This window comes from Pseudomonadota bacterium (assembly GCA_016719885.1).
Lineage (GTDB): Bacteria > Pseudomonadota > Gammaproteobacteria.
The window spans coordinates 57,672-115,342 of record JADJYF010000002.1 but is presented as its reverse complement, the minus strand read 5'-3'; the positions used below and the strand labels follow the sequence as shown (position 1 = coordinate 115,342).

49 protein-coding genes, 1 other RNA gene and 2 pseudogenes (2 of these 52 cut by a window edge) are annotated in these 57,671 nt (G+C 66.6%); 19 read left to right on the top strand and 33 right to left on the bottom strand.

Annotation, left to right across the window (positions count from 1 at the left end; translation table 11 throughout):
- Window positions 1-1,816 carry the 3' portion of a cyclic nucleotide-binding domain-containing protein gene (locus IPM80_02995; GenBank protein MBK8957405.1) on the top strand. It extends 41 nt beyond the left edge of the window, so 1,816 of the gene's 1,857 nt are visible here — the last part of the coding sequence; its start codon lies off the left edge, out of view; it ends in the stop codon at window positions 1,814-1,816.
- 55 nt (window positions 1,817-1,871) lie between these two features.
- Here IPM80_02995 and IPM80_02990 read toward each other — a convergent pair whose 3' ends face one another.
- The 5 genes from IPM80_02990 to IPM80_02970 all read right to left on the bottom strand — a co-directional run bounded on the left by IPM80_02990 (window position 1,872) and on the right by IPM80_02970 (window position 8,367).
- The gene (locus tag IPM80_02990; GenBank protein MBK8957404.1) at window positions 1,872-2,525 is read right to left on the bottom strand and encodes an NrdJb; all 654 of its coding nucleotides are present in this window, start codon (window positions 2,523-2,525) and stop codon (window positions 1,872-1,874) included.
- A 28-nt stretch (window positions 2,526-2,553) separates the two neighbouring features.
- Window positions 2,554-4,707 (bottom strand): adenosylcobalamin-dependent ribonucleoside-diphosphate reductase, encoded by a 2,154-nt coding sequence (locus tag IPM80_02985; protein MBK8957403.1) that lies wholly within the window; start codon window positions 4,705-4,707, stop codon window positions 2,554-2,556.
- 50 nt (window positions 4,708-4,757) lie between these two features.
- The gene (gene hemN / locus IPM80_02980) at window positions 4,758-6,158 is read right to left on the bottom strand and encodes an oxygen-independent coproporphyrinogen III oxidase (GenBank protein ID MBK8957402.1); all 1,401 of its coding nucleotides are present in this window, start codon (window positions 6,156-6,158) and stop codon (window positions 4,758-4,760) included.
- 147 nt (window positions 6,159-6,305) lie between these two features.
- On the bottom strand, window positions 6,306-7,322 hold the full coding sequence (locus tag IPM80_02975; GenBank protein MBK8957401.1) for a TIGR03617 family F420-dependent LLM class oxidoreductase: 1,017 nt from the start codon (window positions 7,320-7,322) through the stop codon (window positions 6,306-6,308).
- Window positions 7,323-7,434: 112 nt separating this feature from the next.
- The gene (locus tag IPM80_02970; protein MBK8957400.1) at window positions 7,435-8,367 is read right to left on the bottom strand and encodes an integron integrase; all 933 of its coding nucleotides are present in this window, start codon (window positions 8,365-8,367) and stop codon (window positions 7,435-7,437) included.
- Window positions 8,368-8,601: 234 nt separating this feature from the next.
- Here IPM80_02970 and IPM80_02965 point away from each other — a divergent pair, with 234 nt between their 5' ends.
- The 3 genes from IPM80_02965 (at window position 8,602) to IPM80_02955 (ending at window position 10,420) form a co-directional block, all read left to right on the top strand.
- Entirely contained in the window at window positions 8,602-9,279 is a 678-nt protein-coding gene (locus tag IPM80_02965) for an alpha/beta fold hydrolase (protein ID MBK8957399.1), read from the top strand.
- A gap of 153 nt (window positions 9,280-9,432) precedes the next feature.
- A complete protein-coding gene (locus tag IPM80_02960) occupies window positions 9,433-10,170 on the top strand; it encodes a tetratricopeptide repeat protein (GenBank protein MBK8957398.1) in 738 nt (245 codons plus the stop codon).
- A 31-nt stretch (window positions 10,171-10,201) separates the two neighbouring features.
- Window positions 10,202-10,420, top strand: a complete 219-nt coding sequence (locus tag IPM80_02955; protein ID MBK8957397.1) for a ClpX C4-type zinc finger protein — start codon at window positions 10,202-10,204, stop codon at window positions 10,418-10,420.
- Between the two features lie 16 nt (window positions 10,421-10,436).
- Here the strand turns inward: IPM80_02955 and IPM80_02950 are convergent, their stop codons facing one another.
- Window positions 10,437-11,084 (bottom strand): HAD-IA family hydrolase, encoded by a 648-nt coding sequence (locus IPM80_02950; protein MBK8957396.1) that lies wholly within the window; start codon window positions 11,082-11,084, stop codon window positions 10,437-10,439.
- Window positions 11,085-11,153: 69 nt separating this feature from the next.
- On the opposite strand from IPM80_02950, the gene IPM80_02945 reads away from it, so the two are divergent.
- The 3 genes from IPM80_02945 to IPM80_02935 all read left to right on the top strand — a co-directional run bounded on the left by IPM80_02945 (window position 11,154) and on the right by IPM80_02935 (window position 14,274).
- A complete protein-coding gene (locus tag IPM80_02945) occupies window positions 11,154-11,828 on the top strand; it encodes an MOSC domain-containing protein (GenBank protein ID MBK8957395.1) in 675 nt (224 codons plus the stop codon).
- Between the two features lie 125 nt (window positions 11,829-11,953).
- Window positions 11,954-12,901 (top strand): MoxR family ATPase, encoded by a 948-nt coding sequence (locus tag IPM80_02940; GenBank protein MBK8957394.1) that lies wholly within the window; start codon window positions 11,954-11,956, stop codon window positions 12,899-12,901.
- Window positions 12,898-14,274 carry a VWA domain-containing protein gene (locus IPM80_02935; GenBank protein MBK8957393.1) on the top strand — a complete coding sequence of 459 codons (1,377 nt, stop codon included), beginning with the start codon at window positions 12,898-12,900 and terminating at the stop codon, window positions 14,272-14,274. Before IPM80_02940 ends, IPM80_02935 begins: the two co-directional genes overlap by 4 nt.
- Window positions 14,275-14,359: 85 nt before the next feature.
- On the opposite strand, the gene IPM80_02930 is transcribed toward IPM80_02935, so the two are convergent.
- The 3 genes from IPM80_02930 to IPM80_02920 all read right to left on the bottom strand — a co-directional run bounded on the left by IPM80_02930 (window position 14,360) and on the right by IPM80_02920 (window position 15,928).
- Complete coding sequence (locus IPM80_02930; protein ID MBK8957392.1) at window positions 14,360-14,506, bottom strand: hypothetical protein; 147 nt, start codon at window positions 14,504-14,506, stop codon at window positions 14,360-14,362.
- Window positions 14,503-14,898: a DUF1631 family protein gene (locus IPM80_02925; protein MBK8957391.1), complete on the bottom strand. Its 396-nt coding sequence runs from the start codon at window positions 14,896-14,898 to the stop codon at window positions 14,503-14,505. The genes IPM80_02930 and IPM80_02925 overlap by 4 nt, the downstream gene beginning before the upstream one ends.
- A 247-nt stretch (window positions 14,899-15,145) precedes the next feature.
- On the bottom strand, window positions 15,146-15,928 hold the full coding sequence (locus IPM80_02920; GenBank protein MBK8957390.1) for a 3-hydroxybutyrate dehydrogenase: 783 nt from the start codon (window positions 15,926-15,928) through the stop codon (window positions 15,146-15,148).
- 170 nt (window positions 15,929-16,098) lie between these two features.
- On the opposite strand from IPM80_02920, the gene IPM80_02915 reads away from it, so the two are divergent.
- The 5 genes from IPM80_02915 (at window position 16,099) to IPM80_02895 (ending at window position 20,131) form a co-directional block, all read left to right on the top strand.
- Window positions 16,099-16,365 (top strand): hypothetical protein, encoded by a 267-nt coding sequence (locus IPM80_02915; protein ID MBK8957389.1) that lies wholly within the window; start codon window positions 16,099-16,101, stop codon window positions 16,363-16,365.
- A gap of 36 nt (window positions 16,366-16,401) precedes the next feature.
- Window positions 16,402-16,644, top strand: coding sequence for a hypothetical protein (locus IPM80_02910; GenBank protein MBK8957388.1), 243 nt, complete (start codon window positions 16,402-16,404; stop codon window positions 16,642-16,644).
- A 99-nt stretch (window positions 16,645-16,743) separates the two neighbouring features.
- A complete protein-coding gene (gene napG, locus IPM80_02905) occupies window positions 16,744-17,415 on the top strand; it encodes a ferredoxin-type protein NapG (protein ID MBK8957387.1) in 672 nt (223 codons plus the stop codon).
- 8 nt (window positions 17,416-17,423) lie between these two features.
- Window positions 17,424-18,302: a quinol dehydrogenase ferredoxin subunit NapH gene (gene napH / locus IPM80_02900; GenBank protein MBK8957386.1), complete on the top strand. Its 879-nt coding sequence runs from the start codon at window positions 17,424-17,426 to the stop codon at window positions 18,300-18,302.
- Entirely contained in the window at window positions 18,299-20,131 is a 1,833-nt protein-coding gene (locus tag IPM80_02895) for a lytic transglycosylase domain-containing protein (protein ID MBK8957385.1), read from the top strand. Before napH ends, IPM80_02895 begins: the two co-directional genes overlap by 4 nt.
- 12 nt (window positions 20,132-20,143) lie before the next feature.
- Here the strand turns inward: IPM80_02895 and pdxH are convergent, their stop codons facing one another.
- The 18 genes and pseudogenes from pdxH to ffs all read right to left on the bottom strand — a co-directional run bounded on the left by pdxH (window position 20,144) and on the right by ffs (window position 36,947).
- Window positions 20,144-20,707 carry a pyridoxamine 5'-phosphate oxidase gene (gene pdxH / locus IPM80_02890; protein MBK8957384.1) on the bottom strand — a complete coding sequence of 188 codons (564 nt, stop codon included), beginning with the start codon at window positions 20,705-20,707 and terminating at the stop codon, window positions 20,144-20,146.
- A gap of 51 nt (window positions 20,708-20,758) precedes the next feature.
- Window positions 20,759-22,050: pseudogene (locus IPM80_02885) on the bottom strand (adenylosuccinate synthase).
- Between the two features lie 28 nt (window positions 22,051-22,078).
- Window positions 22,079-23,260, bottom strand: coding sequence for an ATP phosphoribosyltransferase regulatory subunit (locus IPM80_02880; protein MBK8957383.1), 1,182 nt, complete (start codon window positions 23,258-23,260; stop codon window positions 22,079-22,081).
- Between the two features lie 3 nt (window positions 23,261-23,263).
- A complete protein-coding gene (locus IPM80_02875; protein MBK8957382.1) occupies window positions 23,264-23,449 on the bottom strand; it encodes a DUF2065 domain-containing protein in 186 nt (61 codons plus the stop codon).
- Window positions 23,450-23,484: 35 nt separating this feature from the next.
- On the bottom strand, window positions 23,485-24,345 hold the full coding sequence (hflC, locus tag IPM80_02870; protein ID MBK8957381.1) for a protease modulator HflC: 861 nt from the start codon (window positions 24,343-24,345) through the stop codon (window positions 23,485-23,487).
- Window positions 24,345-25,481, bottom strand: a complete 1,137-nt coding sequence (gene hflK, locus IPM80_02865; GenBank protein ID MBK8957380.1) for an FtsH protease activity modulator HflK — start codon at window positions 25,479-25,481, stop codon at window positions 24,345-24,347. Before hflK ends, hflC begins: the two co-directional genes overlap by 1 nt.
- Before the next feature lie 56 nt (window positions 25,482-25,537).
- Window positions 25,538-26,917 carry a GTPase HflX gene (hflX, locus tag IPM80_02860; GenBank protein ID MBK8957379.1) on the bottom strand — a complete coding sequence of 460 codons (1,380 nt, stop codon included), beginning with the start codon at window positions 26,915-26,917 and terminating at the stop codon, window positions 25,538-25,540.
- An 18-nt stretch (window positions 26,918-26,935) separates the two neighbouring features.
- On the bottom strand, window positions 26,936-27,199 hold the full coding sequence (gene hfq / locus IPM80_02855; GenBank protein MBK8957378.1) for an RNA chaperone Hfq: 264 nt from the start codon (window positions 27,197-27,199) through the stop codon (window positions 26,936-26,938).
- 107 nt (window positions 27,200-27,306) lie between these two features.
- Window positions 27,307-28,272, bottom strand: coding sequence for a tRNA (adenosine(37)-N6)-dimethylallyltransferase MiaA (miaA, locus tag IPM80_02850; GenBank protein MBK8957377.1), 966 nt, complete (start codon window positions 28,270-28,272; stop codon window positions 27,307-27,309).
- Window positions 28,265-29,899: a DNA mismatch repair endonuclease MutL gene (mutL, locus tag IPM80_02845; protein ID MBK8957376.1), complete on the bottom strand. Its 1,635-nt coding sequence runs from the start codon at window positions 29,897-29,899 to the stop codon at window positions 28,265-28,267. The genes miaA and mutL overlap by 8 nt, the downstream gene beginning before the upstream one ends.
- A 53-nt stretch (window positions 29,900-29,952) precedes the next feature.
- On the bottom strand, window positions 29,953-31,407 hold the full coding sequence (locus tag IPM80_02840; GenBank protein ID MBK8957375.1) for an N-acetylmuramoyl-L-alanine amidase: 1,455 nt from the start codon (window positions 31,405-31,407) through the stop codon (window positions 29,953-29,955).
- Between the two features lie 103 nt (window positions 31,408-31,510).
- Window positions 31,511-31,966, bottom strand: a complete 456-nt coding sequence (tsaE, locus tag IPM80_02835) for a tRNA (adenosine(37)-N6)-threonylcarbamoyltransferase complex ATPase subunit type 1 TsaE (GenBank protein ID MBK8957374.1) — start codon at window positions 31,964-31,966, stop codon at window positions 31,511-31,513.
- Complete coding sequence (locus tag IPM80_02830) at window positions 31,963-33,450, bottom strand: NAD(P)H-hydrate dehydratase (protein MBK8957373.1); 1,488 nt, start codon at window positions 33,448-33,450, stop codon at window positions 31,963-31,965. The genes tsaE and IPM80_02830 overlap by 4 nt, the downstream gene beginning before the upstream one ends.
- Window positions 33,447-34,001 carry an oligoribonuclease gene (orn, locus tag IPM80_02825; GenBank protein MBK8957372.1) on the bottom strand — a complete coding sequence of 185 codons (555 nt, stop codon included), beginning with the start codon at window positions 33,999-34,001 and terminating at the stop codon, window positions 33,447-33,449. Before orn ends, IPM80_02830 begins: the two co-directional genes overlap by 4 nt.
- Before the next feature lie 87 nt (window positions 34,002-34,088).
- Window positions 34,089-34,685, bottom strand: coding sequence for a recombination protein RecR (gene recR, locus IPM80_02820; GenBank protein MBK8957371.1), 597 nt, complete (start codon window positions 34,683-34,685; stop codon window positions 34,089-34,091).
- A 31-nt stretch (window positions 34,686-34,716) separates the two neighbouring features.
- On the bottom strand, window positions 34,717-35,040 hold the full coding sequence (locus IPM80_02815; protein ID MBK8957370.1) for a YbaB/EbfC family nucleoid-associated protein: 324 nt from the start codon (window positions 35,038-35,040) through the stop codon (window positions 34,717-34,719).
- A gap of 40 nt (window positions 35,041-35,080) precedes the next feature.
- Window positions 35,081-36,763: a DNA polymerase III subunit gamma/tau gene (dnaX, locus tag IPM80_02810; GenBank protein MBK8957369.1), complete on the bottom strand. Its 1,683-nt coding sequence runs from the start codon at window positions 36,761-36,763 to the stop codon at window positions 35,081-35,083.
- Between the two features lie 87 nt (window positions 36,764-36,850).
- Window positions 36,851-36,947, bottom strand: an RNA gene (gene ffs / locus IPM80_02805) — signal recognition particle sRNA small type.
- A 266-nt stretch (window positions 36,948-37,213) separates the two neighbouring features.
- On the opposite strand from ffs, the gene ald reads away from it, so the two are divergent.
- The 3 genes and pseudogenes from ald (at window position 37,214) to IPM80_02790 (ending at window position 42,341) form a co-directional block, all read left to right on the top strand.
- A complete protein-coding gene (gene ald / locus IPM80_02800; protein MBK8957368.1) occupies window positions 37,214-38,329 on the top strand; it encodes an alanine dehydrogenase in 1,116 nt (371 codons plus the stop codon).
- Between the two features lie 118 nt (window positions 38,330-38,447).
- Window positions 38,448-40,539: pseudogene (locus tag IPM80_02795) on the top strand (hydantoinase/oxoprolinase family protein).
- A 35-nt stretch (window positions 40,540-40,574) separates the two neighbouring features.
- The gene (locus IPM80_02790) at window positions 40,575-42,341 is read left to right on the top strand and encodes a hydantoinase B/oxoprolinase family protein (protein MBK8957367.1); all 1,767 of its coding nucleotides are present in this window, start codon (window positions 40,575-40,577) and stop codon (window positions 42,339-42,341) included.
- Window positions 42,342-42,881: 540 nt separating this feature from the next.
- Here IPM80_02790 and IPM80_02785 read toward each other — a convergent pair.
- The gene (locus IPM80_02785; GenBank protein MBK8957366.1) at window positions 42,882-46,778 is read right to left on the bottom strand and encodes a FecR domain-containing protein; all 3,897 of its coding nucleotides are present in this window, start codon (window positions 46,776-46,778) and stop codon (window positions 42,882-42,884) included.
- A 126-nt stretch (window positions 46,779-46,904) separates the two neighbouring features.
- On the opposite strand from IPM80_02785, the gene IPM80_02780 reads away from it, so the two are divergent.
- Together IPM80_02780 and IPM80_02775 are read left to right on the top strand one after the other, a co-directional pair.
- Entirely contained in the window at window positions 46,905-47,981 is a 1,077-nt protein-coding gene (locus IPM80_02780; protein MBK8957365.1) for an MBL fold metallo-hydrolase, read from the top strand.
- A gap of 33 nt (window positions 47,982-48,014) precedes the next feature.
- Window positions 48,015-50,492 (top strand): heavy metal translocating P-type ATPase, encoded by a 2,478-nt coding sequence (locus IPM80_02775; GenBank protein MBK8957364.1) that lies wholly within the window; start codon window positions 48,015-48,017, stop codon window positions 50,490-50,492.
- A 97-nt stretch (window positions 50,493-50,589) separates the two neighbouring features.
- Here the strand turns inward: IPM80_02775 and IPM80_02770 are convergent, their stop codons facing one another.
- Window positions 50,590-50,868, bottom strand: coding sequence for a helix-turn-helix transcriptional regulator (locus IPM80_02770; GenBank protein MBK8957363.1), 279 nt, complete (start codon window positions 50,866-50,868; stop codon window positions 50,590-50,592).
- A 102-nt stretch (window positions 50,869-50,970) separates the two neighbouring features.
- On the opposite strand from IPM80_02770, the gene IPM80_02765 reads away from it, so the two are divergent.
- Both IPM80_02765 and IPM80_02760 read left to right on the top strand, forming a co-directional pair.
- Window positions 50,971-51,834 (top strand): MBL fold metallo-hydrolase, encoded by an 864-nt coding sequence (locus IPM80_02765; GenBank protein MBK8957362.1) that lies wholly within the window; start codon window positions 50,971-50,973, stop codon window positions 51,832-51,834.
- A 313-nt stretch (window positions 51,835-52,147) separates the two neighbouring features.
- Window positions 52,148-53,527: an alginate export family protein gene (locus IPM80_02760; GenBank protein ID MBK8957361.1), complete on the top strand. Its 1,380-nt coding sequence runs from the start codon at window positions 52,148-52,150 to the stop codon at window positions 53,525-53,527.
- A 98-nt stretch (window positions 53,528-53,625) separates the two neighbouring features.
- Here the strand turns inward: IPM80_02760 and IPM80_02755 are convergent, their stop codons facing one another.
- The 4 genes from IPM80_02755 to IPM80_02740 all read right to left on the bottom strand — a co-directional run.
- The gene (locus tag IPM80_02755; protein ID MBK8957360.1) at window positions 53,626-54,408 is read right to left on the bottom strand and encodes an SDR family oxidoreductase; all 783 of its coding nucleotides are present in this window, start codon (window positions 54,406-54,408) and stop codon (window positions 53,626-53,628) included.
- Window positions 54,409-54,551: 143 nt separating this feature from the next.
- A complete protein-coding gene (locus IPM80_02750) occupies window positions 54,552-56,012 on the bottom strand; it encodes a pyruvate carboxylase (GenBank protein ID MBK8957359.1) in 1,461 nt (486 codons plus the stop codon).
- 26 nt (window positions 56,013-56,038) lie between these two features.
- Complete coding sequence (locus tag IPM80_02745) at window positions 56,039-56,644, bottom strand: hypothetical protein (protein MBK8957358.1); 606 nt, start codon at window positions 56,642-56,644, stop codon at window positions 56,039-56,041.
- A 13-nt stretch (window positions 56,645-56,657) separates the two neighbouring features.
- On the bottom strand, window positions 56,658-57,671 hold the 3' portion of the coding sequence (locus IPM80_02740) for a hypothetical protein (GenBank protein ID MBK8957357.1). 543 nt of this gene lie beyond the right edge of the window; the window shows 1,014 of its 1,557 coding nt (coding positions 544-1,557); the start codon falls outside the window, past its right edge; the stop codon is at window positions 56,658-56,660.

Genomic DNA, 57,671 nt, shown 5'->3' with positions numbered 1-57,671 from the left:
GAGGCTGCCCAGGCCGCTGCAGGATCGCGCCGTGCAGCTGGCGGAAGTCCGCAGTTACTCGCGCGGCCAGGTGGTGTACCCGCAAGGCCATGTCGACGACCTCGTCTACTACCTCCTGGCCGGCACCATCGAACTCATCTACCACGGCAAGATCACCCGCACATTGTCCGCCACCCACAAGGCCGCCCTGCGACCGCTCGATCCGCCGGGCCGCAAGCGTTACAGCGTGCGTGCCGTCGACAACGCCAAGCTGGTGATCTTCCGCCGCAACATGCTCGACCGCCTCGTCAGCGAGGCCGATGTCGCCGGCCAGAACGTCAGCGACGAGTTGGAGGTCAGCGAAATTGCCACCGCCCGCTCGTCCGACTGGATGATTCGCATGCTGCAGTCGGAGCTGTTCTCGGTACTGCCGGCTACCAACATCCAGCGCATCTTCGCGCACATGGAACAGGTGAGCTGCAAGGCCGACCAGGTGGTGGTGCAACAAGGCGCGGCCGGCGACTACTACTACGTGATCGAGAGCGGCTACTGCGAAGTGTCACGCTCCATCGCCGGCGGGCGCGGCCAGATCCATCTCGCCGACCTCGGACCGGGCATGGCCTTCGGCGAAGAAGCCCTGATCGCCAACCGTCCGCGCAATGCCACCGTCACCATGCTGTCCGACGGCCAGCTCATGCGTCTCGGCAAACAGGATTTCGTCGAGCTGATCCTCTCCAAGGTGCTGCAGCCGGTCGGCTTCACGGCAGCCCGGGCGGAGGTCGGTGACGGCGGCGTGTGGCTGGACATCCGCTATCCGGAAGACCACGCCTCCGGCGCGCTGATGGGCAGCGAGAACATCCCGGTCAACATGCTGCGACTGCAGAGCAACCGGCTGCGCAAGGATTTCCGCTATCTGGTGGTGGGCGACGATGTCGACCAGTGCGCCATCGGCGCATTCCTGCTCGCCGAGCGCGGCTTCGACGTCGCCTACGTCACCGACACGCTCGCCACCATCGGCGCACGCGAGCCATCGCTCATCACACGGCCGCCGGCGGCCGACGAGGCGACCAACGTCACGGTCATCAAGTTTCCCGGCGCCGAGATGAGCCTGCCGGACTACCAGGATATCGACGGCGCCACGGAAGGTCGCCCGCACGACCCGTTGGACAACACCCTTACCAGAATCGCCGGGCTATCGACCTACGCGGAGGCAAAACAAGCCATGCACGACACCACTCCAGTCGACCAATTCACCGACACCGCCTCCGGCCGCAGCCTGGCCGACATCATCGACGAACTGGAACAGCAGCACGACGACCTGGATGGCGGCGACCCCACGCCTTCATCACTGGCGCCGCTCGAGATGGACCGCGACGGGCCTGCCGCCGGCGCATCGCGCGCCGAGGCGCCGCGCGATGCCATCAGCGTCCTGTTGGCGGAGATGGAAACCCGCCTGCGGCGCGAGGTGGCCAAGGCGGTCGATGCCAAATCCGCGCTGGTCGCGGTCGAATACCAGACCAAGCTTGCGCGCATGCGCGAGGCGAACATCGAGGAAATGCGCCAGAAGGAGATCAAGATCCGCGAGAGCTACGCCGCCGAGTACCACGACAAGGAGCAGCTGGTGCGGGTCTATTACAAGAAACTGATAGCGCTGGCCAACAAGATCAGCCGCCAGAAAGCGCAGCTGCAGGAAGCCAAGAAGCAGTTCGAGGTCAAGCTCGCTTCCGCCAACCAGCTCTACCGCGAAGTCGAAGAAATGCGCAACCTGCTGTCGGACCAAATCGTCTACATGGACGAACAGGCGCTCGAAGACATTCCGCAACTGATCACGCTCTGAGCTTCCCCCAAGCTCGTCATGCGCCGGCCGTCAGGTCGGCGCATGATTTTTCAACTCACCCGCACTTCGATTCGCCGCAGTTCAGGCAGGTCAGGCAGTTGTCGAGCGCGACCACGGCCTTGGCGAAGCATTTACTGCAATGCAGGGCATCGCCGGGGATGCCGTTGTCGTCATCGTCGCGCGAGGGCGCCGCCTTGGCTTCGTGGCCGGCGCCGGCCTCGGCGCGCGGTCGCGCCGGTCCCAGGAGACCGATGGAACGCAGGTGGGTTTCGATGACATCGCCGATCTCCGCCACCAATGACGGCGTGTATCGACCGCCCTTCTTGAAGTAACCGCCGCGCGGATCGAACACGCTGCGCATCTCGTCCACCAGGAAGGTGACATCGCCACCCTTGCGGAACACCGCCGAGATGATGCGCGTCAGCGCCACTATCCACTGGAAGTGATCCATGTTCTTGGAATTGATGAAGACTTCGAACGGGCGCCTGAGCTCGTGCGGCGTGCCGGCATTGAGCACGATGTCGTTGATCGTGACGTACAGCGCATGGGCCGACAGCGGTGTCTTTATCTTGTAGGTCGAGCCGAGCAGCATCTCAGGGCGCTCGACCTTTTCATGCATGTGGATGATTTCAGCCGTGGTCTCTTCCACCGGCGGCGCATCGGCCAGAACTTCGACGCCCGTGATCGGCTGCTCTATCTTCTTCACCATGGAAACTTTCTCCTGACCCTGAGCGCGTTCAATAGACACCGTAATAGCCTTCCTTGATCGCGTCGTACAGATTGGCGGCCGAGTGGGTCTCGCCTTCGTATTCGATTTCCTCGTCACCGCGCGCTTCGACCACCGTGCCGTCGGCCAGCGTGAAACGATAGGTGGTGCGGGCCAGGTCCGCATGCTTGACCAGCACGCCCTGGAACGCCGAGGGGTTGAAGCGGAACGTGGTGCAGCCTTTGAGGCCGCGCTCATAGGCCTCGAAGTAGAGATCCTTGAACGCATCGAAGGCGATGTCCGACGGTACGTTGACGGTCTTCGAAATGGACGAATCGATCCAGCGCTGGGCCGCGGCCTGCATTGCGATGTGCTCACTGGGCGAAATGTCATCGGCGGTGACGAAGGTCGCCGGCAGCCTGTCGGCCGGGTCGGCGGCATCGGGCATGGCCTTGGCATTGACCAGCGCGCGCCATGCCAGGAGTTCGTAGGAACAGACCTCGACCTTGTCCTTGGTCTTGCGCCCGGCGGTGATGACATTACGCACGTAGCGATGGGCAAAGCTCGGCTCGATGCCGTTGCTGGCGTTGTTGCCGAGCGACAACGCGATGGTGCCGGTGGGCGCGATCGAACTGTGATGGGTGAAACGCGCGCCATGCTCGACGAGCGCATCGGCCAGCGCCGGGTCCACTTCCCCGATCTGCTGCATGTAACGGCTGTAACGCGCAAACAGCACGCGGCCCTTCACCACGTCACCGGCCACGAAACCATCACGCGCCATTTCCGGTCGTGCCGCGAGCATCGCCGAGGTGACGGTGAAATCTTCGTTCATGATCGGCGCCGGGCCCTTCTCGCGCGCCAGCTCGAGGCCGGTGCGCCAGCCGGTGACGGCCAGTTCGCGGCTGACCTCGGCGGTGAAAGCCACTGCGTCGTCGGAGCCGTAACGCAGACCCAGCAGCGCGAGCGCCGAGCCCAGCCCGAGGAAGCCCATGCCGTGGCGCCGTTTGCGCACGATCTCGTCACGCTGGCGCGACAGCGGCAGGCCATGCAGTTCCACCACGTTGTCGAGCATGCGGGTGAAAATCGCGACCACGCGCCGATAGGCGTCCCAATCGAAGTGCGCGCCATCGGAACAGGGCTCGCGCACGAAGCAGGTCAGGTTGATCGATCCGAGCAGGCAGGCGCCGTAGGGCGGCAGGCCCTGCTCGCCGCAGGGATTGGTCGCGCGAATGTTCTCGCAGAACCAGTTGTTGTTCATCTCGTTGTAGCGGTCGATCAGGATGAAACCCGGTTCCGCATAGTCGTAGGTGGCATGCATGACCGCATCCCACAGCTCGCGCGCCGGCATGCGCTTGTAGATCCTGCACGCCACGCGGCCCTCGGCATCGACGCGATAGGCGTCGTGGGTCGGCCACTGGCGCCATATCACCTGCGCCGGATCGTCGGCGTCGAGATTGCCGTGCTTGAATTCATGCTCGGTGGCGGGAAACGCCAGCACCCACTCGGCGTCGTTGCGCACCGCCTCCATGAATTCGCGCGTCACCAGCAAGGACAGGTTGAACTGGCGCAGGCGCCCGTCCTCGCGCTTGGCGCGGATGAAATCCATGACATCCGGATGGCCGATGTCGAAGGTCGCCATTTGCGCGCCGCGGCGTCCGCCCGCCGAGGAGATGGTCAGGCACATGCGGTCGTAGACGTCCATGAAGGACAGCGGACCGGAGGTGTAGGCGCCGGCGCCGGCGACGAAGGCATCGCGCGGCCTCAGCGTCGAGAATTCATAGCCGATGCCGCAGCCGGCCTTGAGCGTGAGGCCTGCCTCGTAAAGCTTGGCGAGGATGTCTTCCATCGAATCGTGCACGGTGCCCGATACCGTGCAGTTGATGGTCGAGGTCGATGGCTTGTGCTCGGCGGCGCCGGCATTGGCGAGTATGCGGCCGGCAGGCAAGGCACCGCGTCGCAACGCCCACAGGAACTCCTGTTGCCAGTGACGGATGTCGGCCGGACTTTGTTCCACCGCCGCCAGCGCCGTGGCGATACGCTCGAGCGTGGCATCGGGTGTCGCATCCAGCGCCGTGCCGTCGGCGGCCCGCAGGCGGTACTTGCTTGCCCAGATGTCGTGGGCAACGGGTTGCAACGGCAGGATCAGGGTTGCGTCGGTGGCGACACTGCGATTGTGTTGCAGCATGTGCTGCGCTCTCCAGGGCAAAACGGCCGGCTAGTGTACTCGCGTCGGGTTCAAATGGCGCGAGAGTATCGGGTGCTGTGTTCGACGCGGCTGACATAGCGGTCGAAGCACATGCAGATCTGTCGCAGGAACATGCGGCCGGCCTCGCGCACGCGGATCACGGCGGGCTCGATCTCGACCAGGCCATCCTCGGCCATGCCGCCGAGAGCGACCAGTTCCTCGCGAAAATAGTCCTTGAAGGAAATACCGAAACGCGCCTCGGTGGCGGCGATGTCGAGATCCTGCGCGCATACCAGGCGCATGATCACGTGGCGACGCACACGATCGTCGTCGTCCAGCACCACGCCGCGCGTGACGCACAACTGACCGGCTTCCAGCGCCGCGTAATACTCGGGCAGCGCCTTGCGATTTTGATGGTAGCTGCCTTCCAGCATGCCGATGGCACTGACCCCCAGGCCGACCAGGTCGCAGCCGGCGTGGGTGGAATAGCCCTGGAAATTTCGATGCAGCGTGCCGGCGCGCTGCGCGCGCGCCAGTTCGTCGTGCGGCAAGGCGAAATGGTCCATGCCGATGTACTGGTAGTCGGCCTCGGTCAACACGTCGATGGTGTGATGGAGGATGGCGAGCTTCTCGGCCGGCGGCGGCAAGGTCGAGGCATCGATGCGGTTCTGGCTCTTGAACAGGTGCGGCATGTGCGCGTAGTTGAAGATCGACAGGCGCTCGGGGCGGATGGCGATCACTTCGGCCAGGGTGCGCGCAAAGCTGGCGCGGGTCTGGCGCGGCAGACCGTAGATGAGATCGAGACTGACCGAGCCGAAGCCGGCGTTGCGCGCTTCCTGGATCGCGCCAAAGGTCACGGCCTGGCTTTGAATGCGGTTGACCGCGACCTGCACGTAGGGGTCGAAATCCTGCACGCCGAAGCTGACGCGGTTGAAGCCGAGTTCACGCAGATGCGCGAGGGTGCCGGGCGCGCAGGCGCGCGGGTCGATTTCGATGGAGTATTCGCTGTCGGGCCCGGGCTCACAGCGGAAATTGTCCGTGAGCAATCCCATCAGCCCGCTGAGCTGCGCGCGGTCGAGAAAGGTGGGCGTACCGCCGCCCCAGTGCATCTGCCGCACCACGCGCTGGCGGTCATAGAGCGCAGCCTGCATGCCGACCTCGCGCGCCAGGCCTTCGAGGTAGGTGACGGCGTGCGCGCGGTTCTTGGTGATGACCTTGTTGCAACCGCAGTAGAAACACACCGTGGAACAGAACGGGATGTGCACGTACAGCGAAAGCTCGGCGCCCCCGACGTTGCTGGCGCGCGCGGCGCGCTCGTAATCGGCCACGCCGTAGTCCTGGAATTGCGCGGCGGTCGGGTAGGAGGTGTAGCGCGGGCCGCTACGGTCGTACTTGGCGACGAGCTCGGCGGAAAACAATTCGCGGGACGGGTTTGAGGCAACGCTGCTCATGGCTCACTTTGATACGGACCGCGGCGGCGGGTTTGATCGAGGTCAAGCCCGCCCGCCATGCTGTGGAACTGAATACAGGATAGTCCATATCTTGGGGTGCGGCGCCCCGCTCTGCCCGGCAAGGCGCTGACAGCGTCGGCCCAGGCCTCAGGCGTGCACGGCGTCGATGAGTTCGCGCCAGCGGTTGAACTCGCCGTCGCCGCCCATGGAGCGATACAGCGCGACGCGGTCGAGCAGGCCGTCATAGCGTTCGCGTATGCGTTTGCCGATGTTGCCCGGCGCATCGATGATGCAGATCTTCTCGAGCAATGGCGCCGGAATGGCGGCCGCCATGTCGTCGAGCTTGCCTTCGCGCAACAGGCCGTTCAACTGGCGGCCGAGATCGTTGTAACCGTGGTGCTCAAACACGCTGGCATAGGTCGGCGTGGCGCCGTAGAACGAGATCTGGCGCCGCACCAGCTGTTCCATCGCATCGGTCTCGGCCTGGGTCTCGCCGGTGATGATGAAGACCGGCGCGTAGAGGGCAATCTTCGACGCATCGCGCCCCGCCGAGCGGGCGCCCTCGGCGATGGTCGGGCACACCACTTCGCGCAAGTATTCGACGGTATGCACCGGATGCACGTGGAAGCCGTCGGCCACCTCGCCCGCCGCGCGACACATGCCGGTGTTCACGCCGGCCAGGTAGACCGGGATGTTCGGGTGTTCGATGGGTCCGGGCGTGAAGAACGCGTTGATCAGTTTGAAGCGATAGAACGGCCCTTCGTAGTTGGGACGCGCGCCGGTCTGGAAAGTGTCCCAGATCGCGCGCACGCAGCGGATGTAATCGGTGACGCGCGCCGCCGGCTGATCGAAAGGCATGGAGAAACGCTTCTCGACATGGGCGCGCACCTGGGTGCCGAGGCCGAGATGAAAACGACCGCCGGAGTCACGCTGCAGGTCCCAGGCTATCTGCGCCATGGAAAACGGCGAGCGCGCGAAGGCCACCGCGATGTTGGTGCCAATCTCGATACGCGGCGCGGCGGCCGCCGCGTGGGCAAGCGGAATGAAGGCATCGCTCATGGCTTCGAAAGTCCAGATGCAATCAAAACCAAGCGCGTCGTATTCCTTGGCCAGCGCTGCAATCCTGGCCGGCGCGCCGGGCGCCATGAAGGTATCAATTTTCATCATTCACTCCGCTGGTGGTGAGACATGGGCGCGGGCGCGGCGACACAGGCAAGCGCCGGCCGCGCCGAGCCGGCATCGTATCGCACCTCGCCCCCCGGCCGGAACGCGGCCATCAGCGGCTTTGCTCGTCGACGCGCAGCGCCAGTACCGCGGCCAAGGGACTCTTGACCGCGAGGCCGCCGCGTTTGAGCACATGGGTGTAGATCTGCGTGGTACGGATGTCGCGGTGTCCGAGCTGTTCCTGCACGGTGCGTATGTCGGCGCCGCGTTCCAAGAGGTGGGTGGCGAAAGAATGGCGCAGGCTGTGGCAGCTCGCAGGCTTGGCAATCCTCGCGCCCACCACCGCGCGTCGCACCGCGCGCTGCACCCTTTGTTCGTCGAGGTGATGACGATAGCGCAGGCCGCTGCGCGGATCGGTCGTCACCTGGTCGGCGGCAAACACGTATTGCCAGCCCCATTCCTGGGGCGCGGCCGGATACTTGCGCGCCAAGGCATGGGGCAACCACGCGGCGGCGTTGCCCTCGGCGCGATCGCGTTCGAACAGCGTTCTGCGCGCGGCGAGATGGCGCTCGAGCGGCCCGCTCAATTCATCGGGCAAGGTCACCACCCGATCCTTGCCGCCCTTGCCATCGCGCACCAGCACGGCGCGATGTTCGAAATCGAGATCCTTGACGCGCAGGCGCACGCTCTCCATGAGGCGCAGACCCGAGCCGTATTGCAGACAGGCCGGCAGCCACACGCGGTCCGGCAATTGCGCGAGCACCCTCGCCACCTCCTCCACCGACAGCACCACCGGCAGGCGCTGCTTGTCCTTGGCCCGCACCACGCCGGCGAGATCGCCCAGCGGTCGCTCGAGCACCACGCCGTAGAGGAACACCAGCGCGTTCAACGCCTGGTTCTGGGTGGCGGGCGCCACCTGCGCGTTGAGCGCGAGGTCCGACAGGAAGGCCGCCACCTCGCGTTCGCTCATCTGCTCGGGATGGCGACGCTGGTGGAAGTGGATGAAGCGTCGCACCCAGTACACGTAGGTCTGTTCGGTGCGCATGCTGTAATGACGTACGCGCACCGCGGCGCGCACGCGATCGAGAAATGCGGAAGATGAAGCCACGTCCTTGTGCCTCCGATGATGCGTCCGCCGACAACGCTAACCGATGCCGTCCCGGCCGTGCAATCGTGTCGACGGCGCAGCCCGCCCGCGCTCGTTGCCGACGGCGCCGACCCGCCGCAAGATGGCGCCTTGCAACACGCTCATCGACAGCTCATCGCCCCCCAGCCTGCCATGGATTGCGAACCCGCCCCGCCCGCCCGCGACTGCGTGGTGCTGCTGCACGGCCTCGCGCGCAGCGCGCGCTCCATGCGCAAGCTCGAAGCGTGTCTCGCCGCGCAGGGTTACATGGTCGACAACCTCAGCTACCCGTCGCGCCGCCACGGCATCGCCGCGCTGGCTGACATGGCGGTGGGCGGCGCCCTTGCCCGCTGCCGGGCGCGCTCGCCCCGCCAGATCCATTTCGTCACGCACTCGCTGGGCGGCGTGCTGGTGCGGCACCATCTCGCGCGGCATCGCGTCGAGCGGCTGGGGCGCGTGGTCATGCTCGCGCCGCCCAACCAGGGCAGCGAGGTGGTCGACCGCTTCGGTCGCCTGCCGGGCTTTCATTTCATCAACGGCCCGGCCGGCGCCGAGCTCGGCACGCGCGCGGACAGCGTGCCCTTGCGGCTCGGCGCGGTGACTTACCCGGTGGGCGTGATCGCCGGCACGCGCAGCATCAATCCCCTGCTCTCCACCGCCCTGCCGTCACCCAACGACGGCAAGGTGTCCGTCGAGCGCACACGCGTCGAGGGCATGAGCGATTTCCTGTGCGTGCCCGTTTCCCACCCCTTCATCATGCGCAACGACGCGGTCATCGAGGCGGTGCTGCGCTTCCTGGCCAGCGGCGCGTTCGCGCCAGGCCAGGCCTGAGTGACGGCCCCGCGCGCGCTGGCGTGGCTGGTTCGCGCCGCCACGCGTCGGCGCCGCGATTCACCCGCGAGCCCGCACGCCCCGTATACTCGTGAGGCGCGCGCCGACGGCGTCCGCCATCATTGTTTCGTCACTGCCCGCGAGGTGTGCAGCGTGCCCTTGGTCGTCCTTTCCATCATCGTGCAGCTGGCGCTGGTCGTGCACATCATCAAGACCGGACGCAACACCACCTGGGTGTTCATCGTGCTGTTCTTCCCGCTGATCGGCGCGCTGGCCTATTTCATCATCGAGCTGCTGCCCGGGCTGACCAACACGCGCGCCGCGAAGTCCGCCCAGCGCAGCCTCGCCCACGCCGTGGATCCGGACAAGGCGCTGCGCGAGGCGACCGAGCAATACGCCGTGGCGCGCACCGCGCAGAACGCCCTGGCGCTGGCCCAGCAGCACCTGGCGCGCGGCAATCACGCCGAAGCCAAGGAACTGTTCGAACGTTCCCTGTCTGGTGTGCACAGCGACGATCCCGATCTGCTGTTCGGCCTTGCCGAGGCGCATTTCGGTCTCGGTGAATTCGCCGGCACGCTGCGTGCGCTCGACGACTTCAAGCGCGTCAATCCGGGCAAGACCACCCAGGACGGCCACCTCCTGTATGCGCGCGCGCTGCAGGAGCTGGGGCGCGTCGACGAAGCCATCGACGAGTTCCGCGCACTGGTCGGCTATGCCGCCGGCCCCGAACCGAGTTGCCGGCTTGCCATGCTGTTGAAGGCGCAAGGTCACGACGACGAGGCGCGTGCCCTCTACGAAGCGGTTGTGGCGCGCAGCAAGACTGCCGGCAAGCACTACAACACGCTCTATCGCGAGTGGGTGAACCAGGCCCGCCGCGAATGCCAGGCCTGAAGCGCACATCCATCAAGCACAGGCGCGGCCCATGAACGACAACGACGAGCCCTCGCCGCCCGGCGCCCAGCGTCTGGACGCCACGCCGGCGGCGGCGATCTTCAAGGGCGTACCGCCGCTGTGTTCCTTTTGCGGCCGCGGCAAGGGCGAATACCGCCATCTCGTCGCCGGCCCCAAGGGCAACATCTGCGACCACTGCGTGGCCACGGCGCGCCAGCAGCTCGGCAAGGGCGCCGGCGACCCGGCGTGAGCGCCGCGGCGCGGCCTCACACGCCGAAATCGATACCGAGGATGCGACCCAGGTCGTCGATGGCCTGCTGTTCGGACGTGACCTTGATGGTGGTCATGCCCATGTCGCGCGCCGGCTTGAGATTGATACCGAGGTCGTCGAGATACACGATCGCGTCCGGCGTCACGCCGATACGCTCGCAGGCCATCTGGTAGATGCGCGGATCGGGCTTGCGTATGCCTTCCTTGCTCGATTCGATGATGACATCGAACAGCTTCATCACCGCCTTGACGTCCGCGGCCTGCTGATCGGTGCTGGACATGCCGGTGCCCTGGCCGGCATTGGCATTGTTGGTCAGGCAGGCGACGCGGTAGTCGGCCTTGCAGCGCGTCAGCACTTTCACCATGCGCGGCCGCACATCGCCGCCCAACAGGCCGATGACTTCCCGGCCGCGGATCTCGTGACCGGCGGCGGCGGTCTCGGCCGCGAACAGCACGTCGAATTCCTCGACCGAGCAGCGACTCGACTCGAAACGCGCCCAGGCATTGTCATGGTGATTGAGCGCATTGACGCCGCGGATGAAATCGAGCGGCAGGCCGCGCGCGGCCTCGTAGCGATTGAAGTTGTCGAAGGGCGAGGTGGTGATGACGCCGCCAAAATCCCATAACACTGCCTTGAAACCCATGCTGACCTCGATGCCGGAAACACAAGCCGGGCATTTTCGCAGATTGCGTGCTTGCGGGTATGCTGTCGTATGCCCGCGCTTCACGACCTGCCCACCGCCGTGCTCGGTCTGTATGCCGGCGGCGTCGCGCCGCTGGCCGGCGGACGGCCGAGCGCCATCATCAAGCGCGCGCTGGCCGGCGAGGTGCGCCTCGGCGCCCTGGGCCTGGCCGGCGATGCCCAGGCCGACCGGCGCCTGCACGGCGGCCCGGACAAGGCCCTGCACCAGTTTCCGAGCGAGCATTATGTGCGGCTCGCCGCGGCCTTCCCCGCGATCGGGGAACTGCTCGCGCCGGGTTCCATCGGCGAGAATATCGCCAGCCTCGGCATGACCGAGGACACGGTGTGCCTGGGCGACGTCTACCGCTTTGACGCGGCGCGCATCCAGGTCACCCAGCCGCGCCGTCCGTGCGGCAAGATAGACCGGCGCTACGGCGTCGACGGACTGGCCAGGTACATCGAACAGCAAGGTTGTTGCGGCTGGTACTTCCGCGTGCTCGAGGAAGGCACGGTGCGCGCGGGCGCCAGCCTGACGCTGCTCGAACGACAGCCCGAAGCCATCAGCCTGGCCGACTTCCACGCCACGCTGCGCGAAGCGCGGCCGCCGCTGGCGCGGCTCGAGCGCCTGGCCGCCATGGAGGTGCTGGGCGGCGAATGGCTCAAACGACTGCGCAGCCGCCTCGAGTGGCTGCTGCGCCATACATGACTCGAGGAAGCTCTGATTAAGCATAGCGAGCATGCTCGCGCACCAGCGCCCGAGCAGCGACCGTAGCATAATCAGAGTTTCCTCGACACACACGACCACAGATTGAAGGACACAGGACCCACCACGTGAGCACCGCCAACCCCACTGCCGCCCTCGCGGCGCTTGCCGACATTCAACGCGGCTTCCAAAGTTCAGGCTATATCGCCAGCGACGCCATCGCGACCTGCGTCTACATCGCGCAGGCCCTGTCCAAGCCCATCCTGGTCGAAGGACCGCCCGGCGTCGGCAAGACCGAGTTGGCGAATGCCACCGCCAAGCTGCTCGACAAGCCGCTCATCCGCCTGCAGTGCTACGAGGGCCTGGACGAATCGAAGGCCCTGTACGAATGGAAGTACGGCAAGCAGCTGCTCTACACCCAGGTGCTGAAGGAAAAGCTCGGCGACCTCATGCAGGGCGCGCAGGGTCTGAAGGAATCCATCGCGCGCCTGCATGAATTTGACGACACCTTCTTCAACGAGGAATTCCTCGAGCCGCGGCCGCTGTTGAAAGCGCTGTGGGCGCCACAGGGCGCGGTGCTCCTGATCGACGAAATCGACAAGTCCGACCAGGAGTTCGAGGCCTTCCTGCTCGAGCTCCTGCAGGACTACCAGATTTCGATCCCGGAGATTGGCACGGTCAAGGCCAAGCAGCCGCCGGTGGTGTTCCTGACCTCGAACAACACGCGCGAGATCGGCGATGCCTTGAAGCGCCGCTGCCTGCATCTCTACATCCCCTTCCCGGACGCCAAGCTCGAACAGCGCATCATCGAATCGCGTGTACCGGCGCTGGAGGCCGGCCTGCGCACGCAGCTGGTGGCCTTCGTGCAGAGCCTGCGTGGACTCGATCTGAAGAAAGTGCCGGCGGTCAGCGAGACCATCGACTGGGCGCGCACGCTGTTGTTGCTGCACGCCGCCGAACTCGAGCCGGCACTGGTGCGCCAGACCCTGAACGTGCTGCTCAAATTCCAGGACGACATCGAGCACGTCGACGCCGAGGTGCCGGCACTGACCCGTCAGGCGGCGAAGAACGCGTGACCCAGGTGCTGTCCAATTTCATCAAGGCGCTGCGCGCCAGCGATGTGCGCGTATCGACCGCCGAAAGCATCGACGCGGCGGCGGCGCTGGCGCTGGTGGGCTTCGAGCATCGCACGCTGATCAAGGAAGCGCTCGGCCAGGTGCTGGCCAAGACGCCCGACGACAAGTCGCGTTTCAACGACTGCTTCGAACGTTTCTTCACGTTCGAAGATCTCGCCGGCGACAGCGCGCCGGGCGACGAGCAGGCCACCGGCGATGACCAGCGCGAGGGCGCGCCGGGCGAAGACGGTGGCCAGGGCGGCAGCGGTGGCGGCGGCGACGGTGGACTTGCCGCCATGCTCGAGCGCGGCGACGGCCCGGCCCTGCAACAGGCGCTGGCCAGCGCCGCGCGCAACGTGCAGCTGCAGAACATCCGCCTGTTCACCCAGCGCGGCATGTACATTCGCCGCATCCTCGAGGACATGGGCATCGAGCCGCTGGACGATCTCCTGTTCGCGCTGCTGAAGGCCAACGACGACGACCCGCGCGCGCTGCGCCTCAAGGAACAGAAGGCGCGCCTGGTCGAGAACGTCGCCGGGCTCGTCGACCGCCAGATGCTGATGTACACCGCCAACGCCTGGCCCAAGCTGCGCGAGGAAGTACTGCAGAAAACGCCATTGGCGCGCATCGAGATCCGTGACTTCAAGGTCATGCAGGAACTGGTGCGCAAGCTCGCCAAGCGCCTGGTGTCCCTGCATTCGCGCCGCCGTCACGTGTCGAAGCGCGGCCAGCTCGATGTGCGTCACACCATCCGCAAGAACATCGAGTACGACGGCCTGCTGTTCGACACGGTGTGGAAACGGGTGCGCGTGGACCGGCCCAAGGTCATCGCGGTGTGTGACGTGTCGGGCTCGGTGGCGCAGGTCGCGCGCTTCCTGCTCTTGTTCCTGTACAGCGTCGCCGAGGTGCTGCCCAAGGTGCGGGCCTTCGCGTTCTCCAGCCATCTCGGAGAAGTGACCGGCCTGTTCGAATCCAAGCCGGTGGAAGACGCGGTGGTGGAAACCATCAACACCTACGGCATGGGCTCGACCGACTACGGCGGCGCGCTGGCTGAACTAGAACGCCTGACCCTTGCCGACATCGACCAGCGCACCACCGTCATCATCCTCGGCGACGCGCGCTCCAACTACGGCGATGCCGGCGAACGCTCGCTGCGCCGCATCCACGAACGCGCACGCCGCGTGCTGTGGCTGAACCCGGAACCGATGGCGTTCTGGAATTCGGGTGATTCGGAAATGCAGAAACTGGGCGCGGCCTGCGACAAGGTCGAGAGCTGCCGCACCTTGAAGCACCTGGAAAGAGTGGTGAGCGAAATCGCGCGCACGGCGATTTGAGCGTGTGGGTCAGACTTCAGTCTGACATCAGAACTTAGGCAGCGACTGGCGGTGTCAGACTGAAGTCTGACCCACAAAACCGCACCTACATTTCGATGTGTTCGACGCTGTCGGCGCCGTCCAGGCGGTCGAGCAACGCGCGGTAGCGCGGGTCGCGGACATCCATGGTGACGGTATCGGAGAAATCCGTGCCGGCATCGGCCGGCATGTGCTCCAGCTTCAAGAGGCTCATGTGCAGGAGCTTGAGCTGGTCGAGGAAGTGTCGCGCTCCTGCGCTTCGACCTGGGCCTTGTCGATGGCAATTTTGACGTCGGTGACGAGGCGCGGCAGTTCGCGCACCAATTGCGCGCGCTTCTCCGGCGACTCGGTTGGCACGATGCTCTGCAACAGGCGGCGTGTGCAATCGATGGCGCGCGCCCAGGCCGCACTACTAGGCCCGTTGTCGTGGTGCACCAGCACCAGGTAGCGGCGCCAGCTGCGCAGCATGAATTCCACCACCCATGCCGGCGGCAACGGCCCCTCGGTCTCGGCAATGGTGTTGCGTAACGCAGCGCTCGCGGCCTGGATATCGTCGCGATAATCCGTGGCCTGCGGTGCTTCGTCGGCTGTGTCGATAGAACTCATGAAATCCGGATCGTCGAACGTGCGTCTGACCAACGCCACCCTCCGTGGCATGCGCGTCGCCTGTTTGGGTGGCGACGTCGAGCGAATGGAATGGCCTTCCTGGCATCCCTGCCCGAACGTTTCAAGTATGCCCCGAAGGCCTCGCCATAGCTAGGTCGCCGCGCCGCCAATTCGCGGTGCCAGGTCTCGTTTGGGCACGCCGCCAACTGACGCCAGCATGGGCGTCGGCAGCTTCGCCGGTGCCGGTCTACTTGGCGGTCCAGCCTCCGTCCATGGACAGCGTCGTGCCGGTGATCTGCGCCGCTTCCGGCCGGCACAGGTACAGGGCGAGGCTCGCGACCTGGGCGATGGTGACGAAGTCCTTGGTCGGCTGCGCGGCCAGCAGCACATCGCGTTTGACCTCGTCTTCGGTGATGCCGCGCGCCTTGGCGGTATCGGGAATCTGGCGCTCGACCAGCGGCGTCAGCACGTAGCCCGGACAAATGGCGTTGCAGGTCACGCCGAACTCCGCGAGTTCCAGCGCGATGGTCTTGGTCAGGCCGGCGATGCCGTGCTTGGCGGCGACATAGGCCGCTTTGAACGGTGACGCGGCCAGCGCATGGGCCGAGGCCATCATGATGATGCGGCCGCGGCGTGCGGCCTTCATGGCCGGTATCGCCGCGGCACTGGCGTGGAAGGCCGACGACAGGTTGATGGCGATGATGTCGTTCCACTTGTCGATGGGGAAATCCTCGACCGGCGCCACGTGCTGGATGCCGGCGTTGTTGACCAGGATGTCGAGACGTCCGTGACGTTCGACGACCCCCGCCACCATGGCCCGCACCGCCTCGGCATCGCGCATGTCGGCGCCGTCGTATTCGACGCGGCCGCCGCCCAGCGCGCCGAGGCGGCTCTTGAGGCTGCTGACCAGGGCCTCGTCGGCGAAGCCGTTCAGGACGACATGGGCGCCGGCCGCGGCCAGTTGTTCGGCGATGCCGAGGCCGATACCGCTGGTGGAACCGGTGACGAGGGCGACGTGGTCTTTCAACATGGACTGGACTCCTGGATTTCTACTATGACGGACGCGCGTGCCCACACTGACCGCGCCCCCCGGTCACGGTCACGCACGGCGTGGTGAACGGCCGGCAGAATGACACGGATCAAGGCCCGCCGGCCATGGCCGGCGAATCATGCGAATACACCCCGCCGGAGGGCAGCGCCATGATCACGCTCGACGATTGCATCGCGTTTCTGCACCTGACGCCCGACGAGCTAGACGCCATCGCCGAGCATGAACACGTGTCGGCCATGGTCGCCGCCGAACTTGCTTCCTATCTGATCGAGTCACCGGACGGCGAGCGCATGATCAAACGCATGATCATCGACGACATCATGCACGCCACCGCCAACGGCCATGCCCAACGTGCCGCGGACTTGACCACGGTGCTGAAGCACTTCGTCGCCACCCATCCCGACCGCCCCCTGTAGGTGTGAATGCGTTCGCGCCCCGGCCCAGGAACCCGCATGTCACACGACTCCCGCGCCGCCGATCTCATCGGCTATTCCTTCCTGGTGATGTTCGCCAACGATGGCATCATCGACCTTGATGAATTGCATTTCCTGGAACGCGTGGCCTTGAGCGATGGCGAAATCGACGATGAAGAACGCAAAGCCCTGCGCGCCATATTCGCGCGTGCCGATGTCACGCGCTTGAGCGCCGAGGTCGCGACCGAGATCCGCGAATTTCGCGCGCGCCACGGCATCTAGGCGCGCTCGCTGCTTGGCAGTGCGCGGCGCGAGGGCGCACTATACCGGCCTGCCGTCATCGCGCCGTCGGCGCGCCGCGCGCAGACGAGGCGCGAGGCCATGTCCAACCACAACGAACGCAAGGCAATTCACGATCCCGACCGGCGCCGCATGCTCACGCGTGGCGCGCAGGCCGCCGGCGCGGTCAGCCTGGTCGGCCTGCTGCTCGGCAGTTATGCCGAACAGGCGGCCTCGCGTCCCATCGGTGCGCTGCGTCCTCCCGGTGCGCTGGCGGAAGATGATTTCCTCGGCGCCTGCGTGCGCTGCGGACTGTGCGTGCGCGACTGCCCCTACGACACCTTGAAGCTCGCGCCCTTCGGCGCCTCGCTCGCCACCGGCACGCCCTACTTCGTGGCGCGCGACGTACCCTGTTACATGTGCAAGGACATACCCTGCGTGGCGGCCTGTCCGACCGATGCGCTGTCGAAACAGCTCACCGACATTCGCGACGCCGACATGGGCGTGGCGGTGGTGGTCGGTACCGACACCTGTTACAGCATCAATGGCATCGCCCATTGCCAGGCCTGTTACCTCGCCTGCCCGATCAAGGACGAGGCCATCACCATGGAAATGAAACAGGACGGCAAGCGCGTGTATTTCGAGCCGACCGTGCATCGCGAACAATGCACCGGCTGCGGCAAGTGCGAAAAGGATTGCGTGGTGGAGCAAGCCGCCATCAAGGTCTTGCCGCGCGCCCTGGTGCGGCACGACCTCGGTCTCAATCCCGCTTGAGCCTTTCCATGCCGGACGCCGTCGCGGCCCGCGCCGATACGCGCGGTTTCTTGCAGCGCCAGCGTTGGCTGCTGCTGCGCCGTGCCAGCCAGTTCGCGCTGCTCGGCCTGTTCCTGCTCGGCCCCTGGTTCGGCGTGTGGTGGGTGAAGGGCAATCTCGCCGCCAGCCTGTGGTTCGACTTCGTGCCGCTCGAAGATCCCTACATCGCCCTGCAATCGGTGCTCGCCACCCATCACGTGACGCGCACCGCGCTGCTCGGCGCCGCGCTGGTCACGCTGTTCTACGCGCTGGTGGGCGGGCGCGTGTATTGCTCGTGGGTTTGTCCGGTCAACGTCATCACCGACCTCGCGCACTGGTGCCGTGAACGCCTGCACCTGCCACCCGGCTGGCGGCCGCAGCGCGCGCTGCGTTACTGGCTGCTGGCAATGACACTGGTGGTGGCGGCGCTCGGCGGTGGCATCGCCTGGGAACTGGTCAATCCCGTCACCATGGTGCAACGCGCGCTGGTGTTCGGCATGGGCCTGGCGTGGACCATCGTGCTGGCGGTATTTCTTTTCGATCTGCTGGTCAGCCGGCGCGGCTGGTGTGGCCACCTGTGTCCGGTCGGCGCCTTCTATGCGCTCGTCGGCCGCGGCGCGGCGCTGCGCATCGCCGCCGATAAACGCGAGGCCTGCACCGACTGCGGTGACTGCTTCGCGGTGTGTCCCGAGCCGCAGGTCATCACGCCGGCGCTGCGCGGCAGCGGCGACGCCACGCGCCTGGTATTGGACAGCGCCTGCACCAACTGCGGGCGCTGCATCGACGTGTGCGCCGACGATGTCTTCAAATTCACGCTCCGGCCGCTCTACCGGGGCGACCGCGACGGCGCCGCGACGCAGGGACCATGAAGTACGCGCGCGCGCTCATCGTGGCGCTGCTGTGCTGCGCCGGCCCGGCGCCGCGCGCCGCGCCGACCACCGTCGAGGTGCCGCTCAACATTCCCTATGCGCTGGTGCGCGCGCAGCTTGCCGAGCGCGTGTTCATCGAGCCTGAAGAAAGCCTGCATGCATTGAGCGATGCGAGCGGCTGCAACAAGTTGAAACTGTCGGCGCCCAAGGTCGAAGGCGCCGCCGCCGGCGGCATGCAGGTCGCGATGCGGGTGGACGCCCGCGGCGGCACACCGATGCCGGGCGGCGCCTGCCTGTTGCCCTTCACCTGGCGCGGCCAGGTGATCCTGCGCGAAAGCGCGCGCGTTGGCGACTCGCCCACCGCGATAGCGTTTCGCATCGTCGATTCCGACATTCGTGACGAGAGCGGCAAGAAGGAAACCGTGCCGGGCGTGATGTGGGGCTGGGTAAAGCAATACGTGCACCCGCGCATCGAGGCCTTCAGCTTCGAACTTGCGCCGCTGTTGGGCGGCAGTCGTGAGCTCATCACCAATGCGCTGGCCGGCGCACCGGATTTCGCCACCCTCTGCGCCGACTCGCTGCGCATAGCAGCCGCCGATGGTGGCCACGACGCGCTGGTCACGACGTTCGCCTTCGACATGCCGGAGGTCAACGCGGCGGCCCTGCCGCCGCTGCCGCACGCGCCGCTGACCGCCCATGAACTCATGGCCTGGGACCAGCAATGGCAGGCTTGGGACGCGTTCGCGACCTGGCTCATCAAGACCGTTGCCAGCCATGCCGGCCCCGCGCTGCGCGCGGCGCTGGCCGAGACCTTGCTCGAGGCGCGTTACGAACTGCGCGACGCGCTCGCCAACGATGCCCTCGATGCCGACCCGGTGCGCAGCCTGTTCGTGCACGCGTGGCAGCGCCTGACGCCGCTCCTCGGCGAAGCGCAGCTGTCGGCGCAGGGTGACGAGGCGCTGCGCTATCTGGCCCTCATCAATGCCGGCGACGCGTTGCGCGCGCTGGACAGCGCCGGTGCGCAGGTTGGCGTGCGTATCGACCAGGCGACGCTGCGCCAACTCGCGCGCCTGCTGTTGCCGGCCGTCGAAGACGAAGCGCTGCGCTATTCCGCGGCGCCGGACCCGGCGCTGCGTGAACTGCTGGGTTTGCCGGCCGAACTGGTGACCGCCGGCGAGCCATCGCGCAGCACCGACTGGCTGGCGTGGTGGATTACACCGGCCCAGGCCGCCGACATCGACGCCGCGGGCATCGCGCGTCTGAATCGCTGGCTGCCGAGCGACGGCGACCTCGATGCCTATCTCGCCACGCTCGACGCCCTGCTCGGCGACATCGCCGAACAGGAGCAAAGCCGCGCCAAGGTGCAAGCGCCTTTCATCGAGGTCTATCGCACGCTGTTGCGCGCCACCGCCTGGCAGGAAACCTGTTGGCGTCAATACGTGAGGGAAGCCGGACGCATCGAGCCGCTGCGATCATCGGCCGGCTCGGTGGGCCTCATGCAGATCAACCAGCACGTGTGGCGCGGCGTGTACGACTTGAACAAGCTCGCCGCCGACATCGGCTACAACGCCCGCGCCGGCAACGAGATCCTGGTGCACTACCTGGTGGATTTCGCGATCAAGAAAAAGGAACACGAGGTGACGGGCGACCCGCACAACCTCGCGCGCGCGGCCTACGCGGTCTACAACGGCGGGCCCGGACACCTGCGTCGCTATCGCGATCCGAAGGAGCCGCGCAGCCTGCGCGACATCGATTCGGCGTTCTGGAAGAAATACCAGGCGCTGCGCGCGCGCGGCGTCGAGGCCGTCAAGCAGTGTTACGCGCAGTGAGCGCGGCGGCGCTCAAGGATAGAGCTTACGACTGCTCCACGCGCCGTCGCCGAGTTCCCACAGCGTGCGCTCGTGCAGGCGAAAGGGCCGGTCCTCCCAGAACTCGATGCGTTGCGGCGTGACGCGAAAGCCTGACCAGAATTCCGGTCTCGGTACCGCGCCGATGGCATAGCGTGCCGCGTACTTGGCGACCCGCGCTTCCAACGCGAACCGTCCTTCGAGGACGTGGGATTGTTTCGAGGCCCAGGCGCCGATCTGCGAATCACGCGGGCGGCTGGCGAAATAGGCGTCGGCCTCGGCGTCGTCGACTTGCGCGGCCACGCCCTCCACGCGCACCTGGCGCGCCATGGACTTCCAGTGCAGGCACAGCGCGACATGCGCATTGGCGCGAATGTCATCGGCCTTGCGGCTGGTGAGATTGGTGTAGAACACCAGGCCGCGCTCGTCGATGCCGCGCAGCAGCACCATGCGCAGGCTCGGCCGCCCCTCGGCGTCGACGGTCGCGACCGACATCGCGGCCGGCTCGAGGGCTTCCTTCTTCTCGGCTTCAGCGAGCCATTCGACGATGTGCGCGATCTGGCGACGTGCCCGGTGCGGATTTCGTCATGGACCGCGGAACCTCGCGCCTTACTCGAAGGGATGACGCAGCACGATGGTGTCGGCGCGATCCGGTCCGGTGGAAATGATGTCGATGTTGGTGCCGGCGATGGCGGCGATGCGATCGAGATAGGCGCGCGCCTTGGCCGGCAATCCGTCCCAGCTGCGCACGCCGACTGTCGATTCGCTCCAGCCCGGCAGCGTTTCGTAGACCGGCCGCACTTCGGCCATGGCCTCGGCGCCGGTCGGCACCGACAGCGACACGCCGTCCGGCGTTTCGTAACCGACGCAGATGCGGATCTCGTCGATGCCGTCCAGCACGTCGAGCTTGGTCACGCACAGGCCCGAGATGCTGTTCAACTGCTGCGCACGCCGCAGCGCGACGGCGTCGAACCAACCGCAGCGGCGACGGCGCCCGGTGGTGGCGCCGAACTCGTTGCCCTTGGTGGCGAGATGCTCACCGGTCTCGTCGAACAGCTCGGTCGGGAACGGGCCCGAGCCGACGCGCGTGGTATAGGCCTTGGTGATGCCGAGCACGTAGTCGAACACGCGCGGTCCGACGCCGGTGCCGCTGGCGGCGAAGCCGGCCGTGGTGTTCGACGAGGTCACGAACGGATAAGTGCCGTGATCGATGTCGAGCAGCGTGCCCTGCGCGCCTTCGAACAGCAGGTTCGAGCCCTTGACGCGATGCTGGTGCAACAGCTCGGTGACATCGCCGACCATCGGCCCGATGACTTCGGCGTGCCGCATGGATTCGTCGAGGATGCGCTGGAAGTCGAGCCCGGCGACCTTGTAGTAATTGGTCAGCACGAAGTTGTGGTAATCGAGCACTTCACCGAGCTTGGCGGCAAAGCGTTCGCGGAACAGGAGGTCGCCGACGCGCAGCGCGCGGCGCGCAACCTTGTCTTCGTAGGCCGGGCCGATGCCGCGGCCGGTGGTGCCGATGGCGGCCGCGCCGCGCGCCTTCTCGCGCGCCACGTCGAGCGCGACGTGATAGGGCAGGATCAGCGGACAGGCGGCGCTCACGATCAGGCGCTCGCGCGCCGGCACGCCGCGCGCCTCGAGCATGGTGATCTCATCCATGAAGGCCTCGGGCGAGAGCACCACGCCGTTGCCGATCAGGCAGGCCACGTCGTCGTGCAGGATGCCCGACGGGATCAGGTGCAGGACGGTCTTTTCGCCATCGATGACGACCGTGTGCCCGGCGTTGTGACCTCCCTGAAACGCACGACGGCGGCGCAACGGTCGGTCAACATGTCGACCACCTTGCCCTTGCCCTCATCACCCCATTGGGATCCGATTACGACGACTGACTTGCCCAAGCTCGTTCTCTCTAAAAAAGATTTGAAATTAAATGTCGTCCAGCAGCCACTGGCCGCCATGATCGGCCAGCACCTGCTCGCAGCCCATGTCGCGCGCGCCGGCGGTCTGTCCCGGCAGGCCCTCGACCACGCGATAGCCGGCCGCGCGCAGATTGGCAATGGCCGCCATACGTGCGGGATCATCGGCCGCCGGCGCGAAAATCTTCGCCAGCTGCGGGTGCTCAGCGGCGCGCAGGCCCGCCAATACCTTCAGATCGGTGCTGAACCCGGTGGCCGGCCGCGGCCGGCCGAAGGAATGTCCGATGTTGTCATAGCGGCCACCCCACGCGATGGCGCGCCCCGCGGCCGGCGTGTAGGCGGCAAACATCACGCCGGTGTGGTAGCGGTAGCCACGCAGTTCGGCGAAATCGAGATGCAGGTCGGCGGCCGGCATGCGCTCGCGGATGAGCGCGACCAGGCGCTCGATGTCGTCCAGCGCCGCCATCACCGAGGCCGGCGCGCGCTGCAGCGCCACGCGCGCCTTGCCGAGCACGCTGTCGTCGCCGTTGAGTTCCAGCAGCGCATGCAGGTGCGCGCCCACCGCGGCACTGGCCGCGCTGCCGGACAGCGCCTCGGCCAGGCCGCTTTCGTCCTTCATGAGCAGGCGCTCGAGGATGCGCGACTCCATGGCGCGGTCGAAATGGGCAAGCTCGCAGATGGCGTGGAACAGGCCCATGTGGCCGAGCTCCAGCGTCACCGGCGCGATGTCGGCGATGGCCAGCAGTTCCAGCAACAGGCTCACGACTTCGGCGTCGGCCTCGATGCCGGCATGGCCGTAGAGTTCGGCGCCGATCTGCAGGGGATTGCGCGAGCCGGCGAACTTGTCGGGGCGGGTGTGCAGCACCGGCCCCAGGTAGCAGAAGCGCTGCGGCGCCGCGCTCGGCAGGCGGTGGGCATCGATGCGCGCCACCTGCGGTGTGATGTCGGCGCGCACGCCCAGCATGCGGCCGGTGAGCTGATCGGTCAGCTTGAAGGTCTGCAGGTCGAGGTCTTCACCGATACCCGACAGCAGCGAATCGAGGTACTCGACCACCGGCGGCATCACGTACTCGTATCCCCAGCGCTCGAACAGGTCGAGCATGCGTCGCCGCAGCTGCTCGAGCACGCGCGCCCGCGGCGGTAGCACTTCGTCGACGCCATCGGGCAGCAACCATAGTTTCTCGTCCGCCACTGCCTACCTCGATACGTACAGAATGCCCACGCCCACCACCATGCCGACCAATCCCAGGGCACGCAGCGTGACGTCGTCCAGGTTCGCGGCCATCATCAGGCCGCGGCGGAAATGCTGAGGATTGAGAAACGGCATGATGCCTTCAAACACGAGCATGAGCGCCAGCGCCGAAAAGAAATCCTGCCACATGCCCTGTTCGCCGCGGCGACCCGCGGCGCACCGACCTAACCACCGCCAGGGCGTTGGAAATACTTGAAGAAATCCGAATCCGGTTGCAGCAGCATCACGTCTTCCTTGCCCTTGAAGCTCGACTTGTAGGCATTGAGGCTGCGGTAGAACTGGAAGAACTCGGGATTCTTGCCATAGGCGTCGGCGTAGATCGCGGCCGACTTCGCGTCGCCTTCGCCGCGCAGGACCTCGGCGTCGCGATAAGCCTCGGCGGCAATGATGGTGCGCTGGCGGTCGGCGTCGGCACGGATGGTGATGGCTTCCTTTTCACCGCGCGCGCGGAACTCACGCGCCACCCGTGAACGCTCGGAGCGCATGCGCTCGTAGACCGTGCTGCTGACTTCGGTCGGCAGGTCGATGCGCTTCAGGCGTACGTCGACGATTTCCATGCCGAGCTGCTCGGCGCGCGCGTCGGCGGTCTCGGTCACGACTTTCATGATCGCGCCGCGCCCGCCCGACACCACTTCCTGCACCGTGCGCTTGCCGAACTCGCTGCGCAGGCTGTCGTTGATCATCTGGTAGATGAGCAGGCCTGCACGCGCGCCATCGCCGCCCGATGACTTGTAGAACTTGACCACGTCCTTGATGCGCCAACGCGCGAAGGAGTCGACGATGACGTCTTTCTTCTCGCCGGTCAGGAAGCGCTGCGGTTCGGCGTCGAGGGTCTGCAGGCGCTTGTCGAAGGTTTTGACCTCCTGGTAGACCGGCACCATGAAATGCAGGCCCGGCACATAATCGGCGCGCTTGATCTTGCCGAGCTGGGTGACGATGGCGAATTCATATTCGTAGACGCGGAAGCTGCACGCGAACACCACCGACAGCAACAGCGCAACGACGAGGGCGATACGGGAGGCCATCAGCGCACCACCCGGGTACGACCGACCCGACGGTCGCGCAGGCTGTCTTCGAGCGCCGGCGCATAGGGTTGGGCTTCGGGCGCGGCTTCGGTGGTTTCAACGGCATTGGCCGCGTCGCCATTGCCCATGATCCTGTCGAGCGGCAGGTAGGTGACGTTATTGCCGTTCTTGGTGTCCATCAGCACCTTGCTGCTGCTGCTCAGTACTTCTTCCATGGTCTCGAGATAGAGTCGGTTGCGGGTCACGGCGGGCGCCTTGTCGTATTCGGCAAGCAGTTGCGAGAAGCGCTTGGTTTCACCTTCGGCCTGCGCGATCACGCGCTCCTTGTAGGCCTCGGCATCGAGACGGATGCGGGCGCCTTCACCGGCGGCGCGCTCCACGACCTCGTTGCGGTAGGCCTCGCCCTCGTTGACCTTGCGTTCCTTGTCTTCACGCGCCTTGATGGCGTCGTCGAAGGCCGCCTTCACTTCTTCCGGCGGCTTGGCCGGCTGCATGTTGACGCTGGTGATGATGACGCCCGACTCGTAGGTGTCGAGAGTCTGCTGGATGAGTGCCTGGGCCTGGGTCGCAATCTCGGCGCGGCCCTCGGTGATGACGAAGTCGAGGGTGCGCTGACCGATGACATCGCGGATGGCCGATTCGGTGACACGCTGCACCGACACTTCCGGATCGGCAATCCGGAACAGGTAGGCCTCGGCGTCCTTGATGCGGTATTGGACCGCCACTTCGACGTCGACGATGTTCTCGTCGCCGGTCAGCATGGAGGAATTCGCGGTCAGGGTTTCGATGCGCTCGACATTGATCTTGCGCACTTCCTCTATCGGTCGCGGGAAGCGCACGTGCGGGCCGGGCTGCAGTATCGACACGTACTTGCCGAAACGCAGCACCACGCCGCGTTCGGCCGGATCGATGCGATAGACCATTTCCCAGGCCAGCAGGCACAGCGCGACGATACCGATCACGCCCCACACGAAGGCGTTGTCGGGCGAGGCGGGTTGACGCGGCTTGCCTCCAAACAGACCGGCCAGCTTCTCCTGCATTTTGCGCACGACCTCGTCGAGATCGGGTGGGCCCTGGTCGTTGCGTCGACCGCCCCACGGATCGCGCTCATTGCCGTCCGGATCGTTCCAGGCCATTGATTTTCCGTCTGTGTGTGCTGGGTGATGATGAGGGGCGGATTGTACGGGGGGGCTTACCCTTGTTCAATCTGAATACCGGCGAGGGCCGCCTCGTCGAGTTCCGCGCTGAGTCGTTCCAGGTCAAGTTCGGCCAGGGAACCGTGTGCGTCGAGTTCGATGACATGCTCGGCGACTTCCGGCATGCGTAGCAACTGCTGCCAGCGTGCTTCCGACAGAGTCACTTCCAGCAGCCAGCCGCCCTGCGGCAGCTCGACTTCGTCTGCGACCGCGCCCATGTCGAAAAGTTGGGCGCGCACGCGGCCCGCGGCCGGCGCGACGCTCAGCCAGCGTCGCGCCTTGTGCTGGTTGAGATGCTCGGAAATGGCCGACAGCAGCAGTTCGGTGCCGGCGCCGGTGTGGGCCGACAACCACACGCGCAGCACCTGGCCTTCGCCGTCACGCTCGACCAGCGGTGCGCGGCCGGGCATGAGATCGATCTTGTTGTAGACCTCGATGACCGGCACCTGGCCGGCGCCGATGCGCTCGAGCACCGCCACCACGTCGGCGATGCGCGCGTCGCGATCCTCGGCGCTGGCATCGATGACATGCAGCAGCAGCCGCGCGTCGCGCGTTTCGTCGAGGGTGGCCTGGAACGCCGCTATCAGTTCCGGCGGCAGGCGCCGTATGAAACCGACGGTGTCGCTCAGGATGATGGGATGCTCGCCGGCCACGGTCAGCGTGCGCAAGGTGGTGTCCAAGGTCGCGAACAGCTGGTCGGCGGCGTAGACATCGGTGCCGGTCAAGTAATTGAACAGCGTCGACTTGCCGGCATTGGTATAGCCGACTATCGACACCGTCGACAGCTGCGCACGGCGCCGCGAACGCGCGCTCTGCTGGCGTTGCGCCTTGACCCGCTCCAGGCGTTCGTTGATCTGCTTGATGCGCGCGCCGAGCAGACGACGGTCGGTCTCGAGCTGGGTTTCACCCGGGCCACGCAGGCCGATACCGCCCTTCTGACGTTCCAGGTGGGTCCAGCCGCGCACCAGGCGCGTCGACATGTGGCGCAGCTGCGCGAGCTCGACCTGCAGCTTGCCTTCGAAGGAACGCGCACGTTGCGCGAAGATGTCGAGGATGAGCCGGGTGCGATCGATGACCCGGCATTCGAGGGCGCGCTCCAGGTTGCGTTCCTGGGCCGGCGACAGGTCGTGATTGAAAATGACGACGTCGGCCTCGCCGGCGCGACAGGCGGCGGCAATCTCTTCGACCTTGCCGCTGCCGACGAAGAACTTCGGATCGGCCGCGCCGCGCGGCGCGGTGATGACACTGACCGCGGTCGCATCCGCGCCCGCCACCAGTTCCTGGAATTCGCCAAGGTCGTCGTCCTGTTCCGACGCCTGGCCAAACACTACATGGACGAGGACCGCGCGGTCGCCGCCCGCCGGTCGCTCAAACAAATGCGCGCTGCTCTGCCATCAGGCGACGTCACCTTCGCCGTCCACACCATCTTCACCTTGGTCGGCGCGCGGCAGCCGCACGTTGCGCGCCGGCACCACGGTGGAAATCGCGTGCTTGTAGACCATCTGGCTCACGGAGTTTTTCAGCAGGATGACGAACTGATCGAAAGACTCGATCTGTCCCTGCAACTTGATGCCGTTGACCAGGTAGATGGATACCGGTACGCGCTCCTTGCGCAACGCATTCAAGTAAGGTTCCTGAAGTGATTGGCCCTTGCTCATGGCATGCTCCTTGTTGTTGTTATGCCGGGTGAGAGCTGACGCATGAAAGTGGCCCAGTCTGCGGGCGTTTCATGGGTCGTAATAATTCTTATCTACGTGCTGCAGCGCTACTCTAGATCAGAAACGACGCGCTTGAAAACGTTCTGATTTCGCAAATGCAGCAAAGCGCGGTCCAATAGTCTCGAATCGCGACTGTCGAGCCATGTGCAATCCCGCTCCCGGCGCAGCCATGTCAGTTGGCGCTTCGCCAGTTGGCGGGTAGAGATGATTCCCCTTTCGATCATGTGGGCAAGTGCGTAATCGCCTGCGAGGTAATGCCACACTTCGCGATATCCGACGGTGCGCATCGCGGCTGCGTCGGCGTCGAGGCCCTGGGCGTCACGCAAGGCGCGCACTTCGTTGATCAACCCGCGCTCGAGCATGAGATTGAATCGCAACGCCAGGCGCTCGTGCAGCCAGCCGCGCTCGCCCGGCGCGACCACCAGCTTGACGATCTGACCGGCATGGGGGGCAAGGCGCGCACGCTGCCACATCTCGCTCTGGCTGACGCCGCTCAAGGCATGGACTTCCAGCGCGCGCAGCAGGCGCTGCGGATCGTTGGGATGAATACGCGCCGCCGCAGCGGGGTCGACCACCGCCAGCCGTGCATGCAACGCGTTCGCGCCCAGCCGCGCCAGTTCATCCTGGAGCCGCGCGCGCACCTCGGGATCCGCCGCCGGCAGATCCGACAGGCCTTGTTCGAGCGCGCGAAAGTACAGCCCGGTGCCACCCACCAGCATCGGCACGCGGCCACGCGCGCGTATCGCCGCGATGGCGACCTGCGCATCGCTGCGAAATTGCGCGGCGGAATAGGCCTCGGTCGGCGCGCAGATATCCACCAGGTGATGGGGCACACGGCGGCGTATGGCGGGATGGGGCTTGGCGGTGCCGATGTCGAAACCACGATAGATCTGCGCCGAATCGACGCTCACGATTTCCAGCGGCAGGCGTTCGGCGAGCGCCAGCGCCAAGGCGCTCTTGCCCGCCCCGGTCGGTCCCATCACGAACAGCAGCGGCGTCGCTGCCTCAGTCATGACGCAGCCCGGCACGCGCAAGCAAGACGCCGTCCACCGCCACCGACAGCGCGCCGAGATCGATGCCGCCGGCGGTCGCGCCCTGTTCGAGCTGTTCCAGGAGGCGTCGCGACGGTTGGCCGTGGCTGCCGAGTTCCAGCGCCGCGGCGGCGGCCTGCGCCAACTGCCGCCGTGCGTCACCCGCCTCCTGCGCCGCGAGCGCCGCGAAAAATCTTGCCCACGCCAATTCCGGCAGCACGCGCGGCACCGCCCGCAGCACGTAACCGGCCGGGCCGAGCTCATCGAGTTCGAAGCCATGCTCGCGTAACAGCGCGGGCGAGCGCTGCCGCCACAGCGGCGCGTCGTGCCCGATGCGTTCCGGGATCAGCAGCGGCCGCGCTTGCGCTTCGGCGCCGAGCCGCGCCGCCAGTACCGCGCTCCAGGCCGCGCGCAGATCGAGTGCACGCACACCGTCGCCATCGCGATACAGGAGATAACGCTCATCGACCAGCGCCAGCGCCGCGCCGAGCTGTGCGGCCGTGCTTGCCGGCGCCGCGCGCTGGGTGACGACCTCGAGCACGCGCGCCGGCGCGTATTCGAGGGGGCGCTCGGCGATGCCTCGCTCGTGCGGCGGCAGCGGCGCGCCGCCATCGGCTTCGAGCGCGCGTCGCACCGCCACGAACAGCACGTCATGCACGGCGCGCACGTCGGCGAAGCGCACTTCGAGCTTGCCGGGATGCACGTTGACGTCGACCGCCGAGGGCGCAACGCTCACCGCCAGTGCGTAGACCGGAAAGCGTCCGGCCGGAATAGCCTCTCCGTAGGCCAGGCGCACCGCGTGGGCCAGCTGCCGGTCGCGCACGTAACGCCCGTTCAAGGACAGGAACTGGCCATCGGACTGACTGTCGGCCTGCGCGCTGCCGCCCACCCAGCCGTGCACGGCGATGCCTTCGAGCTCCAACGCCACGTAATGCGCGGCGCCGACGAACGCGGCGCCGAACAGGCTGCGCCAGCGCGCGCCTTCGGCGCCCAGCGCGGCCGGCGCCAGGCGCAGTCCGCGGCTGCCGGCCTGGCTGAGCGACATCATGACCTCGGGGCGCGCAAAGGCCAGTTGCCGCACCAGTTGCTGGATGTGCAGGAACTCGGTACGCGCGCGCTTCAGGAAGCGCCGCCGCGCCGGCACGTTGTGAAACAGCTCGCTGACCGTGATGCGGGTACCGACATTGGCCTTGTGCGGCGTCGGCGCGGCGAGCGCCTGGCCGGGCGCCACCGCGAGGCGCCAGCCATGGGCGTCGCCGCGGCGGCGCGTCACGATTTCGATGGTGGCGACCGACGCGATGCTGGCCAGGGCCTCACCGCGAAAACCGAGTGATACGAGGCTCGCGAGATCGCTGACCTCGGCGATCTTGCTGGTCCAATGGCGGCGCAAGGCCGCGGCGATATCGGCGCCGGCCATGCCGGAGCCGTCATCGCTGACCGTCATGTAGGCAAGACCGCCCTCGCCGACATCGATGTCGATGCGTGTGGCGCCCGCATCGAGACTGTTTTCCACCAGTTCCTTGATCACCGAAGCCGGCCGCTCGACCACCTCGCCGGCGGCGATTTGATTGATCAGCAGATCGGACAGCGGAAGGATGGGACGCGCCATGGCTTGCATGGCGCGTAGTGTAGGCAATCAGGGCGCCGCTCGGGCGACCCCGCTCAAGGGATGCGCAGCGTGGAACCCGCGCGCACCATCTCCGAATCCATGTCGTTGGCCTGCTTGAGCGTGTTGATGCTGACGTCGTAGCGATCGGCGATGGTCGACAGGGTTTCGCCGGGCGACACGCGATGACGACGCGCATCGTTGCCGCCTGCATCGGCCATCACGCGCTCGACCGGGCGCGCCACCGGGCGGCTGCGCGTGGCGTTGAAGCTCACCACGCCGTTGAAGATCGCGCGCGCGAGCTTTTGCCGATAGGTTTCGCTGCGCAGGCGCTTTTCCTCGACCGGGTTGGAGATGAACGCGGTTTCGACCAGGATGGAGGGAATGTCCGGCGACTTCAGCACCATGAAGCCCGCCGACTGTACACGCGCATGGTGTACACGGCCGACGCTGCGCAGGCCGCGCAATACCGAGTTGCCGAGATCGATGCTGGCATCCAGCGACGCGGCCTGGGACAGGTCGAGCAGCACGGTCTTGAGCATGCGATCCTTGTCGTCGAGGCTGACGCCGCCTACCAGGTCGGCGGCGTTTTCATTGGCCGCCAGCCATTTGGCCGCTTCGCTGCTGGCGCCACGCTGCGACAGCACGTAGACCGACGAGCCCTGCACACGCCGGTCCTGTACCGCGTCGGCGTGGACCGAGATGAACAGGTCCGCGCGCTTGGCGCGGGCCCGATCCATGCGCGTGCGCAGCGGCAGAAAATAATCCCCATCGCGGGTCATCACCGCGCGCATGCCGGGCTGGCGATTGATCAGGCGCACGAGTTCGCGCGCCACCGCCAGCACGATGTCCTTTTCATAGGTGCCGCTGGGCCCGATGGCGCCGACGTCCTGGCCGCCATGGCCGGCATCGACCGCGACCACCAGTTCGCGCTGCGCGCGTGCACGGGCCGCGGGGATAGCCGCGGCCTCCGGCCTGACGCGGGGCGCCGTCGGCGCCGTCTTGTCGGCATCCCTGTCCGCCGTGACCGCCGCGCTGGCGCGCTTGGTCGGCTCGGCGGGCGCGGGCGCGGGGTTGGCGGCGGGCGCACGCGCCGGGGTGCGCGGCTGCGCAGGCGCGCTCGCGGTGCGGCGTTGCGCGCTGGTGAGCTCCACCGCCAGGCGCTGGCCAGCGCCATTCAGGGGCGGCAGGAGTTCGGCCTTCACCTCGGCCGGCTGTGCCAGTTCCATCTCCACCCGCAGGCCGAGGTCGCTCTGCATGAACTGGCGAATGTGCTTGATGCCGCTGCTCTGGCTGTCGAGGCTGAGCAGCCGGCGCGCCTTGGCACCCTTGAAATCGATGATCAAGCGCGGCGGATTGTCGAGCCGCGACACGGTGTATTGCAGCGGACCGACGACGTCGAACACCAGGCGCGAGCCGCTGGGCGTGCGGTTGGCATGCACGCCTTGCACTTCAGTGGCGAGGGCCTTGCCGCAGAACAGGAAGAAGATGAGAAAGATCAGCCTGGGCATTGGCTTAAAGTTTTTTTCTCATAGATGCTCGTATTCTGTACGGCTTAGGCCCCCTAATTCAAGTTCGTCTTATGTTGTTTTTATAAATGATTGTTATCGTTGATCAACACAAGCTCGAAACTATCTCATCACCGGCCTGGGTATGGCTTTCCAAGCGCAGCGCCCGGCCGCCGTCGACGACCTGGATGTGCAGCCACAGATCGGGCGCCGGCAGCACCGGCGCGCCGCGCTCCGCCCATTCGATGAGGCAGTCGGCATCGGCGTCGAAGTAGTCCTCGATGCCGATGAATTCGAGTTCGCCGGCGGCCATGCGGTAGAGATCGAAGTGATGCACGGTGCGCGACGCGAGTGCGTAGCTTTCGACCAGGGTGAAGGTCGGGCTCTTGACCGCGCCCCGATGGCCAAGGGCATGCAGGTAGCCGCGCGCCAGCGTGGTCTTGCCGGCTGCCAAGTCGCCGGACAGGTGCAGCCGTACGCCCGGGGCGCAGGCGGCGGCGAGGCGCGCGCCGAAGGCTTCCATCGCCTCGGCGCTGTCGATGGCGGTAGTGAAGGTTTTCATGTTTGTGCCGGGTTCACCGCCGCGCGCAGATGCGGCATGAGGTCGGCCGCCAACAAACCACGTTCGCCGTCGCGCGCCGCGCGGTCGGCGGCGTGGGCGTGGACACAGGCGCCGACGGCGGCGGCCGTGCGGGCTTCCATGCCTTGCGCGAGCAGGCCGGCAATCACGCCGGTCAGCACGTCGCCCATGCCGCCGCTGGCCATGCCGGGATTGCCGTCGCGCACCACCAGCGGTACTTCGCCGGCGCTGGCGATGACGGTGCCCGCGCCCTTCAGCAGCACCACGCCGCCGTAGCGCGCGCCCAGCTCGGCCGCCGCCGCGTAGCGGTCGTCGCGAATGGCGTCGGTGCCGCTGCCCGCCAGGCGCGCTGCTTCACCCGGGTGCGGCGTCAGGATGCGCGCGTGCCGCTGGTCGGGATCGGCGGCCAACAGGTTGAGGCCGTCGGCGTCCACCACCTGCGGTTGGGGACAGTCCCGTACCGCCGCCCACAGGCGTTGCCCCCAGGGCTGCTGACCAAGCCCCGGTCCGATCGCTACCACGCTGGCCCGCGCCAGCAAGGGCGCGAGTTCGGCGGCGTTGTTCACGCCACGGCACATGATTTCCGGCCGTTGCGCGCTGAGCGCGGCGGCGTAATCGGGATGGGTCGCGAGGGTCACGAGACCGGCGCCTACCCGCGCCGCCGCCTCGGCCGCCATGCGCGCGGCGCCGCCATAGCCCGGCGCGCCGCCGATCACGAGCACATGGCCGTGCTGGCCCTTGTGCGCGGTACGCGCGCGCGGCGTGAACAAGTGACGTAAACCCGCATACGAGACAGCTCGCGCCGACGGCGGCACCGCGTCGAACAGCGTCGCCGGCAAGCCGATGGCATCCCACTCGAGGGCGCCGCAGTGATCCGGCGCCGCGCCGGTCACCAGGCCCTGCTTGAGACTGACCAGGCTGACGGTGACGGCGGCGCGCACGGCAAGACCGTGGCAAGCGCCGTTGCCGGCATCGATGCCGGACGGCACGTCGACGCTGATTACCGGCAGCGACGCCGCGTTGATGCGCGCGATGGCGTCGGCGTAGGCGCCTTCCACCCGGCGCTCGAGGCCGGTGCCAAGCAGCGCATCGACCACCACCTCGATGTCGTCGAACCAGTTCGCGCCGTCGAAGGGCGCAAGCCCGGCTTCGCGCAGCCTGCGGTAGGCCTCGCCGCCGTCACCGCGCAGGCGCGACTCGGCGGCCAGCATCACCACCCGTGGCGCGAGCCCGGCCTGGTGGGCGAGCCGCGCGATCACGTAGCCGTCACCGCCGTTGTTGCCGGCGCCGCACACGATGAGCAGACGTCGCGCTTGCGGCCAATGCCGGCGCAGCGACTCGAACACCGCGCGACCGGCGCGCTCCATCAGGGTGTAGCTGTCGATGCCTAGCGACGCGCTGGCGTAATGCTCCAGCGCGCGCGTGCCGGCGGCGTCGTACAGCCCGTCGCCCAGCGCGACGCTCATGGCGACGGCGGCACCTTCAGGAAGTGCGTGCGGTAATGACGCAGTTCCGCAATCGAATCGCGGATGTCGGCCAGCGCCAGGTGATTCGACTGTTTCTGGAACGCGGGCAGGTCGGGCGCCCAGCGCTTGGCCAGTTCCTTCAAGGTGCTGACATCGAGATTGCGATAGTGAAAGAACTCGGCGAGCGCCGGCATGTACTTGTAGAGAAAGCGCCGGTCCTGGCAGATGCTGTTGCCGCACATCGGCGAGCTCGACGGCGGCAGGTACTGGCGCAGGAAATCGAGCGTCGCCTGCTCGGCCATGGCGACGCTGGTGGTGCTGGCGCGCACCCGCGCGGTCAATCCGGACTGACCGTGCTGGCGGGTGTTCCATTCATCCATGCCGGCCAGCACCGCGTCGCTTTGATGAATGGCGAACACCGGGCCTTCCACCTGCTCGTTGAGATCGGCATCGGTGACGATGGTCGCGATCTCGATGATGCAATCCCGCTCCGGCTCGAGGCCGGTCATTTCGAGATCGATCCAGATGAGATGGCTGGCGGCAAACTGCATGGGTGAACTCCGGACTTGAACACGCGTACCGCGGCGATGTTAGAGCAAGGGCGGGTCGGCGACCACGCTCGCCGCGCCAGCGCGCAATCAGTAATCGCGGCGACTGGCGAGCGCGTGGGACAGGGTCGAGCCGTCGACGAATTCGAGATCGCCGCCGACCGGCACGCCGTAAGCGATGCGCGTGGCGCGCACGTTGGCGCGCTGCGCCACCTGGCGCAGGTAGTGGGCGGTGGCCTCGCCTTCCATGGTGGTGCCGGTGGCGACGATCAGTTCGCGCACTTCGCCGCCGGCCAGGCGCTGTTCCAGCAGCGGCATGCCGAGGCTGTCGGGCGTCACGCCGTCGATCGGCGACAGGCGTCCCAGCAGCACGAAATACTTGCCGCGAAAATCCGACGCCGCCTCGATCGAAGCCACGTCCAGCGGGCTCTCCACCACGCACACCAGGCCGGCATCGCGGTTGTCACTGCGACACAGCGAACACACCTCGGTCTCACAGAAGGTGCGGCAACTCGCGCACTGGCCGATCTGATCGGCGGCGCGCCGCATGACATCGGCCAGGCGGCGCGCCTTGTCGCGATGCTGTTCGAGCAGGTGGAAGGCGATGCGCTGCGCCGATTTCGGACCGATGCCGGGCAGGAACTGCAGCACCGTGATGAGTTCGGCAAGCAGCGGCGAGGGATTCATGGCGAGGCTGTCCGCGATGCGTCGCGCAGGCTCAGAACGGCAGCTTGACGCCGGGCGGCAGGTTCATGCCGGCCGTGACGCTCGACAGCTTGTCGCGGCTCAACAGCTCGACGCGGCGATTGGCGTCGTTCATGGCCGCCGCGACGAGATCCTCGACCATGGATTTGTCGTCCTTGAACAAGTCCGCGTCGATGCTGACCTTGCGCACGTCGTGGCGCCCGTTCATCACCACCTTGACCATGCCGCCACCGGCTTCGCCGGTGACTTCGGTCGCCGCGATTTCGGCCTGGGCCTTTTCCATGTCGGCCTGCATCTTCTGCGCCTGCTTCATGAGGTCGCCAATTCCACCACGCATGGTTCGCTGCTCCGCTGTTGATTCAATCGCCGCTGCGCGCTCAGCGCCCGGACACGTCTTCGATGGTCGCGCCGAAGGTGTCACGCAAGGCGCGCACATTGGGATCGGCGTCGATGTCCGCCTCGGCGCGCCGCTGCTTGTCGGCGGCGGCCGCGAGCTGCTGCTGCGACGGCGTGCTGAGCCCGGAATCGCTGCTGACCGTGACGTTGATGACAATTTCGCCGCTGTACTTGTCGGCCAGCGCCGCCTGCAGGGTATCGACATGGCGGCGCGCGGCGAGCTTTTCAAACTGCGGCGCGATCACGAGGTCGAGTCGGCGGCCATCGAAATGCGCGACGGCGCTGTTGCGCGCCAGTTCACGCGCGAGCCCCACCACGGTCAGTTCATCGACCACCTGCGCCCAATCGAAATGCGCCGGCAGCGCGGCGCGCGGCGTGGCACTCGGCGCGGGCGGCTCGACCACCGCCGCGGCCGGCGGCGACGGCGGCGCGACTTCGGGCACGGCGACAGGCGCGGCCGGCGGCGCGGTAACCGGAGCGACAGGCGCCGCGACAGGCGCACGGCTGACGGCCGACGCGGGCGCCGGCGCGCGCGTCAAGGGCGCACTGCGCGCCGCGCCGACCAGCGGTGCGCTCACGACACCGGCCGGACGAAACGCCAGCATGCGCAGCAGGGTCATTTCGAAGGCGGCTTCGGCGTCGGGGCTCATGGCCAGGTCGCGGCGGCCGGTCAGGGCAATCTGGTACAGGAGCTGCACTTCATCGGCCGGCAGGCTGGCGGCCAACGCCGCCACGCGCGCGTCGCTTTCGAGATCGCCCGTCGCCTCGCCCAGCACCTGCACCACGGCCACGCGTCGCAACAGCGAGGCCATCTCGGCCAGCACCTGGCCATAGTCCGGCACGTAGCTCGCGAGTTCGCGCGCGGCGGCGATCACGGCGTGGGCATCGCCGGCGGCGACCATGGACAGGATTTTCAGCACGCGGTCCTGGTCGACCGTGCCGAGCATCATCACCACTTCGTTGGTGTCGACCTTGCCGGCGCCGTGGGCGATGGCCTGGTCGAGCAGGCTCAGGGAATCACGCACGCTGCCGCCGGCGGACTGCGCGATGAGCGTCAAGGCGCCGTCTTCGAAAGCGATGCCTTCGGCGGTCAGCACCGTGGCCAGGTGCTGCGCCAGCAGGCTGGCCGGCATGCGCGTCAGGTTGAACTGCAGGCAGCGCGACAGGATGGTGACCGGCAGCTTCTTCGGATCGGTGGTCGCGAGCAGGAATTTGACGTGGGCCGGTGGTTCCTCCAGGGTCTTCAACAGGGCGTTGAAGGAGTGATTGGAGAACATGTGCACTTCGTCGATGAGGTAGACCTTGTAGCGCGCCTGGGTCGGCGCGTACTGCACGTTGTCCAGCAGTTCGCGGGTCTCGTCGACCTTGGTGCGCGAGGCGGCGTCGACCTCGATGAGATCGACGAAGCGCCCCTGGTCGATGGCGGTGCAGGCGCTGCACACGCCGCACGGCGTGCTGCTGACGCCGGTCTCGCAGTTGAGCGCCTTGGCCAGCACGCGCGCCAGCGTGGTCTTGCCCACGCCGCGCGTGCCGGTGAACAGGTAGGCATGATGCAGGCGACCGGTGTCCAGCGCATTGATCAAGGCCTTGAGCACGTGCGCCTGCCCAATCACCTCGGCAAAATTGCGCGGCCTCCACTTGCGTGCGAGGACCTGGTAGCTCATGTGGCGATACCCTTCACTAAAACGCGGGATGGGCACCCGGTGGGTGCGCACGACCGTCGGGCCCGGTCATCGAGAATAAGGCGGCGAACGTGCCAGCCACACCCCGGCACCCACAGTGACTGCTACCGTTGCTCCCTTCCGGGCCTGGCGGGGTTTACAGAGCTGTGCTGCGAGGGGACCGACACGTTCACCATTGAATCGTGTCCGGGCGCGAGTGTACTACAGCTCTCTCTTTTGTGGGTCAGACTTCAGGAAGCTCTGAATAAGCGTAGCGAGCATGCTCGCGCGCTAGGAGCCGCGCAGCGAGCGACGAGACATATCAGATAGATAGGCGAGGAGCGAGCGAGCCGGACCCGCGCCCAGAGGCGTGATGAGTCTGACGTGTCCGACTATAGTCGGACCCACAATAACGATGCCTACAATGCCCGAAGCCACTCCAGGAGACTGTTCATGCTCATCGGTGTGCCAAAAGAAATCAAAAACCACGAATACCGCGTCGGCCTGACGCCGGGCAGCGTGCGCGAACTGGTCCATCATGGTCACCAGGTGCTGGTGGAATCGGAAGCGGGCGCCGGCATCGGCATGCACGACGCCGACTACCGCGCGGCGGGCGCCGAGATCGCGAGCATCGAGCAAGTCTTCGCGCGCGCCGACATGGTGGTCAAGGTCAAGGAACCGCAGCCGCAGGAAATCGCCCGCCTGCGCGCCGGCCAACTGCTGTTCACCTACCTGCATCTCGCACCCGATGCGCCGCAGGCGCATGGCCTGCTGGCCTCGGGCGTCACCGCCATCGCCTACGAAACCGTCACCGACCGGCACGGCGGCCTGCCGCTGCTGGCGCCCATGAGCGAAGTGGCGGGCCGCCTTGCCGTGCAGGCCGGCGCGCACTGTCTCGAGATGGCACAGGGCGGCGAAGGCATCCTGCTCGGCGGCGTGCCGGGCGTGGCGCCAGCCAAGGTCGTGATCATCGGCGGCGGCGTGGTGGGCGATCATGCGGCGCAGATGGCGGTCGGCCTCGGCGCCGACGTGACCTTGTTCGACAAGTCGCTCGAGCGCCTGCGCCACCTCACGGACAAGTACCAGGGCCGCATCAAGTGCGTGTACTCGACGGTCGCCGGCATCGACCAGGCGGCGCGCGAGGCCGACCTCATCATCGGCGCGGTGCTGATCCCGGGCGCGGCGGCGCCCAAGCTCGTGACCCGCGCCATGCTCGGCCACATGAAACGCGGCGCGGTGGTGGTGGATGTCGCCATCGACCAGGGCGGATGCTTCGAGACCTCCCATCCCACCACCCACCAGCACCCGACCTTCGTCGAGTGCGGCGTGGTGCACTACTGCGTGGCCAACATGCCGGGCGCGGTGCCGCGCACCTCGACCTTCGCCTTGAACAACGCCACCCTGCCCTACGTGGTGGCGCTGGCCGACAAGGGCGTCAAGCGCGCACTCGCGGACGACCCGGGCCTCGCCAACGGTCTCAACATCCATGCCGGCCACGTGACCTGTGCGGCGGTGGCCGAAGCCCTGGGCCTCGCCCATGTGCCGCCCCTCGAGGCCCTCGCGAGTTGAGCCTGGCCCAGGCGCCGGGTGATGCGCGGCGTCGCGGTTGACGGCACCGCGCACCGCCCTTAGCTTCACCGTATCGACAGCTTCATTCCATCTACCAGACCTTAGGGACTCGAGACCCATGCCATATCGCATCTCCGTCGACACGGGGGGTACGTTCACGGACGTCGTCGTGACCGATGATGCCGGTCACTTCACCATCGGCAAAGCCCTGACCGACAAGAAACGCGCCTTCAACAGCATTGCCGCCGGCCTCAAGGTCGCCGCCGAGGAGCTCGGCCTGTCGGTGCCGGCATTGCTCGCCGACACCGCCATGTTCCTCTACGGCACCACGCGCGGCACCAATGGCATCGTCGAACGCAAGACCGCGCGCACCGCGTTTTTGAGCACCGAGGGTTTCCCCGACATTCTCTTGCTCAAGGAAGGCGGCAAGTCCGAGCCGCACAACCTCGCGATGGAATATCCCGCGCCCTACGTGCCGCGCCGGCTGACGTTCGAGATCCCGGAACGCATCAATGCCGAAGGCGGCGTCGACAAAGCGCTGGACGAAGCGGCGGTGCGCAAGATCATCGAAGGCCTTAAAGCGCGCGGCGTCGAAGCGGTGGCGGTATGCCTGTTGTGGTCGATAGCCAATCCCGCGCACGAACTGCGCGTCGGCCAACTGCTGGAAGAACTGCTGCCGGGCGTGCCCTACACGCTGTCCCATCAATTGAACCCGATCCTGCGCGAGTACCGGCGCGCCTCGTCGACCGCCATCGACGCATCGCTGAAGCCGCTCATGCAGGAATACCTGTTGACACTCGAGAAGGACCTGCGCGACGCCGGCTACCGCAACGACATCCTGGTCAGCACCTCGTTCGGCGGCGTCATGCATCTCGGCGACGTGGTGCAAAAAACCCATCTACCTCGTGAAGTCCGGTCCGGCCATGGCGCCGATCGCGGGTCTTGCCTACGCGGCCGCCGAGAATCTCACGCGCGACATCATCGTGTGCGACGCCGGCGGCACCACCTTCGACGTCAGCCTGGTGCGCGACGGCGCGGTGGAATATTCGCGCGACACCTGGCTCGGTCCGCAGTGGGTGGGCGACAACCTCGGCATGGCCTCGGTGGCGGTGCATTCGATCGGCGCCGGCGGCGGTTCGATAGCGTGGGTCGACAGCGGCGGCCTGCTGCGCGTCGGTCCGCAATCGGCGGGCTCCGAACCGGGCCCGGCCTGTTACGGACGCGGCGGCACGCAGGCGACCGTCACCGATGCCTCGGTGGTGCTCGGCTACATCGACCCCGCGCATTTCCTCGGCGGGCGCATGCAGCTCGATGAAGCGGCCGCGCGCCGCGCCATCGAACCGGTGGCCGCGCGGCTCGGTGAGACCGTGGAGCGCGCGGCCTTCGCGATCCTGACGGTCGCCAACGAGAACATGATCCAGGCCATCAAGGAACTGACCATCAACGAGGGCATCAACCCGGCCGAATCCATCCTGGTCGCCGGCGGTGGCGCCGGCGGCCTGGGCGCCATGCCGATAGCCGCCGAGCTCGGCTGCCAGACCGTGCTGGTGCCGCGCACCGCCGGCGCCTTGAGCGCCTCGGGCATGCAGTTCTCGGACATCATCACCGAGGCCGGCGCGGCGCGACTCACGGCCACCGACCAGTTCGATTTCGACGGCGTGAACGGCGCATTGGCCGACATCGACGCGCGCCTCGAGGAGTTCGCCGGCCGCCTGCGCGAGCGTGGCATCACCGACGTCAGGAAGCGCTATTTCGTCGAAGCGCGTTATCGCTTCCAGGTGTGGGAACTGGAAATCGAAGTGGCGGCGGCGCGCTTCGAGAACGCCGCCGACGTCGCCGCGCTGGTGGAAGAATTCCACCGCGTGCACGAACGCGTGTTCGCCATCACCGACGTCGGCCAGGCGGTCGAGTGCCTCAACTGGCGTGGCCGCCTGATCGCGAGCGTCAATGCGCCGTCGCTGGAACCGAGCCGCGCGGCCGGCGCCAGCAAGGCCGACGCCGACCGCCGTCGCCCGGCCTACTTCGGTCGCGGCGGCGCGGTCGAAACGCCGATCTATCTTGGCGATCGTTTGCCGGTGGGCGCCGTCATCGACGGTCCCGCCATCATCGAAGAGCCGACCTCGACCCTGGTGGTCAATCCCGGCGCCAGCGCGCGTGTCAGCGCCGGCGGCCGTTACATCCTGACCCCGCCCAAGGAGACCAGCCTGTGAACCAGCCGACGACCGACCCAACTCCCGCCTACACCATGGACCCGGTGCTGATGGCGGTGCTCGCCAATCGCCTGAATGCCATCGTGCGCGAAATGTCCAACACCTTGCTGCGCACCGCGCGCTCGGCGGTGTTGGCGGTGGTGCGCGATTTCTCCTGCGCGATCGTGACGGCCGACAACCAGCTGTTGTGCCCGGGCGAAGGCCTGCCGGTGCACATCTTCGGCTCGTCGCTGCAGTCGCAGTCGATGTGCGACCTGCACAAGGATCTCACGCCCGGCGATGCCTTCCTGCACAACGATCCCTACCTCGGCAACACCCACGCCGCCGACCACATGATCATGTGCCCGGTGATCGTCGACGGCGAACACCTGTTCACGACCTGCGCCAAGGCCCACCAGGCCGACTGCGGAAACTCCATCCCCAGCACCTACCACGCCTATGCGCGCGACGTGTACGAGGAAGGCGCGCTGATCTTCCCGTGCGTGCGCGTGCAGAAGGATTACAAGGACGTCGACGACATCATCCGCATGTGCCGGCGCCGCATCCGCGTGCCCGAGCAGTGGTATGGCGACTACCTCGCCACCGTCGGCGCGGCGCGCATCGGCGAGCGGCGGCTGACCGAACTCGTGCGCCGCTACGGCATGGACACCATTCGCCAGTTCGTGCGCGACTGGTTCGCCTATTCCGAGCGCCGCATGATCGAAGCGATCAAGAAACTGCCGAACGGCCGACTCACCAATGTCGGCCATTACGACCCGCAGCCGCCGGTGCTGCCCGATGGCCTCGCCATTCGCATCGACGTCAACGTTGATGCCGTCAACGGCACCATCGAAGTGGATCTCACCCACAACGAAGACAACAAGGACTTCGGTCTCAACCAGTCGGTGGCCTGCGCCACCAGCAATGCCATGGCCGGCGTATTCAACTGCATCGACCAGGACGTGCCGCACAATGGCGGCAGCTTCTCGCGCGTGTCGGTGAAACTGCGTGAAGGTTGCATCATCGGCATCCCGCGGTTCCCGCACTCGTGTTCGATGGCGACCACCAACATCGGCGACCGCATCGTCAACATCACCCAGGCGGCGTTCGCCACCATTGGTGACGGCCATGGCCTGGCCGAGGGCGCGCTCGGCATGGGCGCGGGAGCCGGTGTGATCTCCGGCAAGGACTGGCGCCTCGGCGGCAGCCCCTACATCAACCAGGAATGGCTGGTGGTCAATGGCGGCCCCGGCACGCCGAGTACCGACGGCTGGTTGAACTACGGCCTGCCGGTGGCGGCCGGACTCATGTATCGCGGCAGCGTGGAAGTGGATGAATCGAAGTATCCGATCACCATCAAGTCACTGCGCGTGGTGGAAGGTGGCGGCGGCGCCGGGCGCTTCCGTGGCGCGCCGGGCGGCGAAGTGATCTACGGCCCGCGCAAGGATCCGATGACGGTGGTGGTGTCCTGCGACGGCCAGGTCAATCCGCCGCAAGGCGTGCGTGGCGGGCATGCCGGGCCGGCGGCACAGACGTATCACGTGCGCATCGACGGCAGCGAAGACAAGCTGCCAGGCGTGGTCGAGTGTCGCCTCAAGCCGGGGGAATTCGTGCGTGGCGTGGACTGCGGCGGAGGCGGCTACGGCTCGCCGCTGGACCGCGATCCTGCGCGCGTACTGGCCGACGTGCTCGAGCGTTGGGAAACGCGCGAGCGTGCACATGACGTCTACGGCGTGGTGCTGCGCGGCGCGGTCGAGGATGAATCGTTGGCGGTGGATGGGCCCGCCACCGAAGCGCGGCGGGCAGGGATGGCGCGGGCTTGATTCGCCCGCGACCGCCTGGCGCCCCCCCCGCCGGCAACAGCATGAGCCAGGCCGCCGGTAGCGGCACGGCGGACGTCTGGCGCAGCACGTAGGCGTTCAGGATCGGCGCATTGGAACTCGTGTCGAATTCCAGTGCCTGGCTGCTGGCGTCGGCCACGAAGGTTCCCACCAAACTCGTGAAGCTGCCCTGCACCACGGTGGCGGAGATGGCCATGCCATCACCGCCGAAGGCGGCCGTGCGCCCGCAGGCTCCGCGGCGCCCCACTCCCCCCCCGCGCCCCGCCCCCGCCCCCCCCCGCCCGCCCCCCCGCCCCCCCCCCCCCCCAACCCCCCCCCGCGCGCCCCCCCCCGCCCCCCCCCCCCCTTCCTTTTTTCCTTTGCCCCCTCCCCCCCCCCCCCAGCCCCCCCCCGCCCCCCCGCCCCCCCCCCCCCCCCCCCCCCCCGGAACAGCGCGCCCGCCCGCCCCCCCCCCCCCCCCCCCGGAGCGTGAAGTACTGGGCACTTCCCGCGCGGTGACGGGCGACGGTGAGACGGCTTTCGCTAAAAGCGATACTCCGCCGACATCAGCACCGTGGTACCGACGCCGGTAAAACCCTCGGCGAGTTCGTAGTCCGCATCGAACAGGTTGTCCGCCGACAGGGTCAGCGACAGGTGCTTGTTGAAGGGTTGCCAGTTGGCGAAGGCGCCCGCCGTCCAATAGCCGCCCAGCGTGCGGCTGTTGTTGAGATTAGCCACGCGCTCGCCGGTGTAATTACCGCCGACGCCCAAGGTCACGGCCTTGGGATGCACCCACGTGAGGCCGGTATGGAATTCCTGCTCGGGGATGAGCGGCAGGTCGCGGCCGCGCTCCCTACCCTGGGAACGGTTCTCGCTCCACAGGTGCTTGTAGCTCGCCGACCAACCGATGCGCTCGGCCAGCCACACGTTGGCGCCGAAGCTCACGGTATCGAGGCGGCCGTCGGCCAGGTGACCGAAGATCGTGAAGCGCGAATCGGGCACGAAGCCCAGGGCAAAATCCTCGACGTCCTGGCGGTCGACCTGCACGAAGGTGTACACGCGCGAATTCCACTCCGCGTCCCAGCGCAACTGGTGATACCAGGTGGCGGCCAGGGTGTCGGTGGCGGAGAAATAGGCGTCGGGCACCACCGCGCCGAGGATGCCGACGGGCGCCAAGGTGTCCTGCGTGCGCAGGGAATCGATCAGGGCGCTCTGCGATGACGCGCGCAGCCAGTGGCGCGGCGTGATGCGCCACGCGGCGCCGATGCGCGGATCGAATTGATGCTTGTCGTTGGCGCCGAGCGAGATGTCGCGGTAGAACACGCCGCCTTCCAGCCACAGGTCGGGCGTCAGCTTCCAGCGCGCCTGGCCATAGACCTCCAGCGAAGTCGCCACCGCGTTCTGGCTGATGCGCTGGCCAACCGCGTCGGTCCACACGAACGCACATTGTCCGACCGGGTTGGCGACGCCGATGTCGGGACAGGCCGGCACATCGACACCGACGCCGAACAGGTTGGCGATGCCGAACAGCCGCGGCGTGATGGCGTTCAACACCGTGTGTTCGTCGAAGCGTCCGTAGCCGGTGCCATAGGTCAGCTCCAGCGGGCCGGCATCGAACATCTGGCGCAGCTGGAACAGCAGCTTCGAGGCGTTGGTGGTGTCGTTGAGGGTCGCATCGTCGTCGATGGCCGCCGCCAGGTTGTCGGGCGTCGCCGGGCAATCGACATTGAACAGCACGCCGCACAGCGCGTCGCTCAAGGGGCCGGTGAAGAGCACCGGAAAGCTCGGCGGCTGGTTGATGGTGGCGACCGCGAGATCCGTCACGTCGAACAAGCCCTGGCCGTACAGGCCGCGCGTGGTGTCGCGTCCGAACGTGCGCAGCAATGAATAATCGCGACTGCCGAGGCCGCGACCGAAAGGGCTGCCATTGCTGAAGCGCGAGGTTTCATAGCCACCCGCCACGCGCGCCATGATGCGATTGTGATAATTGACGCGGTACTGGTAGCCGAGATCGGCGAACAGGAACTGGTTCATCTGCGCATCGTCCGGGTCGCCGTCACTGGCGGCGCCGGGCAGCTGTTGGTTGAAGTGCTGGGCGGTCAGGTTGAACAGCAGGTTGTGGCTCTGGTCGAGCAGGCTGCTGCCCAATTGCACCTGCAGGCTCTGGTGGCCGCTGGCATTGTCGTCGCGATTGCCATCGTCGTGCGCATGGCTGCCGGCGATGTAATAGGCGATCGGATCGGGGCGCCGCACCAGGCCTTGCACGCTGCCGCCGCCGGAATGAATGAAACCGCCATCGTTGTAGCCGAGCGTGCCGGCGAGCGTGACGTCGTGACGTTCCTGGCGAAACGGCTCGTAGTAGCGGGTCGGAAACGACACCGCCGTCGGGTCGAGCAACAGGCCCTGCAGGTTGGCGCCGAGCCGCGCGCGCTCGGACGCGAATTGGTTGGCCTGCGACAGGTAGAAGTAACCGCCGGCCTCGTAGGGATCGAACGCCAGCATCGAGTAATAGCCGCCCCACTCGTCGAGGCCGAGATTGGAATAGGCCTGGCCGAGCGTGGCGCTGCCGCCGCGCGCGTTGGCGAGCGTGTCGACCGCGAAGGACTTCGCGCGCAAGGTCTTTTCGAAGCCGCGGCGCGCCTCGCGTATGGCCTCGCCCGCTTCGAAATGATCGACCGCCGTCACCGAGCCAATGAGGTCGGGTATCGGGTCGTCGGGGTCGCGCTGGCGCGCGGTGTCCAGCGCCTGGCGGGTGCGCGCGTAGTCACCGGACTGGTAGGTGGCCGCGGCCAGGAACCAGTCTATGCCCGGCAGTTCGGGGTTGGCGACCAGCGCCTTCAAGGTTTTGTCGACCGCCTTCGACGGCGCGCCGCCGAGCAGGTCGAGATAGGCGAGACCCAAGCCCGCGTAGGCTTCATCGGCATTCAGGGTCTGCGCCTGTTCGAGATGGCTGCGCGCTTCGTCGAGGCGACCGAGGTAAGCCGCCACCAGGCCATAGTTGGCATGCGCGGATGCGCTGCCCGGATCGGCGGCCAGCGCGGCCTTGAGATCGCGCACGGCGGCGCGGTAATCGCCGATGTCGTTGTTGACCAATCCACGCTTCTCGTAGGCTGGGGCGAAGCCCGGGCGCAGTTCGAGGCTGCGCGTATAGGCGGCCAGAGCGCGCGCGGCGTCGGGCTCGCTGTACTGGTGATAGAGGCCCTGCTCGTACCAGGCGAGATGATCCTTGGCGTCGAGCGCCAGCGCGCGCCCGACAGCGGCCTGCATGTCGTCTCGCGCATCGGTGAGGAAATACAGATGGGCGAGCAGCGTCTCGAAGCGCGCGTCGCTGCTGAAACGCGCGGCGGCTGCGCGCGCCACCTCGATGGCCGTCGCATGATCGCCGGCGAACGACGACAACCACGCGCGCACCAGGTGCGTATCGGGCAAGTCACCGGCGCTCGCCGCGAGCGCCGCCATGGCGGCATCGGCTTCGCCGAAGCGATGCTGTTCGACCAGCACGCCGACGGCCGTGAGTTTCGCCAGCGCCACGCGCCGCGCGTCGCTATCCGTGGCAGCCACCGCGATGGCCTGCTCGGCGCGCGCGTAGTCGCGACCATGCAGGGCCACGCGCGCCGTCACCAGCGCCGCGCGCGGCGACGCGACATCGCCTTTCAGCAAGTTGTCGGCTGCGGCGTAATCGCCGCTGTCCAGCGCCTGTTCGGCCTTGGTCAACGTATCGTCGCCGCCCGTATCGCCGCCGCCCACGCGCAGCATCTCCAGCCATTCCGGCCCGGTCTGCAGCACGATCAGCGGGCGGTCGCGCAGGTCGACAATCGCGCGCTTGGAAGGCGCCTGCCCGTGCTCGGCGGTGCCGACTTCTCCGCGCGTCAGCGACACCGCGCCGAGTTCGTTGCCGAGTTCCACTTCGCCCGACAGCACGGTGGCGGTGGTGCGTCCGGCGGCATCCACGCTCACGTGCCAGTCGGTGCCGCGTATGCCGAGCGTCGCGCCTGGCGTGCGCACGCTGACTATCGGTCGCCGCCCGCGTTGCACGCCGGCGGTGACGGTGCGGAACAAGGCCTTGGCGCGCGACCATGCCGCGCCGCTGATGAGGGCGAAGCGACTTTCCTCGACGCCGTCGCCACCGCGCACCGACTCGACCTTGAAAGTGGAGTTGCGATGAATGCGCACCTGGGTGTCGTCGTTGAACAGCACGGCCGCGCCGCCATAGGGCCCGGTCTTGATGGTGTCGCCGCTCTTGAGAATCTGCCCGACCGCCAGCATTTGCAATTGTGTGGCGCCGGCCCGTTGCAGCACTTCGTCGCCGCGTGCCGCGACCACCTCGCCGACCTCGGCATGGTCGGCCTGCGCGGCGACGCGCACCGAGGGTGCAAGGCACAAGCTCAACACGACGAGTACCACGGTGAGGACATTCATGGCGCGAGGTTCTTTGTTCATGGCCGGATTATATCGACGGCGCGCCGCGGGAATTGATCCAGCCCAGGGCGCGGCGCTTTCATGGCGCGCGATGCGGGCCCACAATAGCCAGGCTCGACACCGGGCCCTTCAAGCAGGTAATCCATCATGCTCATCTTTCGCCAGTTGTTCGACCAGGAATCGTCGACCTATACCTACCTGCTGGCCGACGACCAGACACGCAAGGCCATCCTCATCGACCCGGTGTTCGAACAGGCGCGCCGCGATCTCGCCCTGCTCGGTGAACTGGGCCTCGAGCTCGAAGCCGTGCTCGACACCCATTGCCACGCCGATCACGTGACCGCCGCGTGGCTGCTCAAACAGCGTACCGGTGCGCGTATCGCCATCGCCGCCAAGGCCGGCGTCGAAGGCGCCGATCAATTGCTCAAACACGGCGACAAGGTCGCTTTCGGTCAGCGCCATGTCGAAGTGCGTGAAACGCCCGGCCATACCGACGGGTGCCTGACCTACGTGCTGGACGATGAAAGCATGGCCTTCACCGGCGACGCGCTGTTGATTCGTGGCTGCGGCCGTACCGATTTTCAACAGGGCAGCGCGTCGCGGCTCTATCACTCGATACGTACCCAGATATTCTCCCTGCCGGATGCCACGCGCCTGTATCCGGCCCACGACTACAACGGCCTGACCGTCACCAGCGTGGCGGAGGAGAAACGCTTCAACCCGCGCTTCGGCGGCCAGATCAGCGAATCGGATTTCGTCGGCTACATGAACAACCTGGGCTTGCCCCATCCCAAGAAAATCGACCAGGCCTTGCCGGCCAACCTGCGCAGCGGCCGGCCCGAAACCGGCGAGGCGCCGGACACCGAACCACACTGGGCGCCGCTCACCTATACCTTCGCCGGGCTGTGGGAACTCGACCCGCGCTGGCTGGAGGAACATCGCGACGCGGTGCATGTGCTCGACGTGCGCGAGCCCGAGGAATTCAACGGCCCCCTGGGGCACATCGTCGGTGCGCAGTTGATCCCGCTCGGCGAACTCGCGCAGCGCGTCGACGAGATCAAGAACGACAAGCCGCTGGTGACGGTGTGCCGCGCCGGCGGACGCTCGGCACAGGCCATCGTCATCCTGCGACGCGCGGGACGCAGCGATGCCGCCAATCTCGCCGGTGGCATGCTGCGCTGGCGCGCGCAGGGTTACGCGGTGGTGGGCGGCGCGTCGAACTGAAGCGAGCTGTGAGCGACTGAGGATATGCCGGCCATGAACCAAGCCCACGGCGCATGCTGCCACTCGCCGGAGAACAGCGAAGCGAACTGGCGCGACCCGGTGTGCGGCATGACCGTACGCGCATCCTCACCCCACGCCTTCGAACACGCAGGCACGCTTTATCGTTTTTGCTGTGCGGGCTGTCGCGGCAAGTTCATGGTCGACCCGACGCGTTACCTCGCGCCGGTCGTCAGCGCGGACCAGGATCCCGTATGCGGCATGACGGTGCGCGACGACTCGCCGCACCAGCATGATCACCACGGCCAGCATTTCCGCTTCTGCTCGATGGGCTGCAAAACCAAGTTCATCGCCGATCCCGCACGCTATCTCGAGCCGCGGCCGGTCGCGCCCGAGGTCGCAGCGCCGGGCAGCATCTACACCTGCCCCATGCATCCCGAGATCCGCCAGGATCATCCCGGCACATGCCCGCTGTGCGGCATGGCGCTGGAAGCAGAGATGCCGAGTCTCGACGACGGCGACAATCCCGAACTGACCGACTTCCGTCGACGCTTCTGGTGGACCTTGCCGCTCAGCGTGATGGTGATGGCGCTCGGCATGGGCGGCCACCTCGTGCACGCACTCACGCCCCATGCGCTGGCCTTGGTGGAACTGGTGTTGAGCTTGCCGGTGGTGCTGTGGGCCGGCGCGCCGGTGTTCGAACGCGGCGTCGCTTCGCTGCATAACCGCAGCCCCAACATGTGGACCTTGATCGCGCTCGGCGTCGGCGCGGCGTTCACCTACAGCGTGGTGGCGACGCTGGCGCCGGGCGCCTTGCCGGCAGCGTTTCATCAGGCCGGCATGGGCGGCCCGCCGGTCTATTTCGAATCGGCGGCGGTGATCGTGTCGCTGACCCTGCTCGGCCAGATCATGGAATTGAAAGCGCGCGCGGCCACCGCCGATGCCATCAAGGCCCTGCTGCGGCTCGCACCGCAAACCGCCCATCGCGTCGGCGCCGACGGACTTGACGCCGATATCGCCTTGAGCGAGGTGCAGCTCGGCGACACGCTGCGCGTGCGTCCCGGCGAACAGGTGCCGACCGACGGCGTGGTGCTGGAGGGCCACAGCGAAGTCGACGAAGCGATGCTGACCGGCGAATCCCAGCCCGTCACCAAGCGCGCCGGCGAGCGCGTGATCGGCGCCACCCAGAACCTCACCGGCAGTTTCACGCTGCGCGCCGACAAGGTGGGCAACGACACCGTGCTTGCGCGCATCGTGCAGCTGGTGGCGCAGGCGCAGCGCTCCAAGGCGCCGCTGCAGCGGCTGGCCGACACCGTGGCCGGCTACTTCGTGGCCGGCGTGGTGGCCTGCGCGCTCGCAACGCTGCTGGCATGGGGCCTGTTCGGCCCCGAGCCGCGCTGGGTGCATGGCCTGGTCAACGCGGTGGCGGTGCTGATCATCGCCTGTCCCTGCGCACTCGGACTCGCCACGCCGATGTCCGTCATGGTCGCGACCGGCCGCGCCGCGCAACAGGGCGTGCTGTTCCGTGATGCCGCCGCCATCGAAGCCTTGAACGACGTCGACACGCTGGTGGTCGACAAGACCGGCACCCTCACTGTCGGTCAACCGACCTTGAGCCGCGTGCTGGCCCTGCCCGGTTTCGATCAGGACAGCGTGTTGGCCGGTGCGGCGAGTCTCGATCAGCATAGCGAGCATCCGCTGGCGCGCGCCCTGGTGCAGGCCGCCACCGAGCGTCATCTGCGCCTCGACAGCGTGCAGGATTTCGTCGCCAGGCCGGGCCTTGGCGTCCGTGGCCGTATCGGCGGCGGCGTGGCGGCGCTCGGCAACCAGGCGATGATGTCCGAGCTCGGCATCGCCATCGATGCCCTGCACGACGAGACCGCGGAGCTGCTGCACGGCGGTGCGACGCTGGTCTATTTCGCGCGCGATGGCCGCCTGGCCGGCGCGCTGGCGCTCGCCGACAGCGTGAAGTCCACCACGCCGGCGGCCCTGGCGGCACTGCGCGCGGCGGGCCTCAACATCGTGATGGCGACCGGCGACAGCCATGCCAGCGCCGCGCGTATCGGCGCCGAACTCGGCATCACCGACATCCATGCCGGCCAGAAACCCGCCGACAAGCTGGCGCTCATCGAGCGCCTCAAGGCCGAGGGTCGCATCGTGGCGATGGCGGGCGATGGCATCAACGACGCGCCGGCCTTGGCGCGCGCCGACGTCGGCATCGCCATGGGTACCGGTACCGATGTGGCCATGCAGAGTGCGCCGGTGACGCTGATCAAGGGTGACCTGCGCGGCATCGCCACCGCCCGCGCCTGCGCACGCGCAACGCTTGCCAACATGCGTCAGAACCTGGCGTTCGCGTTTGCCTACAACGCGCTCGGCGTGCCGCTCGCGGCGGGCGTGCTCTACCCCTTCACCGGCTGGCTGCTGTCACCGATGATCGCGGCGCTGGCCATGAGCCTGAGTTCGGTGTCGGTGATCAGCAATGCGCTGAGATTGCGGCGGGCAGCACTGTAGGTGCGAATTCATTCGCACATTAATGGCTATTGACGGCGCATCGTCGCGCGAAAGAATGTGCGAATGAATTCGCACCTACAGGGGGCACGGCATCGCGCTAACCGCAGTAGGTCTTGTAAAGAAACTTCAACAGCTTCCTGACCTCGCCGTCCGGCAAGCCGTAATACACGGTCTGCCCTTCACGGCGCGTGCTGACCAGCCCTTCCTTGCGCAACAGCGCCAACTGCTGGGACATCGCCGGTTGACTCAAATCCAGCGTCTGCGCCAATTCGCCCACGGCCTTTTCGCCGTCCACCAGCTGGCACAGGGTCAGGAGGCGGTTCTTGTGCGACAGCGACTTCATGAGCTCGCTGACGCGGCTCGCCACTGCTTCCATATCCTTTACATGCATAAGTCTATATATACGTATATTTACATATAGGAGTCAAGCCCGGACCAAGCCTATGCTCGCCTCACAGCTCAATGCAAGGAACCCGACATGCAAGCGCGCGTACACGGCATTTTCGACCCGGCCACCTACACCATCAGCTACGTGGTCGCTGAACCGACCGGCGACCACTGCGCCATCATTGATTCGGTGCTGGACTACGACCCGAAATCCGGCCGCACCAGCACCCACTCGGCGGATGCGCTGTTGGCCTATATCGCCGCCGAACGCCTGACCGTCGACTGGATACTGGAAACCCACGCCCACGCCGACCACGTCAGCGCCGCGCAGTACCTGAAGTCCAAGGTCGGCGGCAAGGTCGCCATCGGCGAGCACATCACGCGCGTGCAGGCAGGCTTCAAACGCCTGTTCAACGAAGATGAGCGCTTTGCCACCGACGGCTCGCAGTTCGATCACTTGTTGAAGGACGGTGAACGCTTCGCCATCGGCGCGCTCGACGCCCAGGTGCTGCACACCCCTGGCCACACGCCGGCCTGCGTGAGTTTCGTGATGGGCGACGTCTGTTTCGTCGGCGACACGCTGTTCATGCCTGACTACGGCACGGCGCGCTGCGACTTCCCGGGCGGCGACGCGGCCGAGCTCTATCGCTCCATCCACAAGATCCTCGGCCTGCCGGACGACACGCACCTGTTCATGTGCCACGACTACCTGACGCCGACGCGCGACCATCACCTGTGGCAGACCACCGTGCGCGAGGAGCGCAAGCACAACGTGCACGTGCACGAGGGCATCACGCAGGCCGAATTCGTCAAGCTGCGCGCGGCGCGCGATGCGACGCTGGCGGTGCCGGTGCTGATCCTGCCGTCGGTCCAGATCAACATGCGCGCCGGTCACAAGCCGCCGCCCGAAAGCAACGGTATTTCCTATCTCAAGATCCCGCTCGATACCCTGTGAGGCCGCGCCCGCGGCGTGGCGAATAGCCAGGCAAGAAGCGGGATTTCAGCCGCGCGTGACCCTCCTAGAGTGGCTGCACCCTCAGCCACTCCGGGAGCAGCACCATGTCCTTTCAACAACGCGAAGTACTGGCGACCGTGATCATCAGCCTGTGTGGGGGCGCGAGCTGGAGCTTTCTGCTCTACAGCCTCTACTTCAGCATGGCAGCGCCGACGCTGGGATGATGCGGCCGTCCGTCACCACACTATCCGGCAGGTGACGCACTGCGGCGCGGCACGGAATAATCACTGCACACCCGTCAGGCTATCCAGTGATGAAAGCTTCGCGCCGCGCTTGCCTCGCGTCCCCCGCCACGGCGCCACGCCCGTGGCTGCTGGCGCTGGCGCTAAGCACCAGCATCGGCGTGTGCCATGCCGAACTGGAGTTCCAGCCGCTGCCCGGCGTCGATGTCAAAGCCGGCCTGCGCGCCGGCTTTGCCGCCGTCAGCATGATCAACGCCAATCTGGGTCTCGGACAGGTGGACTTCCTGACCCGCGAACGTCACGGCGATCCGAGCTGGTCGGAAATCGACATCCAACCCTATGTCGGCTTCACCAGCCGCGATGGCTGGTATGGCGACGTATCGGTGGTCGGCGCGCAGACCTTCTTCGACGGCGACGCCGCGGCCTTCACCCGCGCCGGCGATGGCGGTGTCGGTATCGAGACCGCCCTGCTCGGCTGGCGCTCGGATGTCGCCACCCATGACAGCGACAAGTTGGTGGTCGATCTGTCCGTGGGCCGCCAGACCCTCGACATCGGCGATGGTTTTCTCATCGACGACGGCAATTTCGATGTGCGTCACGACGGCGGCGTGTGGCTGGTACCTCGCCAGGCCTTCCAGCGCAGCCTGGTCGCGCGACTCGACTACCGCGCCTGGCACAGCGATTTGTTCTTCCTCGAAGCCGACCCCGACAACGACGAGCCGGCGCTCGCCGGCGGCAACTTCGAATACCAGTTCACGGGCGGCGGCCACGCCGGGCTTTTGTATCTGCACATTCTCGATACCGACACGCCGCGCCTGTTCGGAGTACGCGAAGGCATGAACGTGCTGAGCGCACGTGTCAACGACCTGCGCTTGGCGGCCTTGCCGCAGGTCGGCTGGTGGGGCGAAGCCACGCGCCAGTTCGGCGACGGCCGCTTTGGTCGCATCGACGCCAGCGCCTGGTATGCCGAGGCCGTGTACCACTTCGAACACCTGACTTGGCGACCGCGCCTCTCTTACCGCTACGCGTGGTTCTCGGGTGATGCCAATCCCCATGACCACACCCGGCGCGATTTCGATCCCTTGTTCTACGGCTTCGACAAACGTACCTGGGGCACCTGGTTCCAGGGCGAAGTGACGGGCGGCTGGCTGCTGTTCAACAACAACCAGCGCAACCACCTGGTGCATCTCGCCGCCACCCCGCGCGCCGACCTCACGGTCGGCATGATCGGCGGGCATTTTTCATTGGTCGAAAACAACTACCGCGGCGTGGCGGTCAGCAACCGGGATTTCGGTGACGAGCTGAACATCTATACCGACTGGGCAATCAACAAGTACGTGTTCCTGAGCGCGGCCTACGGCGTGATGTTCCCCGGCGAAGGCGCGATACAGGGCGTCGGCGACGACGAAACCTTCCACCTGTTCGAGATGGGGTTGTATTTCACCTACTGAGACGCGGACTGGAGATCCTAATGGGTCCGGACTTCAGTCTGACATTCGTCCGTCCCAGTGTCAGACTGAAGTTTGACCCACGATGACTCACACGTGGCTTACGCCCGCCCCGTCGAGCCGCCGTCCACGCACAACACGGTGCCGGTGCAATACGACGCCTCATCGGAGGCAAGATACAGGCACGCGTAGCCGACCTCCTCCACCGTCGCCGGCCGGCCCATGGGCGCGATCAGCTTGGGGTTCTCGGGCGAGAACAACTGGCCCAGCACCATTTCCACCATCTGCGTCTTGACGAATCCCGGCGCCACCACGTTGCAGCGTATGCCGTCATCGACGTAGGCGACCGCCATCGAGCGGGTGAGATTGATGATGGCGCCCTTGGTGGCGGTGTAGGTGTGCGCGTCCGGCGCGCCGCCCATGCCGAAGATGCTGGCGACGTTGACTATCGAGCCCGACTTCTGCTGCTTCATCTGCCGCACGACCAGGCGGCTCACGTAGAACACGCTGTCGAGATTGATGGCCATGATCTCGCGCCACTTGTCGATGGGTGTAGTGTCGATGGGGTCCATCGAGCCTTCGCTGATCAACTTGTGGCTGTAGCCGACGCCGGCGGCGTTGAGCAGGATATCGATGCGGCCGTACTCCTTGACGCAGGCATTGACCGCGGCTTCGACCTGCGCCGGGTCGGAAAGATCGGCGCTGAACACGCTGCCCGTGCCGCCGACCGCGTGCACCATCTTCAAGGTTTCGTCGAGATTGGCCTGGGTACGCGATACGCCGAACACGGTGGCGCCCTCCTTGGCGAACATGCGCATGCAGGCCTGGCCGATACCGGCGCCGGCGCCGGTGATCATCGCGATTTTGCCTTGGAGACGACCCATGATTATTCCTCTTTTAAATTGTGGGTCAGACTTCAGTCTGACATTCATGGATGAGCCCCTGGGGCCCGACATGCAAGCAATGTCAGACTGAAGTCTGACCCACAAAGGTGCTATTGAATCTACTTGCCCCGACGAGGCCGAACTCAGCCGTTCCGCCTGAGACTCAGCTCAAAGCCCGCCGACGCAATTTCCACCACCGGCGAAGTCGCGAGCTTCATCAAGCGCGCGACCTGGTCGAGCTCCGGCGTCGACAGCAAAGGGTAAGTGGTCTTGACTGGCCCGGCGGCACGCATGCGTTCGAGATCCGCTTCGGGCACCAGCGCCTTCAGGATCAGATCGTCGTCGTTGGCGGCGGCGTAACGCTTGCGCAGTTCTTCGATACTCGGTTGTTCGGGCGGCTCGGCGAGGATGTCCTTGGCGCGCGGCGCGTTCATGATGCGGTCCAGGACGGCGGCCTCGATGGGCGCGACGGTCTGGCCGTAATAGCCGGCCGCGTACTGGATGACTTCGTCCGGCACCACGCTGTAGCGCTTGCCGGTGACGATGTTGAGCACCGCCTGGATGCCGACCAGCTGGCTGAAGGGCGTGGCCATGCCGGGATAGCCGAGTTCTCGGCGCACGATGGCGGTTTCCTCGAATACTTCCTCGAGCTTGTCCGACATGTTGTGCTTGGCGAGCTGCGCGCGCAGCGTGCCGACCATGCCGCCCGGGATCTGGTGATCGACCGACAGCACGTCGTATTCGGCGAACTGGTTGACGAGATAGCCGGCGGCGTGGCCGACCTTCTCGAAATGGTCGGCGATGGGCTTCAACAGTTTCTCGTCGATGTCGTGGGTATGGCCGCGGCGCGTGACGTTGCGCGCCATCACCTCGATGGACGGCACCGCCGGACCGTTGGCCAGTGGCCGCGTGCTGGTGTGCAGGATGTTCACGCCGCACTCGATGCCGGCCAGGTAGGCCTGCACCGACTGGCCGAGACGATTATTTGAATGCAGCTCCAGCGGCCGTCCGCCGATGCGCGCGACGATGGCCGGCACCAGGGTCTTGATGCGTTCGGCATCGAGCACGCCGGCGGTGTCGTAGAGCAGGATGGTGTCGATGTCCGGCGAGGCGGCAATCTGCGCGGCCTTGTCGGCGAAGTACTCGTCCGAATGCACCGGGCTCAGGGTGTACATCACCGTGCCGGCCACCTCGGAGCCATAGGCCTTGGCGATCTTGGCGAGCCTGTGCATCTTGTCGATGTTGAACAGCACGTCATAGATCCAGAAGCTGCGACAGCCGTGTTCGTTCAACTGCCGGATCCAGGCGTCCATCAAGGCATCGGGCGTGACGCTGAAAGTCACCGCCGCGTTCGAACGCATGCCGGCGCGCAGCTTGGAGCGCGGCATGGATTGCACCAGCAGGTCGAGACCGTCCCACGGATTCTCGCGGCATTCGCGGATCAAGACTTCGAACTGCGAAGAGCCGGTCAGATCGACCACGCGGTAGCCGACGCGATCGATCAGGGGCGTGACCGGCAAGGCCATGCCGGCCGTCATGCGCATGCCCCACAGGCTTTGCTGCCCGTCGCGCATCGTTTCATCGAGGAATTCTACGTGTGCCATGGTCTGTGTGCCGCGTCGCGTTGTACCTATTCCTCGCGCACGTGGCCGAGAATACGCAGAAGATCTTCGTGCAGTTCGAACCACACGGTGTGATAGCTGTCGAGCTTGGCGTCGGACACCCACGCCACGTCGCCGTCCTCGGCCTTCTCCAGCGCCGCGCCGAGCTTGTCGCTGTAGACCTTGAGGCGCGGCTCACCGGCGCAGAGTTTTTTCAATATCGGTTCGAAGCGCTCGTGCAGATCGCCCAGGCGGGCGATTACGCGCTCGTCGTAATCCTTGTTGGAATGATCGTTGGCGACGCGCTTGCCGCCGACTTCCATGGTCTGCCAGTCGGTGATGAGCTGCTTCAAGTCCTTGTTGATGACTTCGAAGCGCTGGTAGGCAGCGACGAAATCGGCGTTGGCGCGCAAGGCGTCGTTGAAGCGCGAGTACTCGCCGGCCAGCATCATCTGGCCACAGGGCGTCAGCATGTACTTGCCGTCGACCTCGGCGACGCGGCCGCCGGCCACGGCGCCCGTCAGCACGGCTTCGACGCGCGCGAGCGGCAGGCCGGCAAGCGCGGCGACCGCCTTGGCATCGCCATGCTTGCGGATGGCGACGCCGTGCATCACCTGGTGGAGTTCGGTTGCCATGTGCGTATCCCCCTCAACCCTTGGCGCGCAGCGCTTCGATGTCGGCGCGCGTGAGGCCCGCACCCTTGCCCTTCAGCAGCCGCGAATGCTGCTGCTCCGTCTTGAACAGTTCGTCCGCCAGCGGCGTGTCGTAGTGGTACTTGACCCAGTCGGTGCACAGGAAGCGGTACTTCTCGTTGCACGGATCGGGCACGAACTCGCGACTCGCGCGGTTGTACTCCTCCTGGCTCATGACGCCCCGCGAGGTGCGATAGCGGTCGACCTTGGGCGGCAGGTTGCTCAAGCCCGGGCGCATCGGTCCGACGCTCGGCGCATAGTCGGTGTCGTCGAGCATCGAGTAGGGGAAATAGGACAACGCGCGGCGCGGCAGATCGGTGTGTTGCATCATGTAGTAGTCGTGCATGCGCTGGCTGGGGGTCGAGATGTAACCCACCAGTTCGCCGAGGAACAGGTTGCCGTATTCGTCGTTCAACAGCGGACGGAAACGCTCGGTGCGCTCGTCGATCATCATCCAGTCGTCGGCGTCATAGCAGCCGGCGATGTGCGCCATTTCCTTGGCGATGGCGAAATACACCAGCGCGCCGGCGTCGAGCTGCTGGTCGCGCGTCCAGCCCGCCATCTGCTCCCACAGCTTGGCGGTGGCGGCCTTGATGCGCGCGTTGAGATCGTTGAAGGTCGCCGTCAATTCCTCGCGGCTGCCCATGCCCACCGGGACCGGCACGTGGGTCAGGTTGTCCTGGGTATAGAGGCCGACCGCGACGATGTGTTCGGGCTTCATCTCCGGCTCGGATTCGAACGAGCCCCAGTCGTCCAACAGGTTGATGTGGATGCCTTCCAGCATCATGGTCACGGTCAGGTTGTTGTAGGGGATGTCCTTGCCGACGCCGTCCAGCCACGGGTAGTCGTATTCCGACAGCTCGCGGAATTCGCGCACCAGCATCTCGCGCGTGTCCGAGATCTTGTAGGGCCCGTGGTTGTGGGTGGTGACGCGGCACTCGCAGGACACCAGGAAGCCGTACTGGGCGAT

Coding starts and splice junctions, on each gene's coding strand:
- IPM80_02990 (MBK8957404.1), bottom strand. CDS start 2,525: ATGGTGAAGAAGATAGAGCAGCCGATCACGGGCGTCGAAGTTCTGGCC.
- IPM80_02985 (MBK8957403.1), bottom strand. CDS start 4,707: ATGCTGCAACACAATCGCAGTGTCGCCACCGACGCAACCCTGATCCTG.
- hemN (MBK8957402.1), bottom strand. CDS start 6,158: ATGAGCAGCGTTGCCTCAAACCCGTCCCGCGAATTGTTTTCCGCCGAG.
- IPM80_02975 (MBK8957401.1), bottom strand. CDS start 7,322: ATGAAAATTGATACCTTCATGGCGCCCGGCGCGCCGGCCAGGATTGCA.
- IPM80_02970 (MBK8957400.1), bottom strand. CDS start 8,367: ATGCGCACCGAACAGACCTACGTGTACTGGGTGCGACGCTTCATCCAC.
- IPM80_02965 (MBK8957399.1), top strand. CDS start 8,602: ATGGATTGCGAACCCGCCCCGCCCGCCCGCGACTGCGTGGTGCTGCTG.
- IPM80_02955 (MBK8957397.1), top strand. CDS start 10,202: ATGAACGACAACGACGAGCCCTCGCCGCCCGGCGCCCAGCGTCTGGAC.
- IPM80_02950 (MBK8957396.1), bottom strand. CDS start 11,084: ATGGGTTTCAAGGCAGTGTTATGGGATTTTGGCGGCGTCATCACCACC.
- IPM80_02945 (MBK8957395.1), top strand. CDS start 11,154: ATGCCCGCGCTTCACGACCTGCCCACCGCCGTGCTCGGTCTGTATGCC.
- IPM80_02930 (MBK8957392.1), bottom strand. CDS start 14,506: ATGAGCCTCTTGAAGCTGGAGCACATGCCGGCCGATGCCGGCACGGAT.
- IPM80_02925 (MBK8957391.1), bottom strand. CDS start 14,898: ATGAGTTCTATCGACACAGCCGACGAAGCACCGCAGGCCACGGATTAT.
- IPM80_02920 (MBK8957390.1), bottom strand. CDS start 15,928: ATGTTGAAAGACCACGTCGCCCTCGTCACCGGTTCCACCAGCGGTATC.
- IPM80_02915 (MBK8957389.1), top strand. CDS start 16,099: ATGATCACGCTCGACGATTGCATCGCGTTTCTGCACCTGACGCCCGAC.
- IPM80_02910 (MBK8957388.1), top strand. CDS start 16,402: ATGTCACACGACTCCCGCGCCGCCGATCTCATCGGCTATTCCTTCCTG.
- napG (MBK8957387.1), top strand. CDS start 16,744: ATGTCCAACCACAACGAACGCAAGGCAATTCACGATCCCGACCGGCGC.
- napH (MBK8957386.1), top strand. CDS start 17,424: ATGCCGGACGCCGTCGCGGCCCGCGCCGATACGCGCGGTTTCTTGCAG.
- IPM80_02895 (MBK8957385.1), top strand. CDS start 18,299: ATGAAGTACGCGCGCGCGCTCATCGTGGCGCTGCTGTGCTGCGCCGGC.
- IPM80_02875 (MBK8957382.1), bottom strand. CDS start 23,449: ATGTGGCAGGATTTCTTTTCGGCGCTGGCGCTCATGCTCGTGTTTGAA.
- hflC (MBK8957381.1), bottom strand. CDS start 24,345: ATGGCCTCCCGTATCGCCCTCGTCGTTGCGCTGTTGCTGTCGGTGGTG.
- hflK (MBK8957380.1), bottom strand. CDS start 25,481: ATGGCCTGGAACGATCCGGACGGCAATGAGCGCGATCCGTGGGGCGGT.
- hfq (MBK8957378.1), bottom strand. CDS start 27,199: ATGAGCAAGGGCCAATCACTTCAGGAACCTTACTTGAATGCGTTGCGC.
- miaA (MBK8957377.1), bottom strand. CDS start 28,272: ATGACTGAGGCAGCGACGCCGCTGCTGTTCGTGATGGGACCGACCGGG.
- mutL (MBK8957376.1), bottom strand. CDS start 29,899: ATGGCGCGTCCCATCCTTCCGCTGTCCGATCTGCTGATCAATCAAATC.
- IPM80_02840 (MBK8957375.1), bottom strand. CDS start 31,407: ATGCCCAGGCTGATCTTTCTCATCTTCTTCCTGTTCTGCGGCAAGGCC.
- tsaE (MBK8957374.1), bottom strand. CDS start 31,966: ATGAAAACCTTCACTACCGCCATCGACAGCGCCGAGGCGATGGAAGCC.
- IPM80_02830 (MBK8957373.1), bottom strand. CDS start 33,450: ATGAGCGTCGCGCTGGGCGACGGGCTGTACGACGCCGCCGGCACGCGC.
- orn (MBK8957372.1), bottom strand. CDS start 34,001: ATGCAGTTTGCCGCCAGCCATCTCATCTGGATCGATCTCGAAATGACC.
- recR (MBK8957371.1), bottom strand. CDS start 34,685: ATGAATCCCTCGCCGCTGCTTGCCGAACTCATCACGGTGCTGCAGTTC.
- IPM80_02815 (MBK8957370.1), bottom strand. CDS start 35,040: ATGCGTGGTGGAATTGGCGACCTCATGAAGCAGGCGCAGAAGATGCAG.
- dnaX (MBK8957369.1), bottom strand. CDS start 36,763: ATGAGCTACCAGGTCCTCGCACGCAAGTGGAGGCCGCGCAATTTTGCC.
- ald (MBK8957368.1), top strand. CDS start 37,214: ATGCTCATCGGTGTGCCAAAAGAAATCAAAAACCACGAATACCGCGTC.
- IPM80_02790 (MBK8957367.1), top strand. CDS start 40,575: ATGGACCCGGTGCTGATGGCGGTGCTCGCCAATCGCCTGAATGCCATC.
- IPM80_02785 (MBK8957366.1), bottom strand. CDS start 46,778: ATGAACAAAGAACCTCGCGCCATGAATGTCCTCACCGTGGTACTCGTC.
- IPM80_02780 (MBK8957365.1), top strand. CDS start 46,905: ATGCTCATCTTTCGCCAGTTGTTCGACCAGGAATCGTCGACCTATACC.
- IPM80_02775 (MBK8957364.1), top strand. CDS start 48,015: ATGAACCAAGCCCACGGCGCATGCTGCCACTCGCCGGAGAACAGCGAA.
- IPM80_02770 (MBK8957363.1), bottom strand. CDS start 50,868: ATGGAAGCAGTGGCGAGCCGCGTCAGCGAGCTCATGAAGTCGCTGTCG.
- IPM80_02765 (MBK8957362.1), top strand. CDS start 50,971: ATGCAAGCGCGCGTACACGGCATTTTCGACCCGGCCACCTACACCATC.
- IPM80_02760 (MBK8957361.1), top strand. CDS start 52,148: ATGAAAGCTTCGCGCCGCGCTTGCCTCGCGTCCCCCGCCACGGCGCCA.
- IPM80_02755 (MBK8957360.1), bottom strand. CDS start 54,408: ATGGGTCGTCTCCAAGGCAAAATCGCGATGATCACCGGCGCCGGCGCC.
- IPM80_02750 (MBK8957359.1), bottom strand. CDS start 56,012: ATGGCACACGTAGAATTCCTCGATGAAACGATGCGCGACGGGCAGCAA.
- IPM80_02745 (MBK8957358.1), bottom strand. CDS start 56,644: ATGGCAACCGAACTCCACCAGGTGATGCACGGCGTCGCCATCCGCAAG.